This window comes from Streptomyces sp. NPDC048420 (assembly GCF_040651535.1).
Classification (GTDB): Bacteria; Actinomycetota; Actinomycetes; order Streptomycetales; family Streptomycetaceae; genus Streptomyces.
Map to the genome: position 1 here is coordinate 253,905 of NZ_JBEZKG010000007.1, position 57,284 is coordinate 311,188.

At 69.7% G+C, this 57,284-nt stretch carries 52 protein-coding genes; 29 read left to right on the top strand and 23 right to left on the bottom strand.

The window, feature by feature from the left end; genetic code table 11:
- Positions 1 to 406: 406 nt before the first annotated feature.
- The 3 genes from AB0D34_RS14710 to AB0D34_RS14720 form a co-directional block, all read right to left on the bottom strand.
- Positions 407 to 982 carry a TerD family protein gene (locus tag AB0D34_RS14710; RefSeq protein WP_362661391.1) on the bottom strand — a complete coding sequence of 192 codons (576 nt, stop codon included), beginning with the start codon at positions 980 to 982 and terminating at the stop codon, positions 407 to 409.
- A 97-nt stretch (positions 983 to 1,079) separates the two neighbouring features.
- Positions 1,080 to 1,538 carry a peroxiredoxin gene (locus AB0D34_RS14715; RefSeq protein WP_362661393.1) on the bottom strand — a complete coding sequence of 153 codons (459 nt, stop codon included), beginning with the start codon at positions 1,536 to 1,538 and terminating at the stop codon, positions 1,080 to 1,082.
- 109 nt (positions 1,539 to 1,647) lie between these two features.
- A complete protein-coding gene (locus AB0D34_RS14720; protein WP_164428760.1) occupies positions 1,648 to 2,079 on the bottom strand; it encodes a DUF3052 domain-containing protein in 432 nt (143 codons plus the stop codon).
- 344 nt (positions 2,080 to 2,423) lie between these two features.
- On the opposite strand from AB0D34_RS14720, the gene aceE reads away from it, so the two are divergent.
- Both aceE and AB0D34_RS14730 read left to right on the top strand, forming a co-directional pair.
- Entirely contained in the window at positions 2,424 to 5,156 is a 2,733-nt protein-coding gene (aceE, locus tag AB0D34_RS14725; protein WP_362661395.1) for a pyruvate dehydrogenase (acetyl-transferring), homodimeric type, read from the top strand.
- A gap of 75 nt (positions 5,157 to 5,231) precedes the next feature.
- The gene (locus AB0D34_RS14730; RefSeq protein ID WP_362661397.1) at positions 5,232 to 5,969 is read left to right on the top strand and encodes a potassium channel family protein; all 738 of its coding nucleotides are present in this window, start codon (positions 5,232 to 5,234) and stop codon (positions 5,967 to 5,969) included.
- A gap of 97 nt (positions 5,970 to 6,066) precedes the next feature.
- Here the strand turns inward: AB0D34_RS14730 and AB0D34_RS14735 are convergent, their stop codons facing one another.
- Both AB0D34_RS14735 and AB0D34_RS14740 read right to left on the bottom strand, forming a co-directional pair.
- A complete protein-coding gene (locus AB0D34_RS14735) occupies positions 6,067 to 6,378 on the bottom strand; it encodes a small hydrophobic protein (RefSeq protein ID WP_362661399.1) in 312 nt (103 codons plus the stop codon).
- A 252-nt stretch (positions 6,379 to 6,630) separates the two neighbouring features.
- Entirely contained in the window at positions 6,631 to 8,250 is a 1,620-nt protein-coding gene (locus tag AB0D34_RS14740) for an MFS transporter (RefSeq protein WP_362661401.1), read from the bottom strand.
- Positions 8,251 to 8,316: 66 nt separating this feature from the next.
- Here AB0D34_RS14740 and AB0D34_RS14745 point away from each other — a divergent pair, with 66 nt between their 5' ends.
- The 3 genes from AB0D34_RS14745 to AB0D34_RS14755 are packed head-to-tail and all read left to right on the top strand — an operon-like array spanning position 8,317 to position 11,143.
- On the top strand, positions 8,317 to 8,952 hold the full coding sequence (locus AB0D34_RS14745) for a TetR family transcriptional regulator (RefSeq protein ID WP_362661403.1): 636 nt from the start codon (positions 8,317 to 8,319) through the stop codon (positions 8,950 to 8,952).
- A gap of 54 nt (positions 8,953 to 9,006) precedes the next feature.
- On the top strand, positions 9,007 to 10,227 hold the full coding sequence (locus AB0D34_RS14750; protein ID WP_362661405.1) for an alpha/beta hydrolase: 1,221 nt from the start codon (positions 9,007 to 9,009) through the stop codon (positions 10,225 to 10,227).
- A 58-nt stretch (positions 10,228 to 10,285) separates the two neighbouring features.
- Positions 10,286 to 11,143, top strand: a complete 858-nt coding sequence (locus tag AB0D34_RS14755) for a DUF4429 domain-containing protein (RefSeq protein WP_362661652.1) — start codon at positions 10,286 to 10,288, stop codon at positions 11,141 to 11,143.
- A gap of 1 nt (position 11,144) precedes the next feature.
- Here AB0D34_RS14755 and AB0D34_RS14760 read toward each other — a convergent pair whose 3' ends face one another.
- Positions 11,145 to 12,161: an aldo/keto reductase gene (locus AB0D34_RS14760; protein ID WP_362661407.1), complete on the bottom strand. Its 1,017-nt coding sequence runs from the start codon at positions 12,159 to 12,161 to the stop codon at positions 11,145 to 11,147.
- The gene (locus AB0D34_RS14765; protein WP_362661409.1) at positions 12,158 to 12,625 is read right to left on the bottom strand and encodes a MerR family transcriptional regulator; all 468 of its coding nucleotides are present in this window, start codon (positions 12,623 to 12,625) and stop codon (positions 12,158 to 12,160) included. Before AB0D34_RS14765 ends, AB0D34_RS14760 begins: the two co-directional genes overlap by 4 nt.
- A gap of 97 nt (positions 12,626 to 12,722) precedes the next feature.
- Here AB0D34_RS14765 and AB0D34_RS14770 point away from each other — a divergent pair, with 97 nt between their 5' ends.
- Both AB0D34_RS14770 and AB0D34_RS14775 read left to right on the top strand, forming a co-directional pair.
- Positions 12,723 to 13,193, top strand: coding sequence for a GNAT family N-acetyltransferase (locus AB0D34_RS14770; protein WP_362661411.1), 471 nt, complete (start codon positions 12,723 to 12,725; stop codon positions 13,191 to 13,193).
- A gap of 19 nt (positions 13,194 to 13,212) precedes the next feature.
- On the top strand, positions 13,213 to 14,034 hold the full coding sequence (locus AB0D34_RS14775; RefSeq protein WP_362661413.1) for a serine hydrolase domain-containing protein: 822 nt from the start codon (positions 13,213 to 13,215) through the stop codon (positions 14,032 to 14,034).
- A gap of 27 nt (positions 14,035 to 14,061) precedes the next feature.
- On the opposite strand, the gene AB0D34_RS14780 is transcribed toward AB0D34_RS14775, so the two are convergent.
- On the bottom strand, positions 14,062 to 14,622 hold the full coding sequence (locus AB0D34_RS14780; RefSeq protein WP_362661415.1) for a hypothetical protein: 561 nt from the start codon (positions 14,620 to 14,622) through the stop codon (positions 14,062 to 14,064).
- A gap of 129 nt (positions 14,623 to 14,751) precedes the next feature.
- The gene (locus AB0D34_RS14785) at positions 14,752 to 15,426 is read right to left on the bottom strand and encodes a pirin family protein (RefSeq protein WP_362661417.1); all 675 of its coding nucleotides are present in this window, start codon (positions 15,424 to 15,426) and stop codon (positions 14,752 to 14,754) included.
- A 93-nt stretch (positions 15,427 to 15,519) separates the two neighbouring features.
- On the opposite strand from AB0D34_RS14785, the gene fasR reads away from it, so the two are divergent.
- The 5 genes from fasR to fabF all read left to right on the top strand — a co-directional run bounded on the left by fasR (position 15,520) and on the right by fabF (position 20,459).
- Positions 15,520 to 16,725: a fatty acid biosynthesis transcriptional regulator FasR gene (gene fasR, locus AB0D34_RS14790; protein WP_362661419.1), complete on the top strand. Its 1,206-nt coding sequence runs from the start codon at positions 15,520 to 15,522 to the stop codon at positions 16,723 to 16,725.
- An 89-nt stretch (positions 16,726 to 16,814) separates the two neighbouring features.
- On the top strand, positions 16,815 to 17,738 hold the full coding sequence (locus AB0D34_RS14795; RefSeq protein ID WP_362661421.1) for an ACP S-malonyltransferase: 924 nt from the start codon (positions 16,815 to 16,817) through the stop codon (positions 17,736 to 17,738).
- Positions 17,739 to 17,754: 16 nt separating this feature from the next.
- Entirely contained in the window at positions 17,755 to 18,750 is a 996-nt protein-coding gene (locus tag AB0D34_RS14800; RefSeq protein ID WP_362661423.1) for a ketoacyl-ACP synthase III, read from the top strand.
- A 77-nt stretch (positions 18,751 to 18,827) separates the two neighbouring features.
- A complete protein-coding gene (locus AB0D34_RS14805; protein WP_152787270.1) occupies positions 18,828 to 19,076 on the top strand; it encodes an acyl carrier protein in 249 nt (82 codons plus the stop codon).
- A gap of 102 nt (positions 19,077 to 19,178) precedes the next feature.
- On the top strand, positions 19,179 to 20,459 hold the full coding sequence (gene fabF / locus AB0D34_RS14810; RefSeq protein ID WP_362661425.1) for a beta-ketoacyl-ACP synthase II: 1,281 nt from the start codon (positions 19,179 to 19,181) through the stop codon (positions 20,457 to 20,459).
- A gap of 66 nt (positions 20,460 to 20,525) precedes the next feature.
- Here the strand turns inward: fabF and AB0D34_RS14815 are convergent, their stop codons facing one another.
- Positions 20,526 to 21,020: a DUF3145 domain-containing protein gene (locus AB0D34_RS14815; protein WP_362661427.1), complete on the bottom strand. Its 495-nt coding sequence runs from the start codon at positions 21,018 to 21,020 to the stop codon at positions 20,526 to 20,528.
- Between the two features lie 250 nt (positions 21,021 to 21,270).
- Here AB0D34_RS14815 and AB0D34_RS14820 point away from each other — a divergent pair, with 250 nt between their 5' ends.
- Positions 21,271 to 22,161 carry an SGNH/GDSL hydrolase family protein gene (locus tag AB0D34_RS14820; RefSeq protein ID WP_362661429.1) on the top strand — a complete coding sequence of 297 codons (891 nt, stop codon included), beginning with the start codon at positions 21,271 to 21,273 and terminating at the stop codon, positions 22,159 to 22,161.
- A gap of 10 nt (positions 22,162 to 22,171) precedes the next feature.
- Entirely contained in the window at positions 22,172 to 23,143 is a 972-nt protein-coding gene (locus tag AB0D34_RS14825; protein ID WP_362661431.1) for an aldose epimerase family protein, read from the top strand.
- A 74-nt stretch (positions 23,144 to 23,217) separates the two neighbouring features.
- On the opposite strand, the gene AB0D34_RS14830 is transcribed toward AB0D34_RS14825, so the two are convergent.
- Positions 23,218 to 25,674, bottom strand: a complete 2,457-nt coding sequence (locus AB0D34_RS14830; RefSeq protein ID WP_362661433.1) for a glycoside hydrolase family 3 C-terminal domain-containing protein — start codon at positions 25,672 to 25,674, stop codon at positions 23,218 to 23,220.
- A 103-nt stretch (positions 25,675 to 25,777) separates the two neighbouring features.
- On the opposite strand from AB0D34_RS14830, the gene AB0D34_RS14835 reads away from it, so the two are divergent.
- Entirely contained in the window at positions 25,778 to 26,356 is a 579-nt protein-coding gene (locus tag AB0D34_RS14835; protein WP_362661653.1) for a TetR/AcrR family transcriptional regulator, read from the top strand.
- Between the two features lie 9 nt (positions 26,357 to 26,365).
- Here the strand turns inward: AB0D34_RS14835 and AB0D34_RS14840 are convergent, their stop codons facing one another.
- Complete coding sequence (locus tag AB0D34_RS14840; RefSeq protein ID WP_362661435.1) at positions 26,366 to 26,689, bottom strand: YrdB family protein; 324 nt, start codon at positions 26,687 to 26,689, stop codon at positions 26,366 to 26,368.
- A gap of 135 nt (positions 26,690 to 26,824) precedes the next feature.
- Here AB0D34_RS14840 and AB0D34_RS14845 point away from each other — a divergent pair, with 135 nt between their 5' ends.
- Positions 26,825 to 27,115: a hypothetical protein gene (locus AB0D34_RS14845; RefSeq protein WP_362661437.1), complete on the top strand. Its 291-nt coding sequence runs from the start codon at positions 26,825 to 26,827 to the stop codon at positions 27,113 to 27,115.
- 106 nt (positions 27,116 to 27,221) lie between these two features.
- On the top strand, positions 27,222 to 28,451 hold the full coding sequence (locus AB0D34_RS14850) for a pyroglutamyl peptidase (RefSeq protein WP_362661439.1): 1,230 nt from the start codon (positions 27,222 to 27,224) through the stop codon (positions 28,449 to 28,451).
- A gap of 591 nt (positions 28,452 to 29,042) precedes the next feature.
- Here AB0D34_RS14850 and AB0D34_RS14855 read toward each other — a convergent pair.
- On the bottom strand, positions 29,043 to 29,846 hold the full coding sequence (locus AB0D34_RS14855; protein ID WP_362661441.1) for an EI24 domain-containing protein: 804 nt from the start codon (positions 29,844 to 29,846) through the stop codon (positions 29,043 to 29,045).
- A gap of 24 nt (positions 29,847 to 29,870) precedes the next feature.
- Positions 29,871 to 30,746, bottom strand: a complete 876-nt coding sequence (locus tag AB0D34_RS14860; protein WP_362661443.1) for a hypothetical protein — start codon at positions 30,744 to 30,746, stop codon at positions 29,871 to 29,873.
- Between the two features lie 177 nt (positions 30,747 to 30,923).
- On the opposite strand from AB0D34_RS14860, the gene AB0D34_RS14865 reads away from it, so the two are divergent.
- Complete coding sequence (locus AB0D34_RS14865) at positions 30,924 to 33,467, top strand: M14 family zinc carboxypeptidase (protein ID WP_362661445.1); 2,544 nt, start codon at positions 30,924 to 30,926, stop codon at positions 33,465 to 33,467.
- 15 nt (positions 33,468 to 33,482) lie between these two features.
- Positions 33,483 to 34,634: a serine hydrolase domain-containing protein gene (locus AB0D34_RS14870; protein ID WP_362661447.1), complete on the top strand. Its 1,152-nt coding sequence runs from the start codon at positions 33,483 to 33,485 to the stop codon at positions 34,632 to 34,634.
- An 82-nt stretch (positions 34,635 to 34,716) separates the two neighbouring features.
- Here AB0D34_RS14870 and AB0D34_RS14875 read toward each other — a convergent pair whose 3' ends face one another.
- Positions 34,717 to 35,715, bottom strand: a complete 999-nt coding sequence (locus tag AB0D34_RS14875; protein WP_362661449.1) for an NADP-dependent oxidoreductase — start codon at positions 35,713 to 35,715, stop codon at positions 34,717 to 34,719.
- Positions 35,716 to 35,807: 92 nt separating this feature from the next.
- Here AB0D34_RS14875 and AB0D34_RS14880 point away from each other — a divergent pair, with 92 nt between their 5' ends.
- Positions 35,808 to 36,242, top strand: a complete 435-nt coding sequence (locus tag AB0D34_RS14880; RefSeq protein ID WP_362661451.1) for a MarR family transcriptional regulator — start codon at positions 35,808 to 35,810, stop codon at positions 36,240 to 36,242.
- Between the two features lie 91 nt (positions 36,243 to 36,333).
- Complete coding sequence (locus AB0D34_RS14885; protein WP_362661453.1) at positions 36,334 to 36,828, top strand: hypothetical protein; 495 nt, start codon at positions 36,334 to 36,336, stop codon at positions 36,826 to 36,828.
- A 36-nt stretch (positions 36,829 to 36,864) separates the two neighbouring features.
- On the opposite strand, the gene AB0D34_RS14890 is transcribed toward AB0D34_RS14885, so the two are convergent.
- The 6 genes from AB0D34_RS14890 to AB0D34_RS14915 all read right to left on the bottom strand — a co-directional run bounded on the left by AB0D34_RS14890 (position 36,865) and on the right by AB0D34_RS14915 (position 43,977).
- The gene (locus AB0D34_RS14890) at positions 36,865 to 37,854 is read right to left on the bottom strand and encodes a hypothetical protein (RefSeq protein WP_362661455.1); all 990 of its coding nucleotides are present in this window, start codon (positions 37,852 to 37,854) and stop codon (positions 36,865 to 36,867) included.
- A gap of 145 nt (positions 37,855 to 37,999) precedes the next feature.
- Positions 38,000 to 39,031 (bottom strand): galactofuranose ABC transporter, permease protein YjfF, encoded by a 1,032-nt coding sequence (yjfF, locus tag AB0D34_RS14895; protein WP_362661457.1) that lies wholly within the window; start codon positions 39,029 to 39,031, stop codon positions 38,000 to 38,002.
- Positions 39,031 to 40,116, bottom strand: coding sequence for an ABC transporter permease (locus tag AB0D34_RS14900; protein ID WP_362661459.1), 1,086 nt, complete (start codon positions 40,114 to 40,116; stop codon positions 39,031 to 39,033). Before AB0D34_RS14900 ends, yjfF begins: the two co-directional genes overlap by 1 nt.
- Positions 40,113 to 41,651, bottom strand: a complete 1,539-nt coding sequence (locus AB0D34_RS14905) for a sugar ABC transporter ATP-binding protein (protein WP_362661461.1) — start codon at positions 41,649 to 41,651, stop codon at positions 40,113 to 40,115. The genes AB0D34_RS14900 and AB0D34_RS14905 overlap by 4 nt, the downstream gene beginning before the upstream one ends.
- Positions 41,652 to 41,825: 174 nt before the next feature.
- Positions 41,826 to 42,827 (bottom strand): ABC transporter substrate-binding protein, encoded by a 1,002-nt coding sequence (locus AB0D34_RS14910; RefSeq protein WP_362661462.1) that lies wholly within the window; start codon positions 42,825 to 42,827, stop codon positions 41,826 to 41,828.
- Between the two features lie 130 nt (positions 42,828 to 42,957).
- Entirely contained in the window at positions 42,958 to 43,977 is a 1,020-nt protein-coding gene (locus AB0D34_RS14915; RefSeq protein WP_362661464.1) for a LacI family DNA-binding transcriptional regulator, read from the bottom strand.
- A 469-nt stretch (positions 43,978 to 44,446) separates the two neighbouring features.
- Between AB0D34_RS14915 and AB0D34_RS14920 the strand changes: the two genes are divergently transcribed.
- From AB0D34_RS14920 to AB0D34_RS14955, 8 genes are all read left to right on the top strand, one after another.
- Positions 44,447 to 45,607, top strand: a complete 1,161-nt coding sequence (locus AB0D34_RS14920) for a mandelate racemase/muconate lactonizing enzyme family protein (protein ID WP_362661466.1) — start codon at positions 44,447 to 44,449, stop codon at positions 45,605 to 45,607.
- A complete protein-coding gene (locus AB0D34_RS14925; protein WP_362661468.1) occupies positions 45,604 to 46,608 on the top strand; it encodes an alcohol dehydrogenase catalytic domain-containing protein in 1,005 nt (334 codons plus the stop codon). Before AB0D34_RS14920 ends, AB0D34_RS14925 begins: the two co-directional genes overlap by 4 nt.
- A 143-nt stretch (positions 46,609 to 46,751) precedes the next feature.
- The gene (locus AB0D34_RS14930; protein WP_362661470.1) at positions 46,752 to 47,720 is read left to right on the top strand and encodes a hypothetical protein; all 969 of its coding nucleotides are present in this window, start codon (positions 46,752 to 46,754) and stop codon (positions 47,718 to 47,720) included.
- A gap of 147 nt (positions 47,721 to 47,867) precedes the next feature.
- Positions 47,868 to 48,974, top strand: coding sequence for a multiple monosaccharide ABC transporter substrate-binding protein (gene chvE / locus AB0D34_RS14935; RefSeq protein WP_362661472.1), 1,107 nt, complete (start codon positions 47,868 to 47,870; stop codon positions 48,972 to 48,974).
- A 41-nt stretch (positions 48,975 to 49,015) separates the two neighbouring features.
- The gene (gene mmsA / locus AB0D34_RS14940; RefSeq protein ID WP_362661474.1) at positions 49,016 to 50,566 is read left to right on the top strand and encodes a multiple monosaccharide ABC transporter ATP-binding protein; all 1,551 of its coding nucleotides are present in this window, start codon (positions 49,016 to 49,018) and stop codon (positions 50,564 to 50,566) included.
- Entirely contained in the window at positions 50,563 to 51,807 is a 1,245-nt protein-coding gene (gene mmsB, locus AB0D34_RS14945) for a multiple monosaccharide ABC transporter permease (RefSeq protein ID WP_362661475.1), read from the top strand. The genes mmsA and mmsB overlap by 4 nt, the downstream gene beginning before the upstream one ends.
- 85 nt (positions 51,808 to 51,892) lie before the next feature.
- Positions 51,893 to 52,939: an aldose epimerase family protein gene (locus AB0D34_RS14950; protein ID WP_362661477.1), complete on the top strand. Its 1,047-nt coding sequence runs from the start codon at positions 51,893 to 51,895 to the stop codon at positions 52,937 to 52,939.
- A gap of 182 nt (positions 52,940 to 53,121) precedes the next feature.
- Entirely contained in the window at positions 53,122 to 54,810 is a 1,689-nt protein-coding gene (locus tag AB0D34_RS14955) for a histidinol-phosphate transaminase (protein WP_362661479.1), read from the top strand.
- Between the two features lie 10 nt (positions 54,811 to 54,820).
- Here AB0D34_RS14955 and AB0D34_RS14960 read toward each other — a convergent pair whose 3' ends face one another.
- Positions 54,821 to 56,254, bottom strand: a complete 1,434-nt coding sequence (locus AB0D34_RS14960) for a family 43 glycosylhydrolase (protein WP_362661481.1) — start codon at positions 56,252 to 56,254, stop codon at positions 54,821 to 54,823.
- Positions 56,236 to 57,192: an arabinan endo-1,5-alpha-L-arabinosidase gene (locus AB0D34_RS14965; RefSeq protein WP_362661483.1), complete on the bottom strand. Its 957-nt coding sequence runs from the start codon at positions 57,190 to 57,192 to the stop codon at positions 56,236 to 56,238. The genes AB0D34_RS14960 and AB0D34_RS14965 overlap by 19 nt, the downstream gene beginning before the upstream one ends.
- Between the last annotated feature and the right edge of the window lie 92 nt (positions 57,193 to 57,284).

A 57,284-nucleotide genomic window follows, 5' to 3' on the forward strand; every position in this document is an offset into this window, starting at 1 on the left:
GCAACGGACCGCACCAGACACCGGCCACCCGCCCACCACGGACGAAGAAAACCGAAGCCCTGCCCCACACCCCCACCGCACAGCACACGGAAGCCGGCCAGCCAGACAGACCCCTGTACGACCCGGGCGGGGCCCTGACTCCTCACTGCCCCGCCCCAGCCGCAACGGACCGCACCAGACACCGGCCACCCGCCCACCACGGACGAAGAAAACCGAAGCCCTGCCCCACACCCCCACCGCACAGCACACGGAAGCCGACCGACCAGACAGACCCCTGTACGACCTGGGCGGGGCCCTGACTCCTCACTGCCCCGTCCGGGCCGCAACGGGTCGCGCCGGGCACCGGTCGGCCGCGTGGCGACGGCGCGGAGACCGACGCGGCCCGCCCGGCCGTCAGAGGGGCCCGTCAGACGTTGACGCCGAAGTCCTGGGCGATGCCGCGCAGGCCCGAGGCGTAGCCCTGGCCGATGGCGCGGAACTTCCACTCGGCGCCGTTGCGGTAGAGCTCGCCGAAGACCATGGCGGTCTCGGTGGACGCGTCCTCCGAGAGGTCGTAGCGGGCGATCTCGGCGCCGCCGGCCTGGTTGACGACGCGGATGAACGCGTTGCGCACCTGGCCGAAGGACTGCTGGCGGTTCTCGGCGTCGTAGATCGAGACCGGGAAGGTGATCTTGTCGACGTCGGCCGGGACCGCGGCGAGGTTCACCTTGATCTGCTCGTCGTCGCCCTCGCCCTCACCGGTGAGGTTGTCGCCGGTGTGCTCGACCGAGCCGTCCGCGCTCTTGAGGTTGTTGAAGAAGACGAAGTTGGCGTCGCTGGCGACCTTGCCCGCCGCGTTCAGCAGCAGCGCGCTGGCGTCCAGGTCGAAGTCGGTGCCGGTCGTGGTGCGGACGTCCCACCCCAGACCGACGATGACCGCGGTCAGGCCAGGGGCCTCCTTGGTCAGCGATACGTTGCCGCCCTTGCTGAGGCTGACTCCCACGAGTCCTCCATAGGTTCGCTGTTTGAAGATGCTGCCGGATCAACGATTCGATCCTAGTAACGGGTTCCCGCCCCACGCAGTCCCTGGAGGCGAACAATCACAGGGTGTCGAGCGCCTTGACGTACTCGTTCAGGTCACGGGCGTCCGGCAGGGCGTTGACGACGGTCCAGCGGACCACGCCCTCCTTGTCGATGACGAAGGTGCCGCGCACCGCGCAGCCCTTGTCCTCGGCGAAGACACCGTAGGCGCGGGAGACCTCGCCGTGCGGCCAGAAGTCGCTGAGCAGCGGGTACTCCAGGCCCTCCTGCTCGGCGAAGACGCGCAGGGTGTGGATGGAGTCGTTGGAGACGGCGAGCAGCTGGGTGTCGCGGTCGGCGAACTGCGGAAGGTTGTCACGCAGCTCGCACAGCTCACCGGTGCACACGCCGGTGAAGGCGAAGGGGTAGAAGAGCAGCACGACGTTCTTGCTGCCACGGAAGTCGGACAGCTTCACGGTCTGCCCGTGGTTGTCCTTGAGCTCGAAGTCGGGGGCCTTTTCGCCGACCTGGATCGCCATCGTGTGGATGTCCCTTCGGGGGCTGTTCGGGTTACGGAACCACCCTACGCAGCGATCACCGCACAGCAGCGGACGGGCCGGTCGCGCCGGCCCGTCCGCTGCCACGGGGCTACTTCTTGGACTTGGCCGCCTTGGGCGTCACCAGTCGGCTGCCGCTCCAGTCCTTGCCCACACTGACGCTCTTGGAGGCGGACAGCCCGGCCGTCGTCGCGGCTTCGGAGATGTCACTCGGCTCCACATAGCCGTCACGGCCGGTCTTCGGCGTCAGCAGCAGGATCGAGCCGCCCTCCTCGATGTACGTGGTGGCGTCCACCAGCACATCGGTCAGATCGCCGTCGTCGTCGCGGAACCAGAGCACCACGGCATCGGCGACGTCGTCGTAGTCCTCGTCCACAAGGTCACTGCCGATGACTTCCTCGATGGCCTCGCGGAGTTCCTGGTCTACGTCGTCGTCGTAGCCGATCTCCTGGACCACCTGCTCGGGCTGGAACCCCAGCCTCACGGCAGGGCTCGTCTCCGCGTGGTCCGCGGTCGCGCTCACGGGGTGCCTCCTGATCTTGTCTTTGGGTATGTCTCAAGCCACGCGCGTGCGCGAAGCGTTGGCCGTAGTCCACACGGGCGGGACGGATCGCGCAAGTACCCGGCGTTTCAGACCGCCGAAACGGTGACGTTCTGGAACGTGTCACCGCAACTCCAGGCACATCATCGCGGTCACGTCGTGACGCATGCCACACCTTTCTGCCCTCTTTGCGTGTTTGGGAACCATACCCGGGTGTGGAGGCCGTGGTTACCCCGGAGTAGAGATGACGTTTGGCCCCCCGAGGTACACGATGGGGAGCGGTGCAGACATACAGAAATACGGCCCTCTGACAGGTAAGGAACAGCGTGGCTTCCGGATCCGATCGCAACCCGATCATCATTGGCGGCCTTCCGAGTCAGGTTCCTGACTTCGATCCCGAGGAAACCCAGGAGTGGCTCGACTCCCTCGACGCCGCCGTGGACGAGCGCGGCCGGGAGCGGGCCCGCTATCTGATGCTGCGGCTCATCGAGCGGGCCCGCGAGAAGCGCGTGGCCGTGCCCGAGATGCGCAGCACGGACTACGTGAACACCATCCCGACCAGGGCTGAACCGTTCTTCCCGGGCAACGAGGAGATCGAGCGGAAGATCCTGAACGCCACCCGGTGGAACGCGGCCGTGATGGTCTCGCGCGCCCAGCGTCCCGGGATCGGCGTCGGCGGCCACATCGCCACCTTCGCCTCCTCCGCGTCCCTCTACGACGTCGGCTTCAACCACTTCTTCCGCGGCAAGGACGAGGGCGACGGCGGCGACCAGGTCTTCTTCCAGGGCCACGCCTCCCCGGGCATCTACGCGCGCGCGTTCCTGCTCGACCGCCTCAGCGAGGCCAACCTCGACGCGTTCCGCCAGGAGAAGTCGAAGGCGCCGCACGGCCTGTCCTCGTACCCGCACCCGCGCCTGATGCCGGACTTCTGGGAGTTCCCGACCGTGTCGATGGGCCTCGGCCCGATCGGCGCGATCTACCAGGCCCGGATGAACCGCTACATGCACGCGCGCGAGATCGCCGACACGTCGAAGTCGCATGTGTGGGCGTTCCTCGGTGACGGCGAGATGGACGAGCCGGAGTCGCTCGGCCAGCTCACCATCGCCGCGCGCGAGGGCCTGGACAACCTCACCTTCGTCGTCAACTGCAACCTCCAGCGCCTCGACGGCCCGGTGCGCGGCAACGGCAAGGTCATCCAGGAGCTGGAGTCGGTCTTCCGGGGCGCCGGCTGGAACGTCATCAAGCTGATCTGGGACCGCACCTGGGACCCGCTGCTCGCGCAGGACCGCGACGGCATCCTCGTCAACCGGATGAACACCACCCCGGACGGCCAGTTCCAGACCTACGCCACCGAGTCCGGGGGCTACATCCGCGACCACTTCTTCGGCGACGACCAGCGGCTGCGCGCCATGGTCGAGGGCATGACCGACGACCAGATCCTGCACCTGGGCCGCGGCGGTCACGACCACAAGAAGATCTACGCGGCCTTCAAGGCGGCTGTGGAGCACAAGGGCCAGCCGACGGTCATCCTCGCGAAGACCGTCAAGGGCTGGACGCTGGGCCCCAACTTCGAGGGCCGCAACGCCACGCACCAGATGAAGAAGCTGACGGTCGACGACCTCAAGGGCTTCCGCGACCGGCTGCACCTGCCGATCTCCGACAAGGAGCTGGAGTCCGGCGCGCCGCCGTACTACCACCCGGGCCGGGACTCGGAGGAGATCCAGTACATGCACGACCGCCGACGGGGTCTCGGCGGTTACGTCCCCACGCGCGTGGTGCGCTCCAAGCCGCTCGCGCTGCCGGGCGACAAGACGTACGCGACCGTGAAGAAGGGCTCGGGTCAGCAGTCGATCGCCACCACCATGGCGTTCGTACGACTGCTCAAGGACCTCATGCGGGACAAGGAGCTCGGTAAGCGGTTCGTGCTGATCGCGCCGGACGAGTACCGCACCTTCGGCATGGACTCGTTCTTCCCGAGTGCGAAGATCTACAACCCGCTCGGCCAGCAGTACGAGTCGGTCGACCGGGAACTGCTGCTCGCGTACAAGGAGTCCCCGACCGGGCAGATGCTGCACGACGGCATCTCGGAGGCGGGCTGCACGGCCTCGCTGATCGCGGCGGGTTCGGCGTACGCCACCCACGGCGAGCCGCTGATCCCGGTGTACGTCTTCTACTCGATGTTCGGTTTCCAGCGCACCGGCGACCAGTTCTGGCAGATGTCGGACCAGCTGGCGCGCGGTTTCGTGCTGGGTGCGACCGCGGGCCGTACGACTCTGACCGGCGAGGGGCTCCAGCACGCGGACGGCCACTCGCAGCTGCTCGCCTCGACCAACCCGGGGTGCGTGGCGTACGACCCGGCGTTCGGGTTCGAGATCGCGCACATCGTGCAGGACGGTCTGCGCCGGATGTACGGCCCGGACAGCGAGGACGTCTTCTATTACCTCACCGTCTACAACGAGCCCATCCAGCACCCGGCCGAGCCGGAGAACGTGGACGCCGAGGGCATCCTCAAGGGCGTCTACCGCTTCTCCGAGGGCACCTCCGGGTCGATCCCGGCGCAGATCATGGCGTCCGGTGTGGCGGTGCCGTGGGCGGTCGAGGCGCAGAAGATCCTCGCCGAGGAGTGGAACGTCAAGGCGGACGTCTGGTCGGCGACCTCCTGGAACGAACTGCGGCGCGAGGCCGTGGCCTGCGAGGAGTACAACCTGCTGCACCCGGAGGAGGAGCAGCGGGTGCCGTACGTGACGCGGAAGCTCGCCGGGGCGCAGGGGCCGTTCGTGGCCGTGTCCGACTGGATGCGGGCGGTTCCGGACCAGATCGCGCGGTGGGTGCCGGGTACGTACCAGTCGCTGGGCGCGGACGGGTTCGGCTTCGCGGACACCCGGGGTGCGGCGCGGCGGTTCTTCCACATCGACGCGCAGTCGATCGTGGTGGGGGTGCTGACGGAGCTGGCCCGGGAGGGGAAGGTGGACCGGTCGGTGCTGAAGCAAGCCATCGACCGGTACCAGTTGCTGGATGTTTCGGCTGCGGACCCTGGTGCTGCCGGGGGCGATGCGTAGTCGTTCGGCTGCGGGCGCGTGGGGGCTGGTCGCGCAGTTCCCCGCGCCCCTTCACCGTTTCTCTACGATGCGGGCATGAAGGAACAGTCGGCGCAGGTCCGTTGGGAACAGCACACCCAGCGGCCGCTTCTGGCGCTCGCGATGCTCTTCGCCGTCGCCTATGCCGTACCGATCGTGGACACCTCGGCGGGACGGTCGTTGACGGCGGCGTGCACGGTGGTCGAGTGGGTGGTGTGGGGGGCCTTCGCCGTCGACTACCTCATACGGTTGACGCTCTCGCGGGACCGGCGTGGATTCGTACGGAAGCACTGGATGGACCTGTGTGCGGTCCTGCTGCCGCTGATACAGCCGCTGCGGCTGCTGCGGCTCGTCTCCACGCTGATGCTCGTGGGGCGGCGGGCGCGGATGGCCTCGCAGATCCGGGTGACGACGTATGTCGCCGGGGCGGTCGTGGGGCTGCTGATGTTCGGATCGCTGGCCGTGCTCTCGGTGGAGCGGGACTCACCGGACGGGAACATCCGCACGCTGGGTGACGCGGTGTGGTGGTCCTTCACAACGATGACGACGGTGGGGTACGGCGACCACGCCCCGACCACCGGACTGGGCCGCATGATCGCGGTCGGGCTGATGCTGTCCGGCATCGCCCTGCTCGGTGTCGTGACCGCGAACATCGCCGCCTGGTTCATCGAGCGCTTCGAGAAGGACGACGTGGAGGAACGCGAGCAGACGGAGGCGATCCGGACCCTGACGGAAGAAGTCCGGGCCCTGCGGGCGGAGGTCGCGGCCTTACGGAAGACGTCCGTCGGGGGGTAGCCCCCGGACGGCACGGCCCCGCACCGCAGAGCCGTCGGCAGACATGAGGCGGGCCCCCGGTCGTCCCACCGGGGGCCCTTCCCTCACGCGCCCCGGGTCAGAACAGCCCGCTGCCCGGGGTGGCCGCTCCGGCGATCCAGATGATCGCCAGGAGCGTGTCGATGGCGCCCAGTACGAAGGCGACCAGGGCCGGCCAGGCGCGGTTGGCGCCCGACCAGGTGCGGCCCATGGCGAGCCAGCCGCAGACGATCGCGATGGGGCCGAGGATGATGCCCAGTACGAAGAGGCCCGCGACCGCGCAGATGGCTCCGATGATTCCGAGCGTCGCGCGATCCGGCCCGGTCCGTGACCACGTCCGGCCACGTGATCGGGGGTACTTGCGCGTTCCGTGTCCGAAGCCCGCCATCATCAACTCCCTGACACCCTTGGTTGGTTGGGTTTGTCTCGGGTTCAACGATGCGAGTACCCCGGTCCGAGCCGTTAATCCTCCGGCCTTGCGGCGCGCCGCCCCCCTCCGGCAGCGCGCCGCAGCGCCGTCCGCCCACCGTGTCGCACGAGCGTGCCGTGCGGAGGGCTTGACTTACTGTGACCTGCGGCGCGTACCGGGTGCGAGGAATCTTTAGCCTCTTCACCCTGATAGGGGAAGAACGCTGAAGTCCCGTCAGATGTGGCCCACGCCCGCCCCCGCCTCCGCGTTCTCGCCCCGCTTGGTGAGCAGCGCGACCAGGACGGCCACCACGGCGACACCGCACGCGACCAGGGACGCGAGGCTCATGCCGGAGATGAAGGTGTCGTGGGCGACGTCGGTGATCTTCGCGGCGATCTCCGCCGGGGTGCCCTTCGCGACGGGCGGGACGCCGACCTGGACCGCTTCCGAGGCCTGGTCGAGCTGGGCCGGGGTGAGCGCGGGCAGGCCCGCGTCCTTCCAGTTGGCCGCGAGGTCGCCGTCCACCTTGGAGGCCATCACGGCGCCCAGGACGGCCGTACCGAGGCTGCCGCCGATCTGCATCGCGGCCTGCTGGAGACCGCCGGCCACACCGGACAGCTCCATGGGCGCGTTACCGACGATGACCTCGGTGGCGCCGACCATCACGGGGGCGAGGCCGAGGCCGAGCAGGGCGAACCAGAGCGACATGACCGCGCTGCCGGTGTCCGTCTCCAGCGTGGACATCCCGAACATGGCGATCGCGACGGACGCCATGCCGCCGGCCAGCGGGATGCGCGGGCCGAGCTTGGTGATCATCACGCCCGCCAGCGGGGAGCCGACGATCATCATCCCGGTGAGCGGGAGCAGGTGGAGTCCGGCGTCGATCGGGCTCATACCGTGCACGTTCTGGAGGTAGAAGGTCACGAAGAACAGGCCGCCCATGAACGCGATCGCCATGAGGACCATCAGCACGACACCCGCCGACAGCGCCAGCGAGCGGAACAGCCCGAGCGGGATCAGCGGTTCCTTGACCTTCGTCTCCCAGACGGCGAAGAGGGCGAAGCCCACGAGGGAGACGACGATGAAGGTCCAGGTCAGTCCGTCGCCCCAGCCCCAGGTCGGGGCCTTGATGAGCGCCCACACCAGACAGAACATGGCGCCCGACAGCAGGGCTATGCCCAGGATGTCGAAGGAGCGCGGGGCGTTCTCCGCGCGGTGGTCGAGCAGGATCAGCACGCCCAGGACGAGGGCGAGGACGCCGACCGGCACGTTGATGAAGAACACCGACTGCCAGTTGACGTGCTCGACGAGCACACCGCCGAGGATCGGGCCGCCGGCGGTGGAGGCGCCGATGACCATGCCCCAGATGCCGATCGCCATGTTCAGCTTCTCGGCCGGGAAGGTGGCCCGCAGCAGACCGAGCGCGGCCGGCATCAGCAGGGCGCCGAACAGGCCCTGGAACACGCGGAAGGTGACGACCGCGGCGATGGAACCGGACAGCCCGATCGCGCCCGACGCGGCGGCGAAGCCGACGACACCGATCAGGAAGGTCTGGCGGTGGCCGAAACGGTCACCGAGCTTGCCCGCGGTGATCAGGGCGACGGCCAGCGCGAGGAAGTAGCCGTTGGTGATCCACTGGACGTCCGCGAAGCTCGCCTTGAGGTCGGCCTGGATGGCCGGGTTGGCGATGGCCACGATGGTGCCGTCGAGGGCCACCATCATGACGCCGACGGCCACGGTCAGGAGGGTGAGCCAGGGGTGGCCGCGCAGTCCCGAGGCAGGTGGCTGATCCGACGGGGACTGTGATGCCCTGTCCCCCGGTCCCGTCGTATCGATGGTGGTCTGACTAGTCATGTGTTCGAGGCTAGTGACAGCCACTGACAATTGACAAACCAATTCACAAGTCGGTAACTGACACCAATGGAAACACTGCGCGAACGCAAGAAGCAGCGCACCCGGGAGGCACTGATCCGGGCCGCCGTCGAACTGTTCACCACCCGCGGCTACGAGGGGACGACCGTCGACGACATCGCCGACGCCGTCGAGGTCTCGCAGCGCACCTTCTTCCGCTACTTCGCCGGCAAGGAGGAGGCGGCCCTCGCGCTCGACCAGATGACGGTGGCGCACTTCGTCGAGGCCGTACGCGCGCGTCCGGCGCACGAAGCCCCGCTGGAGGCGCTGCGCCAGGCCGTCCTGCAGGGGTGGGACACCCTGCAGGAGGTGGTCGATTCGGTCGTGTCGGTGGAGCAGTTCCTGCGCATGTACCGGGTGATCGAGTCGACGCCCGTGCTGCTCGCCGCGCATCTGCGGCGCTCCCTGGAGTCCGAGGAGGTCCTCGCGCGCGTGCTCGCCGAACGGGAGGGCCTCGATCCGGAGACCGACCCGCGGCCGCGGCTGACGGTGGCCGCCTTCGGCGCGGTGATGCGGGTGACGGAGCGCCAGTGGCTGACGGACGGGGACTTCAGCCTGGAGGCCATCCGGGAGCTGACCGTCTCCCACCTCGAACTGCTGGGGCCGGCCCTGGCGGGCAAGTGGACCCCTTACACCAAAACGTGATACCCGTCACTCGATTAACCCGAGACCGTCTCGTTCTCCTAGTGTGTCCTTTCAGTGACTTCCTTCGACACCTCCCCGCAACTCAACGTCTGGCGCGCACTGCTCGCGCTGGCCGTGGTGTTCGTGATGCTGGCGACCACCGGCTGGACCGCGCTGCGCAACCAGAGGGAGGCCACCCCGCTCCAGGCCTCGCTCGAGTCCTGGGCGCACGGCCGCCTCCACGGACACCGGCTGCCGGACCCGGACACCGCCGCCCCCGCGCAGCTCACGCGATTCTTCGCCTCCCTCACCTCCCAGGACCGCGTCCGCCTCGCCCAGCGCTACCCGCTCGCGGTCGGCAACATGAACGGCGCCCCCGTCGCCCTGCGCTACCAGGCCAACCGCCTCGCGCTGCTCCAGGCCCGCGGTGCCGAGCGCAAACGCATGCACGACCCCCGGCTCACGCCCGCCGGTCAGCAGGAAGCGGGCCGCCGTATGCACCGCTTCGAGTCGCTGACGGCCCCGGAGCGCCACATCCTCGCCTTCGACCCCGACGGCTCCGGCCGGATCGCCGAGGTCTTCGGCGATCTGCGCACGGCGGAACGGGTCTCCGTCATCGTGCCCGGGGTCGACACCGACCTGCTCACCTTCCAGCGCACCAACCGCAGTTACTCCGCGCCGGTCGGCATGGCCCAGGCCCTCTACGACGCCGAGCGCGCCGCGAGCCCGGCCACGCGTACGGCGGTGATCGCCTGGGCCGACTACACGGCACCCGCCGGACTGGGCATCGACTCGGCCACCGCTATGCGCGCCGAGGACGGTGCCGTACGGCTGAACGCCCTGGTGCGGGGCCTGCCCGGCACCTCGACCGTCTCCCTGTTCTGCCACAGCTACGGCTCCGTGGTGTGCGGGGTGGCCGCGCACACGCTGCCGGACCGGGTGGCCGACATCGCGGTGGCCGGCAGCCCCGGGATGCGGGCCGCGAACGCCTCCCGTCTGCGCACCTCCGCGCATGTGTGGGCGATGCGGGACGCCAACGACTGGATCCAGGACGTGCCGTACATGGAGGTCGGCGGGCTCGGTCACGGTGCCGACCCGGTGTCCTCCGCGTTCGGCGCGCGCGTGCTGTCCGCGCGGGGTGCCGACGGGCACGCCGGTTACTTCGAGCCCGGAACGGAGAGCCTGCTCAACTTCGCCGAGATCGGCATTGGCGCATACCGCTCGGTGCACTGCGCCCACGAGGACGAAGCCTGCCGCGCCGGTTTGTCCGGCACGGCCACGGCCGGACGCGCGTAGAGACTGCAGGAACTGCGGTCTGCGCGAGGAGGGGACGAAGGAGCTCGTGCCGCATACGATGACCCGCATGGGTGACGTACTGGCCGGATTTCATGCCGCCTGGGAGTTCGAGTCCGACTCCGTGCTCATCCGCTACGAACGGGGGATTCGCACACCGAAGCTCTTCCAGGCGCTGGGGGAACGACGGATTCCCCTGGAGGCGATCTCCGGGGTGACGCTGACTCCCGGCAAGCGGGGCACGGTCGTGTTGCACGCCGAGCCGCGGCCCGGGGCGGATCCGCTCATGGAGGCGGCGGCGGGGCAGCTGAAGGACGGGAGCGACCCGTACCGGCTGGTGCTGCCGGCCGACAAGGAGACGCTCGCCGAGTACTACGCGGACGAGCTGCGCGCGCTGCTGAAAGAGGACGACGAGCCCGCGGAACGTTTTCTGGTGCCGGCGCCCGGGGTGCCGTTGCAGTTCAAGGCGTACGACGGGAAGGCGTCCTTCGACGGCCGTACCGTGCACTTCCGCTGGTTCTGGACGGGTGCGTCCTCGGCGAAGTGGAAGGCCGGCGACCAGAGTTTCCCGGTGTCCGAGCTGACGGGTGTCGAATGGCGGTCACCGGAGGTCTTCGAGGGGCATCTGCGGCTGCTGAGCGGGGAACCGGGGCCGGTGCAGGCGGACCAGGATCCGGCAGCGGTGGTCTTCGGGCTCGGATACGGGCCCGTCCACGAGTCGTTGCCGTTCGCGGCCGCGGTCCTCGCGGCCGTACGGCAACGAGGGCCCGCGGCAGTGGTCCCGGCCGCGACCGCGCCGCGCCGGGACCCCGCGGACATCGCCGAACGGATTCGCCATCTGGGGGAGTTGCATCAGGCCGGGCTGGTCACCGACGAGGAGTTCGCCGTGAAGAAGGCGGAGTTGTTGGCGGAGCTCTGACCTACTCCCTGCCTGCTGAAGAGAACCGCATGTCCGCGTAACGATCTCCTGCCACCTGGGCCGCTATCGGTTCCAGGAGCTCCAGTTCCTCCTTGGTGAGCTCGATGGTCGTCGCCGTCGCGTTCTCCTCGACCCTGGTGGGCTTGCGGGTGCCCGGGATCGGGACGACCGGGAGGGCGTGGACCGTCGTCTGCTGCTGGACCCAGGCCAGGGCGATCTGCGCGAGGGAGACCCCGTGGGCCTCGGCCACCGTGCGGATCGGGGCCAGCAGGGCCGCGTTCGCCGTGGCGTTGTCACCGGTGAAGCGGGGCTGCTGGCGGCGGAAGTCGTCGGCGGTGAGGTCCTTGTCGGCGTTGGTGAAGGAGCCGGTGAGGAAGCCTCGGCCGAGCGGGGAGTACGGGACGAGGGTGACGCCCAGTTCGCGGGCGGCCGGGACCACCTGGGCCTCGATGTCCCGGCTGAACAGGGACCACTCCGACTGGAGCGCGGCGATGGGGTGCACGGCCTGCGCCGCGCGCAGCTCCGCCGCGGTGACCTCGCTCAGGCCCAGGTGCTTGACCTTGCCCTCGCGCACCAGCTCGGCCATGACGGCGACGGTCTCCTCGATCGGCACGTTCACATCGCGCCGGTGCATGTAGTAGAGGTCGATCGCGTCGACGTCCAGGCGCTTCAGGCTCGCCTCGACGGCCTGGCGGATGTACGGCGGGTCGTTGCGGATGATCCGCCGGGTCGGGTCGTCCGGGGGTATCGCCAGGGCGAACTTGGTGGCGATCACGACCTCGTCGCGGTGGGCCTTGAAGAACGGGGACAGGAACTTCTCGTTCTCCCCGTTGCCGTAGGCGTCCGCCGTGTCGTAGAGCGTGATGCCGAGTTCCAGGGCCCGTTCCAGGGTGGCCCGGGACTCCTTCGCGTCCGTGGGGCCGTACGCGAAGCTCATGCCCATGCAGCCGAGTCCCTGGACACCGACTTCGGGGCCGTTCTCGCCCAGTCGTGCGGTGGGGATCCTGCTGTCGGTCATCCTGCCTTCTCCTTCTCCCAGTCGGCGCGGTCGGCCTCGGCGTAGAAGCTGATCTTGTGGTCGAGCACGGCGAGGGTGTCCTGGAGCTCCGCGATCCGGGCCAGCACGTCCCGGCGGGTCGCCTCCAGCAGCTTGAAGCGGTCGCCGAAGGTCTGGTCGCCCTCCCGCACCAGTTCCGCGTACCGGACCATGTCGGCGACCGGCATGCCGGTGAGCCGGAGCTTGCCGACGAAGGCGAGCCAGTCGAGGTCGCGGTTGCTGTAGCGGCGCTGGCCGGTGTGCGAGCGGTCGATGTGCGGCATCAGGCCGATGCGCTCGTACCAGCGCAGGGTGTGCGCGGTCAGGCCGGTGAAGGCGACGACCTCGCTGATCGTGTAGCTGTCCTGGCCGTTGGGGCGCCGGTGGGCTTGCGGCGGGGCGGCACAGCTGTCGGTCCTGGTACTCGTGGTCTCCATCACCGTCATGGCCTCAACGCTATGGCCTTGGAGTGCACTCCAGGCAAGCGGTACCGGTAAGAAATCCACAGGACGGCACACGGATCGGATGGCTAGCGTGCGGGGCATGAGTCTCGTACGCCGGGCCCTGCCCGAGGACGCCGCGGAAGTGCTGCGGCTGCGCCAGGTGATGATCGACGACCTGCCCGGCGGGGACGCCTCCACGGCCTGGCACACGGAGGCGCTGCCGTCGCTGCGGGAGAGACTGGGCGAGGCCGACGGGGACTTCGCGGCCTTCGTCGTCGACCACCCGGACCGGCCGGGGGCGCTGGCCGCGCTGGTGGTCGGGACGGTCGACTACCGGATCGGCAAGGCGGGCAACCCGCGCGGACTTGCCGGGTACGTCTTCAGTGTCGCCACCGACCCGGGCGCGCGTCGGCGCGGGTACGCGCGCGCGTGCATGGACGAACTCCTCGCGTGGTTCCGCGAGCGCGGCGCCGGACAGGTCATGCTGACCGCGTCCCCGGCGGCCGAGCCGCTCTACACCTCCCTCGGCTTCGTCCCCAAGCCGGACCCCACGATGATGCTGAGGCTCTGAGCGGCTTACTCTCGACGGCATGTCCCTGCAGAGCCTCGCGTTGATCGAAAACTGGCCGGTTCCCATCGCCTCGGCGGGGGTGGTGCGGGCCGACGGCACGGTCCTCGGCACCCACGGTCCGACGGGCCACCGCTTTCCGCTGGCCTCGGTCACCAAGCCGCTCGCGGCCTACGCCGCCCTCGTCGCGTACGAGGAGGGTGCGATCGAGTTCGACGAGCCGGCCGGGCCCGCCGGGGCGACCGTACGGCATCTGCTGGCGCACACCTCGGGTCTCGCCTTCGACGAGCACCGCGTGACGGCCCCGCCCGGGGAGCGCCGGCTGTACTCGAACGCGGGCTTCGAGCAGTTCGGCGACCACATCGCCAAGGCGACGGACATCCCCTTCGCCGAGTACCTGCGGCAGGCGGTGCTGGAGCCCTTGGGCATGACCTCGACCTCCTTGGAAGGCTCGCCCGCCAAGGACGGCGTCTCGACGGTCGAGGACCTGCTGCGCTTCGCGGCCGAGGTCCAGGCACCACGGCTCCTTGACCCCCGTACCGTCGCGGAGGCGATGACGGTCCAGTACCCGGGTACGAAGGGCGTCCTGCCGGGCTACGGCCACCAGAACCCCAACGACTGGGGCCTCGGCTTCGAGATCCGCGACTCCAAGTCCCCCCACTGGACGGGGTCTTCGTCCTCGCCCCGCACCTTCGGGCACTTCGGCCAGTCCGGTACGTTCCTGTGGATCGACCCGGACGCCGGGGCGGCCTGCGTGGCGCTGACGGACCGGGCGTTCGGGCCCTGGGCGGTCGAGGCGTGGCCGGCGTTCACGGACGCCGTCCTGGCGGAGCTGCGCCGGTAGCGCCGACCCGCCTCGTTGCTCCGACGGTCAGTAGGAGACCCGGCGCTCACAGCTCAGCGAGACGTTGTCGCCCGGGTCTGCGACCACCTGGTCGGCGCCGGCGGTCGGGTTGCCGTCGCAGTTCACGGAGTCGTTGCCGCGCACACCGTCCCGGACGACGATCGAGTCGTTGCCGCCGCCGGTCATGACGGTGTCCGGGCCCGAGCCCGCGCTGACGGAGGCGTTGGCGGTGACGGAGTCGAGGATGAACAGGCTGTCTCCGAGGTCGCCGAGCGAGATCTGCAGTGTGGTGACGCCGGCGCCGCAGTCGGCGGAGATGGTGCTGTTCGGCAGCCGCCGGCAGCCGTTGAACGCGCCGATGCCCGCCTGGTCCTCGACGATCAGGTGCCCGTCGGCCTGGTTGATGCCGATGGTGACCTCGTTGGCGACGCCGCTGCGCGCCGAGAGCTGGACCGTGTTGCCGGAGCGGATCACCCACGAGCCGGGCGGCTCCTGCGCGGCGGCGGGCAGGGTGAACGCGGTCAGGACCATGCCTGCGGCCAGGGCGGGGACGGCGGCGCGTATCAGGGTGCGGGGGGCGAGGTTCATGCTGTCTGCTCTCCTCGTGAAGAGTGGATCGGCACAGGCACCGGGGCTCGGCGGCCTCGACGCAAGCCAAACAGCATGTGACCGGCCATGCGCTCTCTGCTATGTACGTTCGGGTATCGAACCTGTGAGCTAGCGAGGCCCGTTCAATTCCGCGGCCATCTCCCACAGCAGTACCTCCGCGGCCCCGCCCGCGACCAGCTCCAGCTCCCGCGCGCCCGCGATCCGCGCCGCGTCACCCGGCCCCAACTCCGCCTCACCTAGCCGCACTTCACCGCGTACGACATGGACGTAGACGTAGGCCGCGTCCGGCACCGCGGTCCGCTCCCCCGCGCCCAGCCGCCGTACATGGAGCATCGCGCCCGCCTCCGGGATCGCGTACGGCGTCGCGTCGGCGATCCCGCGGACGATCTCGTACGACGGCTCGCCGCCCGGCTCCAGGGGCGCCAGCCAGGTCTGTACGAAGGTCAGCGGGGACTCGGCGTCATTGCGCTCGACATGCCGGACACCCGCGGCGGCGCTGAGCCGCTGGACGTCACCGGCGCGTACGACCGTCTCGTGCCCCGTCGAGTCCCGGTGCGTGAGCTCCCCCTCGACCACCCACGTCACGATCTCGGTGTGGCTGTGCGGGTGCTCGTCGAATCCGGCCCCGGGCAGCAGCCGCTCCTCGTTACAGGCGATCAGCGCGCCGAAGCGGAGGTTGTCGGGGTCGTAGTGCGGCCCGAACGAGAAGGCGTGCCAGGACTCGATCCCGGCCCCGGTGTCCCCGCCTGGATAGCGCTCCGTCGCGCGCCGTACGTCCGTCACGGGACCACGGTAGCCGCAGGACGGGTGGCCCGGGGCGGTCCACTCGGTACCCGGCGGCGCACGCTGACGTCCGGATAAGGCAGTCTTGTCCCCGTGCCCGAACCCGAACGCCGCGAACCCGACGCCTCCGCACCCGCCGCCCATCCCCACGCCGCGACCCTCAGGCGGCTGGAGAAGTCGTCCGGCTCGCTCGCCGCGCAGGCCATCGCGCGTATGGACGAGACGCTGTCGTGGTACCGGGCCATGCCTCCGGAGAACCGTTCCTGGATCGGGCTGGTCGCCCAGGCCGGCATCGCGGCCTTCACCGAGTGGTTCCGGCATCCGGACGCCCCGCAGGCCATCTCCACCGACGTGTTCGGGACGGCGCCCCGTGAGCTGACCCGGGCCATCACACTGCGGCAGACCGTGGAGATGGTGCGCACCACCATCGAGGTCATGGAGAGCGCGATCGACGAGGTCGCCGCCCCCGGTGACGAGTCCGTACTGCGTGAGGCCCTGCTCGTGTACGCCCGCGAGATCGCCTTCGCCACCGCGCAGGTCTACGCCCAGGCCGCCGAGGCACGCGGTGCCTGGGACGCCCGCCTGGAGTCCCTGGTCGTCAACGCCGTGCTCAGCGGGGAGGCCGACGAAGGGGCCGTGAGCAGGGCGGCGGCTCTCGGGTGGAACGCGCCCGAGCATGTCTGTGTCGTTCTCGGCACCGCGCCCGACGGTGACTCCGAGCTGACCGTCGAGGCCATCCGGCGAGCCGCCCGGCACGCCAAGCTCCAGGTCCTGACCGGGGTGCTCGGGGCCCGGCTCGTCGTCATCGCGGGCGGCAGCGACAATCCCCTCGCCGTGGCCAAGTCGCTGATCGGGCCCTACGCGGCCGGACCGGTGGTCGCCGGGCCCGTCGTACCCGATCTGCTGGCCGCCACCCGGTCCGCGCAGGCCGCCGCCGCGGGGCTCAAGGCGTGTTCGGCCTGGCAGGACGCCCCGCGCCCGGTGCTGGCGGACGACCTGCTTCCGGAACGCGCGATGGCCGGTGATCCCGGTGCGCGTGAGCAGTTGGTGGAGGAGATCTACAGACCGCTGGAGGAGGCCGGGTCCGCGCTCCTGGAGACACTCTCCGTCTACCTCGAACAGGCGTCCAGTCTGGAGGGTGCGGCCCGGATGCTGTTCGTGCATCCCAACACCGTGCGCTACCGGCTTCGACGTGTGACTGACGTCACCGGCTGGTCGCCCTCCGATGTACGTTCCGCGTTCACCTTGCGGATCGCACTCATCCTGGGGCGTCTGGCCGACGGGGATCTGCAACCCTAGGCTTTTGTCGGGGGCCCACAAAACCCCCCCTTGTTCTTCGTCCCTGTCCCCACGGGCGGCTTGGGCCGCCCTCAAGAGAGAGTGTGAGAGTGCTCGTACTCGTCGCTCCCGGCCAGGGCGCCCAGACGCCCGGCTTCCTGACTCCCTGGCTCGAACTCCCCGGTGCCGCCGACCGCGTCGCCGCGTGGTCCGACGCCATCGGACTGGACCTCGTCCACTACGGCACACAGGCCGACGCGGACGCCATCCGCGACACCTCGGTGGCCCAGCCGCTGCTGGTCGCGGCCGGGATCCTGTCCGCCTCGGCACTCGGTGCCATCACCGACATCGCCCCCGGCGCGGTCGCCGGGCACAGCGTCGGTGAGATCACCGCCGCCGCCTTCGCGGGCGTCCTGGAAGAGACCGCCGCCCTCACCCTCGTACGCAAGCGGGGTCTGGCCATGGCCGACGCCGCCGCGATCACCGAGACCGGGATGTCGGCGCTGCTCGGTGGCGACCCCGAGGTCTCCGTCGCGCACCTGGAGAAGCTGGGCCTGACCCCGGCGAACGTCAACGGCGCCGGGCAGATCGTCGCCGCGGGCACGCTGGAGCAGCTCGCCGTGCTGAACGACGACAAGCCCGAGGGCGTCCGCAAGGTCGTCCCGCTCAAGGTCGCCGGCGCCTTCCACACGCACCACATGGCTCCCGCGGTCGACGCGCTGGCCAAGGCCGCCGCCGACCTCACGCCGGCCGACCCGACGGTCACGTACGTCTCGAACAAGGACGGCCGGTCCGTCGCCACCGGCGCCGAGGTGCTTGAGCGGCTGGTCGGCCAGGTCGCCAACCCGGTCCGCTGGGACCTGTGCATGGAGACCTTCAAGGAGCTCGGCGCCACCGCGTTCATCGAGGTCTCCCCCGGCGGCACGCTGGTCGGCCTCGCCAAGCGCGCGCTGCCGGGCGTGAAGACGCTGGCCCTGAAGACCCCCGACGACCTCGACGCTGCTCGCGAGCTCATCGCCGAGCACGGTGCCTGAGAAGGAGCACGAGAGCATGTCGAAGATCAAGCCCAGCAAGGGCGCCCCGTACGCGCGCATCCTCGGGGTCGGCGGCTACCGCCCGACCCGGGTCGTGCCGAACGAGGTGATCCTCGAGACGATCGACTCCTCCGACGAGTGGATCCGCTCGCGCTCCGGCATCCAGACCCGGCACTGGGCCAACGACGAGGAGACCGTCGCCGCGATGTCGATCGAGGCGTCCGGCAAGGCGATCGCCGACGCCGGGATCTCCGCCGAGCAGATCGGCGGTGTGATCGTCTCGACCGTCTCGCACTTCAAGCAGACCCCGGCAGTGGCGACGGAGATCGCTGACAAGCTGGGCACGAACAAGGCCGCCGCCTTCGACATCTCGGCGGGCTGCGCGGGCTTCGGCTACGGCCTCACCCTCGCCAAGGGCATGATCGTCGAGGGCTCGGCAGAGTACGTCCTTGTCATCGGCGTGGAGCGGCTGTCCGACCTCACCGACCTCGAGGACCGGGCCACCGCCTTCCTGTTCGGCGACGGCGCGGGCGCGGTCGTCGTGGGCCCCGCCACGGAGCCTGCCATCGGCCCCACGGTCTGGGGCTCCGAGGGCGACAAGTCCGAGACCATCAAGCAGACCGTGGCGTGGAACGAGTACGACTCCACGGGCAAGTTCCCTGCGATCACGCAGGAGGGCCAGGCGGTGTTCCGCTGGGCCGTGTTCGAGATGGCGAAGGTCGCCCAGCAGGCGCTGGACGCGGCCGGGATCAGCCCGGACGACCTGGACGTCTTCATTCCCCACCAGGCCAACGAGCGGATCATCGACTCGATGGTGAAGACGCTGAAGCTGCCGGAGCACGTCACGGTCGCGCGTGACGTACGCACCACCGGCAACACCTCGGCCGCCTCGATCCCGCTCGCGATGGAGCGGCTTCTGGCGACCGGCGAGGCGAAGAGCGGCGACACCGCGCTCGTCATCGGATTCGGGGCGGGTCTCGTCTACGCCGCCACTGTCGTTACCCTCCCCTAGGCACTCCGTGCCGGATCGACCGGTCCGGGACGGGAAGCACTGCCAACCCTCTGGATAAGAAAACGAAGGAGCGCCAAATGGCCGCCACTCAGGAAGAGATCGTCGCCGGTCTCGCCGACATCGTGAACGAGATCGCCGGCATCCCGGTTGAGGACGTCCAGCTGGACAAGTCCTTCACCGACGACCTGGACGTCGACTCGCTGTCCATGGTCGAGGTCGTCGTCGCCGCCGAAGAGCGCTTCGATGTCAAGATCCCGGACGACGACGTCAAGAACCTCAAGACGGTCGGCGACGCGACCGAGTACATCCTCAAGCACCAGGCCTGAGTAGACCGGGCTCCGCCAGGAGCCCCCAGGCCGGACGTGCCCCGGCCCCGCCACCCGGCGGTGGCGCCGCTTAATCCTCGTAACGTTGGAGAAAGATTTCCCGTGAGCCCGACCAATCGCACCGTGGTCGTCACCGGTATCGGCGCAACCACACCGCTGGGTGGCGACGCGGCCTCTACCTGGGAGGGTCTGGTCGCCGGCAAGTCCGGCGTCAAGCCCCTGGAGCAGGAGTGGGCCGCCGATCAGGCGGTCCGCATCGCCGCGCAGATCGCCGTTGAGCCGACCGAGGTCATCCCCCGGCCGCAGGCCCGACGCCTGGACCGCTCGGCGCAGTTCGCGCTGATCGCGGCCAAGGAGGCGTGGGCGGACGCCGGTTTCGAAGGCAAGGCCGGCGAGGACGGCTCGGTCGGCGAGGTCGACCCGGACCGTCTCGGCGCCGTCATCGCCTCCGGCATCGGCGGTGTCACGACCCTCCTCGACCAGTACGACGTGCTCAAGGAGAAGGGCGTCCGCCGCGTCTCCCCGCACACCGTGCCCATGCTCATGCCCAACGGCCCGTCCGCCAACGTGGGTCTGCTCGTGGGCGCCCGCGCGGGTGTGCACACCCCGGTCTCCGCCTGCGCGTCGGGCGCCGAGGCCATCGGCTACGCCATCGAGATGATCCGTACCGGCCGCGCCGACGTCGTCGTCGCCGGTGGTACGGAGGCGGCGATCCACCCGCTGCCCATCGCCGCGTTCGGCAACATGATGGCGATGTCCAAGAACAACGAGAACCCCGAGGGCGCCTCGCGTCCCTACGACGTCGCCCGGGACGGTTTCGTCCTCGGCGAGGGTGCCGGTGTCGTCGTCCTGGAGTCCGCCGAGCACGCCGCCAAGCGCGGGGCGCGGGTGTACGCCGAGGCGGTCGGACAGGGTGTCTCCGCCGACGCCCACGACATCGTGCAGCCGGAGCCGGAGGGCCGCGGTATCTCGCACGCGCTCCAGCACCTGCTGGACAGCACCGACCTGGACCCGGCGGAGATCGTGCACGTCAACGCGCACGCCACGTCGACGCCCGCCGGTGACATCGCCGAGCTCAAGGCGCTGCGGAAGGTGTTCGGCGACGACGCGGACCACATCGCCGTGTCGGCCACCAAGTCGATGACCGGCCACCTGCTGGGTGGCGCGGGCGGCGTGGAGACGGTCGCGACGGTGCTCGCGCTGTACAACCGGATCGCTCCGCCGACCATCAACGTCGAGAACCTCGACCCCGAGGCCGAGGCCAACGCGGACGTGGTGCGTGGCGAGGCGCGGAAGCTGCCCGTGGAGGGCCGTATCGCCGCACTGAACGACTCGTTCGGGTTCGGTGGGCACAACGTGGTGCTGGCGTTCCGCACGGTCTGAGAATCGCCTGTACGTAAGTGAAGGGCCCCCACCGGTCGGTGGGGGCCCTTCACCTGTACGGAAGACTCAGACGACTTGGTGCAGCCAGCGGACCGGGGCGCCCTCGCCGGCGTACCTGAACGGCTCCAACTCGTCGTCCCAGGGTTTGCCCAGGAGCTTCGCCAGTTCGGACTCCAGATTCGTCTCGCCCTGCTGTGAGCGCGCGAGCGCCGCCCGCAGGCGGTCCTCCGGGATCAGGATGTCGCCGTGGATGCCGGTGACGGCGTGGAAGATGCCGAGCTCGGGGGTGCAGCTGTAGCGTTCGCCCTCGGCGGTGGGGCAGGGCTCGGCGGTGACCTCGAAGCGCAGGAGGTGCCAGCCTCTGAGGGCGGACGCGAGCTTGGACGCGGTGCCGACCTCGCCCTTCCAGGAGAACTCCGAACGCCAGGTGCCCGGCGCGGCCGGCTGCCGGATCCAGTCGAGGCTGACGCGTGTGCCGAGCACCCCGGCGACGGCCCACTCGACGTGTGGGCACAGCGCGCGCGGCGCGGAGTGCACGTACAGGACTCCACGTGTCGTCACCGGGACCTCCGGGCAGAGCGGGACAAGTCTTGCTGGCTGGCATGGCGGCGATGGCAGGCAGCCACGTTGATGGCGAGGCTACCGTGCGGCGGCGCAAGGAGTGTGACGTACCGTCGGTCCCGATGCCCCGAAACCTCCGCCATTCACCCGGCAGGACGCTAGTACGGGTCCCGATCGTTCCATCGTGGCCGCCGGGAACTCTCGTGCGTTGTTATGAGAGGACGACCATTTCACGAGGGGAACACCACGGATGCGCAAGCAGGGCCACCGCTCGCGGGCCGTCGTCGCCGTCCTGACGGCGGCACTCCTGGGCGTCGCCGGCTGTGACGCCGTGGGCGGCGACTCGGCGGCACCCACGGCCGCCGGGAAGACCAAGGCGTCTCCGACACCGACCCCGGCCTGGGACAGCAGCCCCGCCTCGATGGCCGCCGTCGGCGACTCCATCACCCGCGGCTTCGACGCGTGCGGGGTCCTCGCGGACTGTCCCGACGTGTCCTGGGCCACCGGGAGCAGCACCCGGGTCGACTCTCTCGCCGTACGGCTGCTGGGGAAGGCGAAGGCGGCCTCGCGGAGCTGGAACTACGCGGTGTCCGGGGCGCGGATGGCCGATCTGTCCGGGCAGATGGCCCAGGCGGCGGCGCGGACGCCCGGCCTGGTGACGGTGATGGTGGGGGCCAACGACGCCTGCCGGGACTCCACGGCGGCGATGACGCCGGTGGCCGACTTCCGGTCCGGTTTCGAGGACGCGCTGAGCGTGCTCCGCAAGCGGGCGCCCAAGGCGCAGGTGTACGTGGCGAGCGTGCCCAACCTCAAGCGGCTGTGGTCCGAGGGGCGCACCAACCCGATGGGCAAGCAGGTGTGGAAGCTGGGCATCTGCCCCTCGATGCTGGCCGACGCGGACGCCCTGGACGCGGCGGCGACCGAGCGGCGGGACACCGTGCAGGAGCGGGTGGAGGACTACAACGCCGTACTGAAGTCGGTGTGCGCCCAGGACGAGCACTGCCGGTACGACGGGGGCGCGGTATACGACTACCGGTTCGGCACCGACCAGCTCAGCCACTGGGACTGGTTCCACCCCAGTGTGAACGGACAGGCGCGGCTGGCGGAGATCGCGTTCCGCAAGGTCACGGCCGTGACCTAAAGTTCCGCACATGAACGAACTCTTCGCCACACTTTCCGACGGCACACCCGTCCACCGCTGGACCCTGGAGCGCGCGGGCGTCCGGGTGCGGATCCTGACGTACGGCGGGATCGTGCAGTCCGTCGAGATCCCGGACCGGGACGGGCACACCGCGGACGTGGTGCTGGGGTTCGCCGATCTGGACGGGTATCTGGAGCACCCGGGGCCGTATCTGGGGGCCTTCATCGGGCGGTACGCGAACCGGATCGCGGGCGGCCGTTTCGAGCTGGACGGGCTGACGTACGCGCTGGCGCCCAACAACGCGCCCAACTCCCTGCACGGCGGCGAGTCCGGCTTCGACAAGCGGGTGTGGGACGCGGAGCCGGTCGGCGAGCACGGGGTGCGGCTGAGCCGGGTCAGTGCGCACGGTGAAGAGGGCTTCCCCGGGCGGCTCGAGGTCTCGGGGACCTACTCGCTGGACGAGTCGGGGGCGCTGCGGATCGCGTACGAGGCGGTCACCGACGCGGCGACCCTCGTGAACCTGACCAACCACAGCTACTTCAACCTGGCCGGTTCCGGGAACGCGGGCGGGCACGAGCTGCGGATCGACGCCTCGCGGTTCACGCCGGTCGACGCGGACCTGATCCCGACTGGGGTCGAGGAGGTCGCGGACACGCGGTTCGACTTCCGCGAGGCGCGGAAGGTCGGGGCGGGCTACGACCACAACTTCGTGCTCGACAAGGGGATCACCTCGCAGGCGGTCGAGGTCGCCGAGCTGTACGACCCCTCCTCCGGGCGGGTGCTGTCGGTCGCGACCACCGAGCCGGGGCTCCAGCTGTACACCGCGGACCATCTGCCTGAGCCCTTCGCGCCCGGTGACGGCATCGCGCTGGAGACCCAGCACTTCCCCGACTCCCCCAACCGGCCGGAGTTCCCGAGCACGGTGCTGCGCCCGGGCGAGGTCTACCGGTCGGAGACGGTGTACGGCTTCGGCACGCGGTAGGAACGCACGAGCCCCGGCCCAGGGGTCAGGTCCCGGGCCGGGGCTGGCTTGTGCGAGGGCTATGCCCTCTGGGATCAGACGTTAATCGTCACGGTGAGCCGACGGTCCTCGATCGAGCGTCCGACCTGGATTTCGTACGAACCCTTCACATGCGACCACGACGAGGTCTTCTCGTCCCAGATCTCGAAGGCCCGGCGCGGGATCTCCACGGTGACCTCGACGCTCTCGCCGGGGCCGGCCTCGGCTCCCGCGAATCCGGCGAGCCTGCGGGCCGGGCGCTCGGCGTCGGGTTCGGCGGGCGCCAGGTAGACCTGGACGACCTCGCGGCCGGGGCGGGCGCCGGAGTTGCGCAGGCGGACCCGGACGGTGCTCCCCTGGACCTCGGCGGACTCGTAGGTCCACTCGGTGTAGCCGAGGCCGTGGCCGAAGGGGTAGACCGGGGTGCGGCCCTCCTTCTGCCAGGCCGTGTAGCCGATGAAGACGCCTTCGCCGTAAGGGAGTTCGCCGCGCTCCGGGGTGACCCGGGTGACTGGGGCGTCGGCCAGGGTGCCCCAGGTGGTGGGGAGGCGGCCGCCGGGTTCGTGGGCGCCGGTCAGGACGTCGGCGAGGGCCGCGCCGCCCTCCTGGCCGGGGAACCAGCTGAGCAGGATCGCGGCGACGTCCTCGCGCCAGGGCAGTTCCACCGGGGAGCCGGAGTTGACGATCACGACGGTGTTCGGGTTGGCGGCGGCGACCGCGCGGACCAGGTCGTTCTGACGGCCGGGGAGGGTCAGGTCCTTGCGGTCGTAGCCCTCGGACTCGACGCGGTCGGTGGTGGCGACCACGACGACGGCGGTGTCGGCGTCGCGGGCCGCCTCGACGGCCTCGGCGATCAGCTCGTCGGGGTCACGCTGCGGGTCCTGGTGGGCGAGGGAGAACGCGATGACCTTCATCGGCAGGTTCTCGGGGAGGTCGACGACGTACGTCAGGGAGACCTCGACCGGCTCGCCCGCGGTCAGTCGGACCCGGGCGCGGGGCTCGGGGGCGCCGAAGAAGGTGATGAAGGGATCGTCCTCGTCGGTGCTCTGCACGTCGTCGTAGTACGTGGTGCCGTCGACGACCAGTTTGAAGGCGCCGAGTCCCTTGATGCCGAGGGTGTGTTCGCCGGTCTCGCGCGGGGTGAAGGTGCCGGTCAGCTCGACGGTGTGCAGGGTCTCGTGGGTGACGCCCTCGGGGAGGTCCGACCCCATCCACTGGATCTGGCCGCTGGGCGCGGAGGCCGTTCCGATGATGTTCCCGTCCGCGTCGCGGCAGACGGTCCGGAGGGTGAACCCCTTGTCGGCGACGGCGAGTTCGGTGTTGGGGTCGGCGCCGACGGCATAGCTGAGGGTGCCCTCGGGCAGGGCGGCGGTGAGGCCGTCGAGCGGAGAGACGATCCGGTCCGGGAAGACTGTCGCGGAGCCGCCGCCGAGGACCCGGGCGTCACGGGCGGCGGCGCCGCTGAGGGCGACCTTGCCCTGCTTCAGCGGCAACGCGCCCTGGTTGCGGACCAGCACGAAGGAGCGGCGGGCGATCTCGTGGGCCAGTGCGGGGCCGTCGACGGTGTCCGGCAGTTCGGTGACGGCGGGTTCGGCACCGGCCAGGATGCCGACGCGGGCAGCGAGCCGCAGGACGTTGCGTACGGCCGTGTCGACCGCGCTCTCCTCGACCTCGCCGTCGCGGACGGCCCGGGCGAGGGCCTCGCCGTAGACGGTGGTCGGGCCGGGCATGGCGACGTCGAGGCCGCCCTCGATGGCGCCCTTCGTGGAGCGGGCGGCCATCCAGTCGGAGACGTTGTAGCCGTCGAAGCCCCATTCGCCGCGCAGGACTTCGTTGACCAGGTAGTGGTGTTCGGTCATGGTCGTGCCGTTGACCGTGTTGTACGCGGTCATGATGCCCCACGGGTGGGCGTTCTCGACGATGTGCTCGAAGGGCGCCAAGTACAGCTCGCGCAGGGCGCGTTCGGAGACCAGGTTGTTCACGGTGAAGCGGTCGGTCTCGGCGTCGTTGGCGACGAAGTGCTTGACGGTGGTGCCGACGCCGCCCTCCTGTACGCCCCTGACGTACCCGGCGCCGATCCGTCCGGTCAGGTACGGGTCCTCGCTGTAGGCCTCGAAGTGGCGGCCGCCGAGCGGGGAGCGGTGGAGGTTGACGGTGGGGGCGAGCAGGACGTGGACGCCCTTGCGGCGGGCCTCCTGGGCGAGCAACACGCCTGCCCTGCGGGCGAGTTCCGGGTCCCAGGCGGCGGCCAGCGCGGTCGGGGAGGGCAGGGCGATCGACGGGTCGTCGGCGCTCCAGCGCACACCCCGGACGCCGATCGGGCCGTCGGACATGACGAGGGAGGCCAGGCCGATCCCGGGGAGCGCGGGCAGGGTCCACATGTCCTGGCCGGCCAGGAGCCTCGCCTTGGCGTCGAGGTCGAGCGCGGCCAGTGCCGTCTCGACGGCCGCCTCACGGGCCTGGTCGGCGGGGGTGGTGCCCCGGGGTCCCTCGGCTGCCTTGGGTGCGGCCATGGCGGCGCCTCCTCGTCGAAGTCCGTGCGGTCCTCTCATCGTGCACCGATTGCCTGGTGAACGGTAGGTTTCGTTATCTTGCTGTTATCTTCTATGGGTGGGGATGCCGTACGGTGACGCCATGAGCGCCAGGACCAGAAGCGAGGAGCGCCGGGGCGAGATCATCAGGGCGGCTCTGGAGGTCATCGCCGAGCGCGGTTACCGGGGCGCGAGCCTGGCCGCGGTGGCCGAGCGGGTCGGGCTGACCCAGCAGGGGCTGCTGCACCACTTCCCGACGAAGGACGCGCTGCTGGTCGCGGTGCTGGAGGAGCGGGACAAGTGGGACGCCGTCCCGAACGGCAACTGGCGGGTCGACCTGCTCGCCTCGCTCGTCGAGTACAACGCCATGCGGCCCGGCATCATCCAGACCTTCTCGGCGCTGCTCGGCGAGAGCGTGACGGAGGAGCATCCGGCGCGGGAGTACTTCACCGACCGTTACGCCCGGGTGCGCGCGTCGATGGCGGTGGCCCTGCGCGCGGAGTACGGCGACCGGCTTCCGAACGGCCTCACGCCCGAGCGTACGGCTCCCCTGCTGGTCGCCGTGATGGACGGTCTTCAGTACCAGTGGCTGCTGGACCCGGAGTCGGTGGACATGCCGGGGGCGTTCCGGGACTTTCTGGGGCTGCTGGGCGAGGAGTCCTGAACCTGTCTGCTACTGGCCCCAGTTGACGGCCAGCGTCTTGCTCATCGCGCACACGAGGGCGAAGGCGAACGCCCAGACGTGGGCACCGGCGGCGAACAGGGCGACCGCGCCCGCCCCGAACCACAGCACCTCGAAGCCGACGCGGCCGGCGCCGCTCGCCTTGTACTTCGCGCGGGGTGAGCCGAACAGGGCCCACAAGACGATGAGTACGGCGGGGGCGGCGAGGCCCGGCAGCCAGGACGCGGTGACATCCAGGGTGAAGCCCCAGTAAGCGGCACCCGCCAGGGCGCCGAGCTCGATGAGGAAGAGTACGCCCAGGTTGGCTGCCTTCATGAGCGGAAGTATCACCCGCCTGCTTCACCGGAGGAAGAAGTTGAGGAGGGTTTCGGTGCGCTTGTTGAAGGGGGGCGCAGCAGGCGGGTGGCGTTCCAGCGGCCTTGTATGTGGATGCCCTTGGGGTGGCTGAGCGTGCGGAAGCCTTCGGACGTGGTCGACGCCGGCCCCGGCGAACTGGGCGCGCTCAAGGGCAAGCCGGCGGTCCTGACGTTGAGCCGGGGCGGCGGCTACGGGCCCGGCACCCCGAAGGAGGGCTGGGGCCACGCCACGCCCTACCTGTCGTTGCGAGGGCCGGCCGAGGAGTCGATGAAGACGGGGCACGAGCAGGCCGCCGAGCACGGGCCGTCTCGTGGATCACCGCGAGCTGCTCGCCACCGCACTGATCTGCGAGACGGACACCGGGCCCGGTTCCGGGACACCTGAGGATTCCCGGTGCCTCGCTCCCCATGGCGTAGACCACTTCCGTCACGCGATACTGCCGTCGTCCGGCACCACTCGCGCCCCACAGCGACGGAAGGCCTGAACTCCCTTGAGATCCCTCTTCGTTCGGATCGGCGTCCTCGGACTGACCCTGCTGGCGGGACCGGTGGTCCCGGCGACCCCGGCCGCGGCCCAGGCCGCTCCCCCGCCCACGGTGGAGGAGCAGCGGCTCGACAAGGCGGTGCCGCGGGAGATCCTCGAGCGCTCCGGATTCGACGCCGTGACGCTTCGCTTCACTCGGGCGCTCGGGTCGGCGCACTCCTATGCGGCGGCGCGGAAGGTCGTCGTACGGCAGGGGTCGGCGCTGTGGAAGCGGGCCGTGGACCGGGCACAGGGGCGGGGGCCCGCCGGTGGGGATCTGAGCCGGGACGACGATCGGCCGCTGTACTGGGCGCGGTTGGCGATGACGCGTGAAGTGCGGACCTGGGAGCCGTCGTTCGGGCTGTCGGACGGGCAACGGGACTCTCTGCTCGGCGAGTTGGAGCGGAACTCGCGGGGGCAGACCGCTGTGCGGTATCCGGCGGGCGACCGGCTGAAGCGGGTGCTCGTCACCGGGTTCGATCCGTTCACGCTGGACCGGGACATACGGATATCCAATCCCTCGGGGGCGAGCGCGCTCGCGCTCGACGGGACGGTGATCCGGACTGCGGCGGGGCCCGCGCGAGTGGAGACCGTCGTCTTTCCGGTCCGGTGGCGGGACTTCACGGAAGGGACCGTGGAGCGGGTGCTGCGGCCGTATCTGAAGAAGGTGGATCTCTTCACGACCGTGAGTCAGGGGCGGGTGGGGCGGTTCGATGTCGAGCGGACCAACGGGGCCTGGCGGGGCGGGTTTCCGGACAACGACAACATCGGGGTGACGGAGACGGTTCCGGTCGCCGATCCGGCCTCGCAGCCGCAGTGGACCACGACGACGCTGCCGTACAAGGCGATCGTGGAGGCGGACACCGGGCGGTTTCCGGTGTACGACAACACGAGTGTGACCGAGATTCCGGCGGGTGGGACGCAGCCGGTTGTCCGTCCGGACGGGCCGACCGAGGGGTCCGCTGCGCGTGCCGGGGGTGGGGGGAACTACCTCTCCAACGAGATCGCGTACCGGGCCACGTTGTTGCGGGACCGGTTGGGGTTGCACGGGGTGCTGCCGGGTGGGCATGTGCACACGCCTGTGCTGGAGTTCGGGGCCGGGAACACGACGGAGGTCACGGACCCGGCGTTCGTGCGGAACCGGCTGGACATCATCGCGCAGGTGCGGGCGATTGTGGTGGTGGCGGTGGGGGCGTAGGGGATTGGGGAGGTGGGTGGGGGGTTGGGGGGTTGGGGGGTTGGGGGGGGTGGGGTGGCTCCGGGTTTTTCTCGCCCCCGCCGCCCCTACCCGTCCCATCCCCAGGGGCTGCCGCCCCTTCGACCCCACCGGGGGCTGCGCCCCTCGACCCCGACGGGAGCCAGGGGGTTGGGGGCGCGGCCCTGGCGGGGTGCAGGGGCGGAGCCCCGGTGGGATTGAGGGGCGCAGCCCCTGGCGGGGTCTACGCGTGGCCCTGGGGGAGTCCGGGGGCGGAACTCCGGAAGGTCGAGACGTAGCCCCTGGCGGGGTCGGGGGACGCAGCCCCGGTGAGGTCGGGGGGGGCGCAGCCCCGGTGAGGTCGGAGGACGGAGACCCGGTGAGGCCGGGGGGCGGAGCCCTGGTGAGGTCCGGGGGGCGGAGACCCGGTGAGGTCCGGGGGGCGCAGCCCCGGTGAGGTCCGGGGGGCGCAGCCCCGGTGAGGTCCGGGGGGCGCAGCCCCGGTGAGGTCCGGGGGGCGCAGCCCCGGTGAGGTCGTGGGGACGCAGCCCCGGTGAGGTCGGGGGCGGAGCCCCTGGCGGGGGCGAGACGAAGTCAGGTGCCGAGTTGGCCCTGCAGCGGCTCCCCCTCGGCGGCCTCGTTCTCGTCGCGGGTTTCCTCGCCCAGCAGGTCGCGGGCCATCAGGGTTGCGCCGGCCACTGCACCCGGCATCAGGAATACCGCTACGAAGGGGACCAGGAAGGCGAGGCCCAGGGGGGTGCCGAAGCCCCAGATGAGGGGTTTGCGGGAGCGGAGGAGGGTGAGACGGGCTCGGAGGTCGACGCCTCGGCGCTGGAGGGCCACCCCTGTCAGTTCCTCCGTGAGGAAGAAGCCCGTCACGAAGAAGCCGAGCACCGGGACCACGGTCTGGCCGGCCAGCGGGATGAAGCCGAGGGCGAAGAGGAGGACCGCCCACAGGAGTGCGCGGATCAGGATGCGGAGGCTGTCCCTCGCCGAGATCCACAGTTCGCGCCAGAGGGGGAGGCCGGATTCCGGGGCCGTGCCGTCCGGGGAGACGTCCCGGTCGACCTTCTCGGAGAGGTTCTCGTAGAACGGCTGGCCGATCAGGAGGGTGACCGCCGTGAAGGTGAGGACCGAGAGGAGGAGGGCCAGGGCGAACAGGACCACCGTGAGGAAGCCTCGGAACACGCCCTGCCACGGGCTCGACCAGTCGTCGGCGAACGGCGTCGCCCAGGACACGAAGTCCTCGCCCCAGGTCGCCAGGGCCACCAGCGCCGCCGCGTACAGCACCAGGGTGATCAGACCCGGGATCAGTCCGAAGCCGTACTGCTTGCCGTGCCGGGCCACCCACCGTTGGCCCTTCAGGAGATAGTGGAAGCCCGCCCCGAGATCACGCATGGCCGGAAGCTTATCGGGTGCCCCTCAGGCTGGAGATACGGCCACCACCACCCCCTGTTCCGCCGCCGGGGACACCGCCGCCGACACCCGTACGGCGACCGCCCGCGCCACGCCGCCGGTGCGGGAGGCGGCCGCCATCAGCGCGGGCTGTAGCCGCTCAAGCCCGGACACGAACAGTTCCTCGCCCGCGATCAGCACCGGCCGGGCCGCCTTCGCCGTGGCCGCCGCCGCGTCCGTGAGGTCGGCGAGGGGCGGGAGCGTCGCGCGTACGACTCCTGCGCCGACGCCCGCCGCCCGTTCGGCCAGCGCCAGCTGCAACGGCATCAGCGGGGCCAGCGCCGCCGTCAACGCGTCGGCGATCCGGCGGAGTTCGGGCGTCGAGTCGCGCAGTACGTCGGTCGCCGCGCGGATCAGCGGGGTGAGGGCGAGCAGCACCCCGGCGGCCACGCCCGCCGTCGCGGGGAGCAGGGGCGAGGTGGCCTCGACCAGTTCGCCGAGCGCGGTCGCGAACTCCTCGACCGCCGGTTCCACCGCGTCCAGGACGGGGAGCAGGCTGTCGCCGAGAACCGCCAGCAGGGCCTGGGCCGGTTCGCTGACCGGGTGGACCGCCAGCGGGGCGCCCGTCGTGCCGAGCCGGGTGAGGGTGTCGACGATCCGGTAGAACGCCTCCTGGGCCTGCGGGGACGCGCTCGCCTCGGCCAGTTCCGCCGTCGTCTCGCGCAGCACACGCAGCGCCTCGGTGCCCGAACCGTCCCGCGGGTCGAGGGTGTTGATCGCGATCCTCGTGATGTTCCCGGCCGTGTCCAGGAGTTGGCCGGTGATGTCGGTGGTGTTCCTCGCCATGCGCAGGACGTCGTCCCTGCCGGGGAGCGAAGGTATCAGCGAAGGGATCGTGGCCATGGGCTTCTCCTGTGGGACTCGCTCGCCGCCCGCTTCCGATGACCTCAGCATGCCCCGTCCGGCAGGCACGAGATGCGCCATCCGGGGCATCCGCGCCACGAACTCCCTCTTGTTGCGGTTGAGTCGAACAGGTACATCTCGCCGTACCGATCTCAGGAAGCCCCGGAGGAGGTACACGTGCACACCACGAGAACCGTTCCTGCGAGACCCGTCCTGCTCATCGCCCTCACGAGCGCACTGCTGCTCACCCCGAACAGCGCGACCGCGGACCCCGAGCCGCCCACCCGCGAGAGCGCCGGCGACCAGGGCCCGGCCCGGACCCCCGAGAGCGCCGCCCTGCGGGCGCTCACGGCACCGACCACCGGCTTCACGGACACCGCCCGCGGCTATCCGCGCGAGCAGGTCCTCACCCCCGACCCCGTGAACCCGGCCGACAAGTCGGTCAGGCTGGGTCTCACGCCATACCACGCGATCGCGCCGAAACTGAACGCCCTCCAGCGGCTCGGCGACCGGGTCAGCGTCGAGATCGCGGGACGGTCGGCGGGTGGACACCGGCTCTACCTCGTCACCGTGACCGCTCCGGAGACCGCCGCCCAGACACGCGCCCAGGAGCGGATGCGCGAGCTGATCGAGAACGCGCCGGCGGCGGCCGCCAAGTCGAAGGAGATCAAGGCGGGTTACAAGGCGCCGGTCTTCTTCAACAACAACATCCACGGCAACGAGTGGGAGGGCACCGACGCCTCCCTGAAGATCGTCGAGCAGCTCGCCACCGCCACGGACACGCGCACGAAGGACCTTCTCGCCCACTCCCGGCTGTACTTCAACATCACCGCCAACCCGGACGGCCGTATCGCCGGAACCCGGGCGAACGCCAACGGCTTCGACCTCAACCGGGACTTCGTGACCGCCTCGCAGCCCGAGGTGCGGGCGATGCGGCAGATCGAGATCGACAAGCAGCCCGCCGTCATGCTCGACCTGCACGGTTACGTCAACGGCACCCTCATCGAGCCCACCACTCCCCCGCACGGCGAGAACTACGAGTACGACCTCTTCCTGAAGAACACCTACGCCAACGCGCTCGGCATGGAGGCCGCCGTCAACGGCCTCGGCTTCACGCCCGCGAAGGACGGTGTCGAGCCCGCGCAGATCCCCTTCCGGGACCAGGAGGAGGGCTGGGACGACTGGCCGCCGATCTTCACCCCGCAGTACGCGGCCTTCCACGGCACGGTCGCCGCGCACACCGTGGAGATCCCGCTGGCCGTCAACAACTCCCTCTACGACAGCCTGTCCGCCGAGGAGCTCCGGCGCCGGTCCGCGGTCAACACGGATGTGGCGGGGGCGGCGATCCGGTCCACGCTCAACTTCGTGCGGAGCAACCGCACTTCACTGATCGCCGACCAGATCGAGGTCTTCCGGCGCGGGGCGGCGGGCGCCGACCAGGTGCCGGTGTCCGAGGAGACGGTCCCCGGGGTGCCGGGCATCGGGCCCGAGGACGTGTACACCACCGACTTCCCGCGCGCGTACGTGATTCCGGCCGGCACGACCGACACCGCCGCCGCCCGTCTCGTCGACCACCTCCTCGCCAACGACGTCCGCGTCACCCGCGCGACCCGTGAACTCGGGCTCGGCGGACGGACGTACGCGAAGGGGTCGTACGTCGTCGACATGCGCCAGCCGAAGCGGGGTCTGGCGAACGTGCTGCTCGCGGACGGTCGGGACATCAGCGACAAGGTCTCGGTGATGTACGACATCTCGGGCTGGAGCCTGGGCCGGCTGTGGGGTGCGAGGGTCGACCCGGTCCGCTCCGGTCGCCTGGTGGGTGCGCCGCTGCGCCCGGTCCGGACCGCCGCTGACGTCGGTCGGGTCGCCGCGCCGCGCGGCGACCTGCTGCTGCGGCTGACCGACCCGCAGGAGATCGCGGCCCTCAACTCCCTTCTCCGGCAGGGTGTTCCGGTACGACGGTCAGCCGACGGCAGTGCGATCGTGCCGGCGTCGGCGCGGGCGAAGGCGATGGTGACCGCCCGGACGTACGACGTGGTCTTCGACGCGACACGGCAGACCGGCACGGCCGAGCTGCGCCGCACGCGGGTGGCCGCGGCCGTGACGCCCGGTGAGCTGTTCGCGCTGCGGGAGATGGACTTCGAGGTCGTCCCGGTCTCGACGGCCGTCCTGAACGCCGGTTTCGACTGGTCGTCGGTGGATGTGCTGTTCGTGTCGGCGGGGCTGGACCGCGACGCCCTCACCAGCGGCGCCCGTACGGCTCTGGACGCCTTCCTGGGCGCCGGGCACGGGCTCGTCGGGCGCGGGACCATCGGGGCCGAACTGAGCGCGGCCACAGGCCTGTTGGCGGCCAAGCCGGTGGAGGGCAACGGGGACGCCAACGGCGTGGTGCGCGTGGTGAGTTCGGGTCCGGTGACGGCCGGGGCCCCGGGCTCCCCTGACGCCGGGTTCGTCTACACGCCGGTCTGGTTCACCGATCTCGGGCCCGGGGTGCGCGTGGAGCAGTCGTACGCCGCCGGGAACCCGCTGGTCTCCGGGCACTGGCGGTCCCTGCCGGACGGCTCCGGCGGTCCCGCCGCCGCGGCCGGGCAGCCCTCGGTCGTCAGCGGCCCCCAAGCCGTTCTGTTCGGCACCGAGCCTCTCTTCCGGGATCATCCGAAGGGGGAGTTCGCCCAGGTCGGACGGGCGTTGTTCACCATGGCGCACGCGAGCAGCGGTTGAGGTTGAGGAGAGCGGATGACGCAGGAGATCCACGGCACCGTCGCGGACGGCTTCGAGGCGGTGCGCGAGGAGTTCGCCGCGTTCGTGGCAGGCGAACGGCCGGACTACGAAGGTCAGTTGAGCGCGTTCGTGCACGGCCGGCGGGTCGTCGACCTGTGGGCCGGCGAGGGGGTCGGCCCTGACTCCCTCTACGGCGTGTTCTCGTCGACCAAGGGTGCCGCCCATCTGGTCGTGGCGCTCCTCGTCCAGGAGGGCACCCTGGAGCTGGACCGCAAAGTGACCTACTACTGGCCGGAGTTCGCGGCCGAGGGCAAGGGCCAGCTGACCCTGCGGGACCTGTTGGCGCACCGGGCCGGAGTGGTCGGCCTGGACGCCGGGTTCACCGCGCAGGAGCTGGCGGACGACCGGGCGGTGGCGGAACGGCTCGCGGACCAGAAGCCGTTCTGGCGGCCGGGCACGGCGTTCGGCTACCACGCGCTCGTCATCGGCGCGCTCAGCGGCGAGATCGTACGGCGGGCGACGGGCCATTCGCTCCAGGAGGTGTACGAGGAGCGGATTCGGGCGCCGTACGGGCTGGACTTCCACCTGGGGCTGCCCGAGTCCCTCGAACCCCGTTACCGCTCGGTGCAGGCGATGATGCCGACGGCCACGCAGCAGGCCCTGCTGGACGCGGCACCGACGGGCCCGCACACCCTGACCGCGATCGCCTTCAACCAGCATGTGCCTCAGGCGGGCGACCTCGCCGACTACGCCAACTCCCGTGCCGTACGCGCGAAGGGACCGGCGTCGGCGGGTGGCGTGGCGGCGGCGCGCGGGCTGGCCGGGATGTACGCGGCGGCGATCAGCGAAGTCGCCGACCGGCCGCCGCTGTTGAAGCCCGACACGATCGCGGAGGTGGGCCAGATCCACTCCATCGGCTACGACCTGGTCGCCCGGGCGCACAAGTCGTACGGTCTGGGGTTCCAGGCCGTGTCCGACATGTGGTACCCCTTCCTCGGCGCGGGCGCCTTCGGCCACAGCGGCGCGGGCGGCTCCCAGGCCTTCGCCGACCCCCGCAGCGGGCTGGCCTACGGCTACACCCGTCGCCGGATGGCGTTCCCGGGAGGGGCGGCGCCGGAGAACGAGCGGCTGGTGAGGGCCGTACACCAGGCGGCTCTGGCCGTATGACAGGAGCGGAGGCGGCACCCCACGTTCAGGGGTGCCGCCTCCGCCGGGTACGACCGACGAGCTCCGTCGGACGAGCGTCACGTCACAGCTTGACGATCATCTTTCCGGTGTTGTCGCCGCGCAGGACCCCGAGGAACGCCTCCAGGTTGTTCTCGATGCCCTCGACGACCGTCTCGCGGTACTTGAGCTCGCCGGAGGCCACCCACGGGCCGACCTCGGCGACGAACTCCGGCTGGAGGTCGTAGTGGTCGCCGACCAGGAAGCCCTCGATGCGGCCGCGGGTCTGGATGAGGCGGGCGAGGTTGCGGGGGCCGGGCGCGGCCTCGGTGTTGTTGTAGACGGAGATCATGCCGCACACCGCGATCCGGCCGCCCTGGTTGAGGGAGCCGATGGCGGCCTCCAGGTGATCGCCGCCGACGTTGTCGAAGTAGATGTCGACGCCGTCCGGGGCGGCCTCGCGGAGCTGGTCGCTGACCTTGCCGTTCTTGTAGTTGAAGGCCGCGTCGAAGCCGTACTCCTCGACGAGCAGCTTGACCTTGTCGTCCGAGCCGGCCGAGCCGATGACCCGGGAGGCGCCCTTGAGCTTGGCGATCTGGCCGACCTGGCTGCCGACGGCACCCGCGGCGCCGGAGACGAAGACCGAGTCGCCCTCCTTGAAGGAGGCGGTGCGCAGGAGGCCGGCGTAGGCGGTGAGGCCGGTCATGCCGAGGACGCCGAGGTACGTCGACAGGGGCGCGGCGTCCGCGTCGACCTTGACGGCGTTCTTCGCGTCCATGACCGCGTGCTCGCGCCAGCCGAAGAAGTGCAGGACGTGGTCGCCGACGGCGATGCCCTCGGCGTTGGACTCCACGACCTCGCCGACCGCGCCGCCCTGCATGACCTTGCCGAGCTCGAAGGGTGCGGTGTACGACTTCGCGGCGCTCATGCGGCCGCGCATGTACGGGTCGACGGAGAGGTACTTGTTGCGGACCAGTACCTGGCCCTCACCGGGGGTCGGGGCCTCGGCTTCGACCAGGGCGAAGTCCTCGGGCTTGGGCCAGCCGACCGGGCGGGAGACGAGGTGCCATTCGCGGTTGATCATGATGCCTGCGACCTTTCCATTTACTTCAGTACCTGAAACAACGATGCCTCTGAATATTTCAGGTTGTCAAGTAACGGGGTACCCTGGGGCACATGTCCACTCCTCACACGACCCGGCCCGACGCGCTGACCCTGGAGGTCGTCGAGCTCATCGGCGATGTGGTGGCCCGCTTCTACTCGGACTACGAGGACGCGGCCGCGGAGCACGCCCTCACCGGGGCGCAGGCGCGGCTGCTGAGTCTGCTGTCCCTTCAGCCGCTGCCCATGCGCAAACTGGCCCAGAAATTGAAGTGCGAGCCGTCCAATGTCACGGGGATCGTGGACCGGCTCGAAGCGCGGGGGCTGGTGGAGCGGCGGCCCGATCCGGCGGACCGGCGGGTGAAGGTGGCGGCGGCGACGGAGGAGGGGCGGCGGGTGACGCGGGAGCTGCGGGAGGGGTTGCGGTTCGCGCGGGAGCCGCTGGCGGGGTTGTCGGTGGGCGAGCGGGAGGCGTTGCGGGATTTGTTGCGGCGGATGCGGGACGCGTGACGCGCAGCCGCGGCCGGGGGTGTTCCCGCACCCTGAAGGCCAGGAACGCGGCGGCGTGGGCGTGGCGGGATCCGACAGGGAGAGGACAGGCATGAACCTTGACGACCGACAAACCTGGGCACTGCTCAGGCAGCTCGACGACCCGGATCACATGGAGTTTCCCCGCGACTACGACCACGTGGCCACCCGAGCGAAGTTCGAATGGCTCGTATCCCTTCTGGACGAGCGGTTCCGCTGCGCGTGCGACGTCGATCGGCACATCCAGGACGCCAGCCACCACGGCACGATCGTCATCCCGCAGAGCGTGACCGACAGCGCGGAGCACATCAGCGTGACCGTCAGCAACTTCGGTGATCTTGCCACTGTCGCGCTCGGCGTCCCCGGGAGCCACGACGCCGACGAGGAGCGCGAGCTTTTCCGGGCCACGGACCGCGAACGGGTCGAGGAGGCACTCGAAACCCTCGGCTACGTCACCGTCCCACAGCACCTGCTCTGGACGAGATACGACGGCGTCAGCGAGCTCGCCTCCTATTACCCGCCCGAATACCCCCCGACATGGCGGACCCGCTTCTTCCAGCATCTGTGACCGGCGTTTCGCTCAATGTTCACAGAAGCGAACAAATCAGGTGCACCACCACAGGAAGCGTTGACACTCCGACGGTGACGGGTCGGGGGTGGGGGCCGTGGTGGGGGTGGCGGTGGGGGCCGAGCCGCCGCTCGTGGACGTGGCTGTCGCGGTCGGGGTCGACCCGCCAGGAGCTTTGGCGGGCGCGGACTGGGCGGCGGGGCTCCTGCTCGCGTCGGCGTCCTCGCTCTTGGAGGCGGAGGCCGACGGGGACTCGGAAGGCCCTGCCGTGGGCGAGACCGAGGGAACGATTCCCCTGGAGCCGTCGGCCGTCGACGCCGAGTCACTCGCCTTCGGGGAGCCGCCGTCCTCGGCCGACTCCCCGCCCGCCGCGGCCGGCTTGGGGGAGGATCCCGGAGCGTCCATGCCCAGCTCCGCGAGGCTCAGACCGCCGGCCGCGAGCACGAAGCCGGCGGCGATCAGCAGGGTCCTGCGACGACGTCGGCGGTGGGCCGCCGCTTTGCGATCACGACGACTGGCTCCGCCGGTGGAGTCGTCGGGGTCCTCCTCGTCGTACTCGTCGGCGTCGTCGTAGCCCTCGGAGTCGTCCTGTGCCTGCGCGCTCCGGCCACCACGGCCTCGTTCACGTCGCCGCGCCGCCCGGCCGCCGCCCACGGGCTCGACCGCCGTCGGGGCCGCCTCCAGCCGCTCGGTCCCGTCGTGGCCCTCGTCGGCCTCCGCCGCCGCACCGGCCTCGGCCTGATCGCCGTACGCGGCACTCCCCTGGCCACTCTCGTACGAGGCGGCCACGTGAGGGGCCCCGTACGTGGGGCCCGCGGCGTGAGCCTCGTACGCCTCGCCCGTGCCCTGGCTCCCGTACGCGACCGCGTATCCGTCGCCTCCGAGGGGAACCGCGGCCGCCTGCGGCAAAGTGGTGGAAGGGTACGACTCGGTCGCGTACGCGTGCAGTTCGTGGGCCGGGGTGCCGCAGCCCGGGCAGGCGAGGGCGCCGTTGAGGTGCCGTCGGCACGGGAGGCAGAAGTCCATGACGCGGGAAGATTAGGTTCCCGACCGGCGGCGTTCCTAGAGAAAGCCGTGAAGGTTGTGTGGGGAACCGGCCGTTCCGGCACGGCGGGCGGAGGATGATCCACTCCCATCGCATCGAAACCGACATCGCCGGTTCCCCGTCGGCTCAGGTTTTCTTACGGGCCGTCATCACGCGCTGGATCAGGATGAACGCGCAGAGCAGCACACCGGTGGCGATCTTCGTCCACCAGGAGCTGAGCGTGCCCTCGAACTGGATGATGCTCTTGATCAGGCCGAGGACGAGGACGCCGAAGAGGGTGCCGAGGACGTAGCCGGAGCCGCCCGTCAGCAGGGTGCCGCCGATGACCACCGCGGCGATCGCGTCGAGTTCCATGCCCACGGCGTGCAGCGGGTCACCGGACTGGATGTAGAGCATGAAGAGCAGGCCGGCCAGCGCGGAGCAGAAGCCGCTCATCGTGTAGACCGCGATCTTCGTGCCGCCCAGCGGGAGGCCCATCAGCAGGGCCGACTGCTCGTTGCCGCCGATGGCGTAGACCCGGCGTCCGAAACGGGTGTAGTGCAGGATGTAGAAGGCCGCGGCCAGGACGACCAGGGCCACGACGGCGCCGATCGACAACTCCCCCACGCCCAGCGGCACTCGCGTCTGGGCGAGGCTGCTCACCTCGGAGTCGTCGATGGCGATCGACTCCTTGCTGATGACCAGACACAGGCCCCGGAAGAGGAAGAGACCGGCGAGCGTCACGATGAACGGCTGGATCTCGAAGTTGTGGATCACATAGCCCATGAGGAAGCCGCCGAACGCTCCCACGGCCAGGGATATCGGGATCACCAGGAGCAGGGGCAGACCCACGTCCTGTACCAGCCACGCCGTGAGCATCGTCGTGAAGCCGATCACCGAGCCCACGGACAGGTCGATGCCGCCGGACATGATGACGAAGGTGGCCCCGACGGCGGCGACCAGCAGATAGCCGTTGTCGATGAACAGGTTGAGGAACACCTGCGAGTCGCCGAAGCCGTAGTTCTGGTAGCGGCTGAGGCCCGCGATGTACATCACGAGGAACAGCGCGGCCGTGACCAGGACGGGCAGCCGTCGGTCGCCGAGCAGACGGGCGGACCTGGACGTCGTACGACGCTGCGGCGCGCCCGGTGTCGCGGGAGTCCTGGTGGTCGTACTCATCACGACACCTCCATCTTGGGAGCGGGCTCGGCAGGCTCGGCGACCGCGGCGGGCGCTGCCGGGCCCGCCGCCTTCGCGCGGGCGCCGAAGACCTTGGCGCGGAACTTCGGGGACTGGAGCAGGCACACGACGATGACGACGGCTGCCTTGAAGACCAGGTTGGTCTGGGTGGGAACGCCGATGGTGTAGATCGTCGTCGTGAGGGTCTGGATGACCAGGGCGCCGACGACCGTGCCTCCGATGGAGAAGCGTCCGCCGAGCAGCGAGGTGCCGCCGATGACGACGGCGAGGATGGCGTCGAGTTCGATCCACAGGCCGGCGTTGTTGCCGTCCGCGGCCGAGGTGTTGGAGCTGATCATCAGGCCCGCGATGCCTGCGCACACCGCGCAGAACACGTACACCATGATCTTGATGCGCATCGACCGGATGCCCACCAGACGGCTGGCCTCGGCGTTGCCGCCCACCGACTCGACGAGCAGACCGAGGGCCGTGCGGCGGGTCAGCAGGACGGTGACGGCCACGACCGCGGCCACCACGAAGATGGAGAAGGGCAGCGTCAGCCAGTAGCCGCCGCCGATGAGCTTGTACGGCTCGCTGTTGATGGTGATGATCTGGCCGTCGGTGATCAGCTGGGCGACACCGCGCCCTGCGACCATGATGATGAGGGTCGCGATGATGGGCTGGATGCCCATCCTGGCGACGAGGAAGCCGTTCCACAGGCCGCAGACCACCGCCGCGATCAGGCCGAGGCCCATCGCGAGCAGCACCGCGGACAGGGCGCCCTGGTCGGCCTGGTCGCTGATGTACGAACAGGTCAGGGCCCCGGTGATGGCGACCACGGCGCCGACCGAGAGGTCGATGCCGCCGGTGGCGATGACCAGGGTCATGCCGACCGCCACCAGGATCAGGGGCGAGCCGAACAGCACGATCGAGACGAGGCTGCCGTAGAGGTGGCCGTTCGTCATGCGGATCGCGAAGAAGTCGGGCGTGAAGGGGACGTTGACGAGCAGCAGGGCAACCAGGACCGCGACCGGCCAGAACAGGTGATGGCGCGTCAGTGCTCGCCAGCGGGAGGTGGTGGTCACTGGTGTTCTCCGCTCGCGATGGTCTCGAGGATCTTGCTGGGGGTGATCTCGGGCCCGTTGGTGAGCTGTGCCACCAGCTTGCGGTCGCGCAGCACCCCGATGGTGTGGCTGAGGCGGAGGACCTCCTCCAGCTCGGCCGCGATGTAGAGCACGGACATGCCGTCCTCGGAGAGGGAGACCACCAGCTTCTGGATCTCCGTCTTGGCACCGATGTCGATGCCGCGCGTCGGCTCGTCCAGGATCAGCAGCTTGGGCTGGGTGATCAGCCAGCGGGCGAGCAGCACCTTCTGCTGGTTTCCGCCGCTCAGCTGGCCGACCCTGGCCTCCGGGTTGGCGGGGCGGATATCCAGTGCCTTGATGTACTTGGCGACGAGTTCGTCGCGCTGTGCGGTGGGGATGGGCCGGGTCCAGCCGCGGGCCGCCTGCAGGGCGAGGATGATGTTCTCACGGACTGTCAGATCCGGGACCAGGCCCTCGGTCTTGCGGTTCTCCGAGCAGAACGCGACGCCGGCGCCGATGGCGTCGTTCGGGGCGCTCATGGAGACCTGTTTGCCGCCGATGGTCACCGTGCCGCTGTCCGGCTGGTCGGCGCCGAAGAGCAGCCGGGCCAGTTCGGTGCGGCCGGAGCCGAGCAGTCCCGCGAGGCCGACGACCTCGCCCTTCTTGATGTCCAGGTCGAAGGGGGCGATGCCGCCGGTCCTGCCGAGGCCCTCCGCCTTCAGCAGCGACTCGCCCACGTCCGCGTGGAGTTGGTGGTCGTGGAGCTCCTCCAGCTGGTCCAGGGCCTTGCCGATCATCAGCTCGATGAGCGCGACCTGGTCGAGGTCGCGGACCATGTGCTCGCCGACCAGGGTGCCGTTGCGCAGCACGGTCATGCGGTCGCAGATCTCGTAGATCTGGTCGAGGAAGTGGGAGACGAAGAGGATCGCCACGCCCTCGTCCCTCAACTGCCGCATCAGGCGGAACAGTTCGAGGACCTCGTCACGGTCGAGGCTGGAGGTCGGCTCGTCCAGGACCAGGACCTTGGTGCCGGAGCCCTCGCCGTCGCTGTCGCCGGTGCCCACCGACCGTACGATCGCGACCAGTTGCTGCACCGCGAGGGGGTACGAGGACAGCGGCGCGGTGACGTCGATGTCGAGGCCGAGACGGTCGACGAGCTCCGCCGCCTCCTTGCGCATGCGCTTCCACTGGATGCGGCCCGCGCGGGTGGGTTCACGTCCGATGAAGATGTTCTCCGCCACCGACAGGTTGGGGCAGAGGTTGACCTCCTGGTAGACCGTGCTGATGCCGGCCTGCTGCGCCTGCAGCGGGCTGCCGATATGCACGGCCTTGCCGTCGAGGGTGATGGTGCCGCCGTCCAGGGTGTAGACCCCCGTCAGCACCTTGATCAGAGTGGACTTCCCTGCCCCGTTCTCGCCCATCAGGGCGTGGATCTCGCCGGGGAAGAGCCGGAAGTCGACGCCCGACAGAGCCCTTACCCCCGGAAACTCTTTGACTATGCCCGTCATCTCCAGGACGGGCTGCGGCTCTGCCATGGCAGCGCTCCTCATGGACTCATCGAATCTCGTTCTCGGCCCGCGGGGAGCCTCCTTGAGCCGAGGTGTGCTCGGCCTGCCGGAGGCTCCCTGCCGGTGAGTGCGGTAGGTCGGTACCGCGGTGCCGCGGTCGGTCAGTACGCGCGGTAGTTCAGTACGCGCGGTAGCGGTAGCTCAGTACTTGCGGCTGGGGAGCGCGGCCTTGGCCTGGTCCTGCATGAAGTCGCCCTCCTTGGTCTTGATCCAGCGCTCGACCGACTCGCCGTTCTTGACCTTCTTCACGACGTCCATCAGCTGGGGGCCGAGCAGCGGGTTGCACTCGACGATGGCGTTGATCTTGCCCTCGGACATGGCCACGAAGCCGTCCTTCACGCCGTCGATCGAGACGATCAGGATGTCCTTGCCGGGCTTCTTGCCCGCCGCCTCGATGGACTGGATGGCACCGATGGCCATGTCGTCGTTGTGCGCGAAGAGCACGTTGACGTCCGGGTTGGACTGGAGGAAGGCCGCCATGACCTGCTTGCCGCCGGCGCGGGTGAAGTCACCGGTCTGGCTGACGACGATCTTCCAGTCGTCCGCGTGGTCCGCGTCCATGACCTCCTTGAAGCCCTTGGCGCGCTCGATGGCGGGGGCGGCACCGGTGGTGCCCTCCAGCTGGGCGATCTTCACGGGGCCCTTGTGACCGGCCTTCGTCAGGACCTTCTCCAGGATCCTGGCGGCGCGGCGGCCCTCGTCGGTGAAGTCGGAGCCGACCAGGGTGACGTACAGGGACTGGTCGGAGGTCTCGACGGAGCGGTCGGTGAGGACCACCGGGATCTTCGCGGCCTTGGCCTCCTTGAGCACCGCGTCCCAGCCGGTGACGACGACCGGGGAGAAGGCGATGACGTCCACCTTCTGCGCGATGTAGCTGCGGATGGCGGAGATCTGGTTCTCCTGCTTCTGCTGGGCGTCGGAGAACTTCAGGTTGTACCCCGCCTCCTTGGCCGCGGACTTCACCGAGTCGGTGTTGGCGCTGCGCCAGCCGCTCTCGGAGCCGACCTGGGAGAAGCCGAGGGTGATCGTCTTGCTGCCGTCGGAGGAGGTGCTGGAGCCCCCGTCCTCCTTGGCACAGGCCGCCAGGGTGCCCGCCGCCGCCACGCCGATCGCCGCAGTGAGGAAGTTCCTTCTGTTGAGCATGTTTCTTCTCCTTTGAAGAGCCAGGACCGATCGCACTGCGTCCAGCCTGCCGATCATTATTCGAAATATCGGTCGTACTGGTGTGCGAATGTTGCTGATTGGCGCTGATTGGTTGCTGCTCGGTACCGCGTCAGTCGGGTGCGGTGCTGGCCCGGACGACGAGGTGCGGTTCGATGGCCACCCCGGGCGCCCCGGAGGGCTCCCGACCCTCGATGAGATCCAGCAGCAGGTCGATGCTTCGCTTGCCCACCGTCGCGAAGTCCTGCCGGACGGTGGTGAGCGGTGGAGCGAAGAACTCCGATTCCGGGATGTCGTCGAAGCCGACCACCGCGACGTCCTGAGGAGTGCGTACGCCCGCCTCCCGCAGCGCCCGCAACACCCCCAGCGCCATCTGGTCGTTGGCGACGAAGACGGCGGTCAGTCCACGGCCCACCCAGCCGGCCAGTTCCTGGCCCGCACGATAGCCCGACAGCGGACTCCAGTCGCCCCGCAGCGGCGTCGGCGGTTCGACGCCCGCCGCTTCGAGGGTCGCTCGCCAGCCGGCGGCCCGGTCGGCCGCCTCCTGCCAGTCCTCGGGTCCGGCGAGATGCCAGACCGTGCGGTGGCCGGCGGCCAGCAGATGACGAGTGGCCAGCCGCCCGCCCAGCCACTGGTCCACATTGACGCTGGGGATCTCCGCGCCGGACCCGGTCCCCACGGCCACCACCGGGAAGGGACGACGGAGTTCGGCGAGGGCCTCGACCGCCGAGCGCTGCGGAGCGAGGGCGATCACCCCCTCCACCCCGCCCTCGCTGAGGTGGTCCAGGGCCTCGGAGAGGGTCTCCACCGCGAGCCGGCGCAGACTGACCGTCGAGACGGTGTACCCCTTGGCGCGCGCCGCCTCCTCGAGCGCGAACAGCGTGCTGGCCGGTCCGTAGAGGGTGGTGTTGGAGGCGACCACACCCAGGGTCCGGGTGCGCCGGGTCGCCAGGGCCCGCGCCGAGGAGTTGCGGCGATAGCCCATCTCCTCGATCGCACGCAGCACCTTGGCACGCGTCTCGTCCCGCACGTTGGGGTGATCCCCCAGCACACGGGAGACGGTCTGGTGGGACACCCCGGCCTGGCGTGCCACGTCGGCCATGGTGGGCGGCCGAAGCTGTACGTGGTTCACGGTCGCACCTCCTTGGCGATCGCTTGCCGACAAGTCCTGTGGGACGGGCGGACGATACCGCGCCGTCCGGGTCACGCGGGGGTTCCGGACAGCCCCGTGAGGTCGACCGGTAAGGCGGCTGGGGGCGGTTCCGACACGACGCTCGTACCTCCCTGGATGCCGGTGGGCATCGATCGATGAATGCGGACGTCATTGTGAGCGCTAACAATTCGCGGCGGTCAAGAGGGCTGCAGCGGGAAGTGTCGTTACGGTTGAATAACGCGACTAGCTGCAGGAGTTGGGTAGGGGGGCGGGTTCGCGCGACTGCGCACCGCCGATGTGCGGCCATGTGGGCGCTCCATGGAAACCGTTACCCGTTCGACCACCCGACCCATTGACACCCCGACCGCCTCGTCCTTACGGTCGTGCCAGCATTTCGAACGTGAGCCGAAATTTCGAACAAGCTCAGAGAGTCTAGGGAGTATCTGACGTGCGCATCACGGGAATCAGCACGCACGTGGTCGGGACGCCATGGCGCAACCTGACCTACGTCCAGGTGCACACCGACGAGGGACTCACCGGAGTCGGCGAGACCCGCATGCTGGGTCACACCGACGCCCTGCTCGGCTATCTGCACGAGGCGAAGACCAACCACATTCTCGGGTCGGACCCGTTCGCTGTCGAGGATCTCGTCAAGCGGATGAAGTACGGCGACTACGGCCGGGCCGGCGAGATCGTGATGTCCGGTATCGCCGTGATCGAGATGGCCTGCTGGGACATCAAGGGCAAGGCCCTGGGCGTGCCGGTCTGGCAGCTGCTCGGCGGCAAGGTCACCGACAAGGTCAAGGCCTACGCCAACGGCTGGTACACCACCGAGCGAACCCCGGAGGCCTACCACAAGGCCGCCCAGGGGGTCATGGAGCGCGGCTACAAGGCGCTCAAGATCGACCCCTTCGGCACCGGGCACTTCGAGCTCGACCACGAGCAGAGCCTGTACGCCGTCTCCCTCATCGAGGCCGTGCGGGACGCCATCGGGCCGGACGCCGAACTGATGCTGGAGATGCACGGCCGCTTCTCCCCCTCCACCGCCGTACGGCTGGCCAAGGACCTCGCGCCCTTCAAGCCCGCCTGGCTGGAGGAGCCCTGCCCGCCGGAGAACCTCAAGGCACTGGAGAAGGTCGCCGCCAAGGTCGACATCCCGGTCGCCACCGGTGAGCGGATCCACGACCGCATCGAGTTCCGCGAGCTCTTCGAGAGCCAGGCCGTGGACATCATCCAGCCCGACGTCGGCCACATCGGCGGCATCTGGGAGACCCGGAAGCTGGCCGCGACCGCCGAGACCCACTACATGCTGGTGGCACCCCACAACGTGGGCGGCCCGGTGCTGACCGCCGCCTCGCTCCAGGTCGGCTTCACCGCGCCGAACTTCAAGATCCTGGAGCACTTCAACGACTTCGCCGACGCCGACATCAAGAAGGTCGTCAAGGGCGCCCCGCAGGTCGTGGACGGCTACTTCCACCTCTCCGACGCCCCCGGCCTCGGTGTCGAGCTGGACGTCGACGCGGCCGCCGAGTTCCCGCAGCAGCAGGCCCGCTTCGACCTGTGGGCCGAGGGCTGGGAGCAGCGCAAGCCGAAGGGCACCCAGCGGTGACCAGTGCCGTCGTCGTCGAGGCGCCCGGCGAGCACCGGCTCGTCGAGCACGCCCCTCGTGAGCCCGCCTCCGGGGAGGCGCTCGTCCGCGTCCACGCCGTCGGGATCTGCGGCAGCGACCGCGAGGTCTACCAGGGCAACCGGCCCGAGGGGTACGTCCGTTACCCGCTCACGCCCGGCCACGAGTGGTCCGGCACGGTCGAGGCGGTGGGCTCCGGGGTGCCGGAGCCCCTCGTCGGCCGCAAGGTGGTGGGCGAGGGCTTCCGGAACTGCCAGGTCTGCGACCGCTGCCACGCGGGCGAGACCACGCTGTGCACGGCCGGCTACGAGGAGACGGGCTTCACCCAGCCCGGCGCCATGGCCACCACCCTCACCCTGCCGGCCCGGCTGCTGCACGTCCTCCCGGACGATGCCGACCTGACGGCGGCGGCGCTCCTGGAACCCGCGGCCTGCATCGCCGCCGCCGCGCTCAAGGCGAACGCGCGGCCCGGTGAGCGGGTCGCGGTCGTGGGCACGGGCACACTCGGGATGTTCGCCGTCCAGTTCCTGAAGGCGGGTTCGCCCTCGGAGCTGCTGGTGGTGGGCACCCGCTCCGACCGCGCGGAGCTCTCCCGGACCTTCGGCGCCACCGACTTCCGCACCCGGGACCAGGAGCTGCCGGACGACTTCGACGTCGTCATCGAGACCGCCGGGTCGGCGTCCGCCGCCACCACCGCCGCCGCTCTGCTCAGACGCGGCGGCCGGCTCGTCCTCACCGGTATCCCGGCCGCGGGCGCCGACGGACTCGACCCCACCGATCTCGTCGTACGGCAGCTGGAGGTGCACACCGTGTTCGGGGCGCCTCCCGCGGCCTGGGCGCACACGGTGCGGGTCTTCGGGGCCGGGCTGCTCGATCCGGCGCCGCTCGTCACACACGAGCTGCCGCTGGACCAGTTCTCACAGGCCATCGACCTGGTCGGGTCCGGCGACCCGAAGGTCGGGAAGGTCCTCCTGCGGCCGTGACACGCCCCTGAGCCGTGCGCCGGTACGGGGGGACCTGACGACTTCGTACCGGCGCACCACCAACGCCTTGGGCGTCCTGCACCTCCAGAGCGTTATCCAGAGCCGCGATCCTCGTCCGAAATATCGAACCTGAAGGACAGACAGTGACCGAGACCACCGCCAACGCGGCCCGACGACCCGGTGAGCAGGCGCTCGCTGCGCTTGGCCTGAACGCGCCCGCCCTCGACCCCTCCGACGCGTCCCCGCACACCTTCCCCGGTGGCGGACGCTGGCGTACCGAAGTGCCCTCCGTGGAGGGCCCCGAGGCCCTCGGCGTGGTCCTCAAGGAGTCCTCGCGGCTCGACGTGCCGGTGCACCGCATCAGCCAGGGCTCGGGCGTGTGGATGCTCAGCGACGCGGAGATCACCGAGATGGTGGAGGCGACCGCCGAGCGTGACATCGAGCTCTGCCTGTTCACCGGGCCCCGCGGCACCTGGGACATCGGCGGCTCCACCCGCACCGACTCCAGAGGCGGCGGGCTGCGCGCCCGGGGGCACGACGCGGTCGCCGGCTGCGTCGAGGACGCCGTCCGCGCCACCGAGCTCGGCGTGAAGTGCCTGCTCGTCGCCGACGAGGGTGTGCTGTGGACCCTGCACCGGGCACGGGTCGCCGGGATCATCCCGGCCGACACGACGCTCAAGGTGTCGGCGCTGATCGGGCCGGTGAACCCGGCCGCGTACGCCGTGTACGAGAACCTCGGCGGCGACTCGATCAACGTGCCCAGCGATCTGACGCTCGATCACCTCACCGAGATCCGGCGGGTGTCGGCCGCCCCGATGGACATGTACATCGAGGCTCCCGACGATCTCGGCGGCTATGTGCGGATGTACGAGGTCGCCGAGCTGATCCGGCGCGGCGCACCGCTCTATCTGAAGTTCGGCCTGTCGAAGGCTCCGGGGATCTACCCGTACGGGCACCATATGCGCGATCTCACACTGTCCACCGCCAAGGAGAGAGTGCGGCGCGGACGGCTCGCCCTGGACCTGCTCGCGCGGCATGGGGCGGACGGCGACATGGCGCCGCTCGGCTCCCGGCTGCCGGGTGAGCTGAAGCGATTCGAAACGCCTGCATAACGTTCCGGACAACGCCCCTTCACAAAACCCGACGCAGTCGCACAGACTCCGACACAACCCAGCCTCTCCCGGTCGCTCCCCGGCACCGCCCCCAGGCACCCGTACCGCCGGACCGCACCCGGCCTCCCGACATCAAGGATGATGATCATGCGTACTCGTCGAGCCGCACTCACCGCCATAGCCGGCGCCGCCTCCCTCGCCCTCACCCTCACCGCCTGCGGCCAGGACAGCGAGGGCGGCAGCAAGGAAGCGACCGGAAGCGCCAAGGGAGGCACCATCGGCATCGCGATGCCGACCAAGTCCTCCGAGCGCTGGATCGCCGACGGCAACAACGTCGTCAAGAACCTCCAGGCCAAGGGCTACAAGACCAAGCTGGTGTACGGCGAGGACGACCCGGACCAGCAGGTCTCGCAGATCGAGAACCTGATCACGCAGGGCGTCAAGGGCCTGATCGTCGCGGCCATCGACAACAAGTCGCTGAACAACGTGCTCCAGCAGGCCAAGGACGCCAAGATCCCGGTCATCGCCTACGACCGTCTGATCCTCGGCACGCCGAACGTCGACTACTACGCGTCGTTCGACAACACCAAGGTCGGTGAGCTCCAGGCCAGCTACATCGTCGACAAGCTCGGCCTGAAGAGCGGCAAGGGCCCCTTCAACATCGAGCTCTTCGCCGGCTCCAACGACGACAACAACACCAAGTACTTCTTCAACGGCGCGATGAGCGTGCTCCAGCCGTACATCGACAGCAAGAAGCTCGTCGTCAAGTCCGGCCAGACCAAGATCAACCAGGTCACCACCCTGCGCTGGGACGGCGCCACCGCGCAGAAGCGCATGGAGGACATCCTCACCTCGACGTACGGCAGCGGCAAGGTGGACGCGGTCCTGTCGCCGTACGACGGCATCTCCATCGGCATCCTCGCCGCGCTGAAGTCGGACGGCTACGGCAAGGGCAGCAAGCCGATCCCGGTCATCACCGGCCAGGACGCCGAGCTCGCCTCGGTGAAGTCGATCATCGCGGGCCAGCAGACGCAGACCGTCTACAAGGACACCCGCAAGCTCGCCGAGGTCGCCTCGACCATGGTGGACGACGTCCTCAACGGCAAGAAGCCCGAGGTCAACGACACCAAGACGTACGACAACGGTTCCAAGGTCGTCCCCGCCTACCTGCTCCAGCCGGTGAGCGTCGACAAGACGAACTACACCAAGGAACTGGTCGACACCGGCTACTACAAGGCCAGCGAGCTCAACTAGTCAGCCTTGTCCGCCAATTCCTCTGATTGAAAGGCACGACCATGGCGGGACCCGTCCTGGAAATGCGCTCGATCGTCAAGACCTTTCCCGGCGTCAAAGCGCTGTCGGACGTCACACTGACCGTCCGTCAGGGCGAGGTCCATGCCATCTGTGGTGAGAACGGCGCCGGGAAGTCCACCTTGATGAAGGTGCTCTCCGGCGTCCATCCGCACGGCACGTACGAGGGCGACATCCTCTTCGAGGGAGAGGTCGTCTCCTTCAAGGACATCCGGGCGAGCGAGCAGCACGGCATCGTGATCATCCACCAGGAGCTGGCCCTGGTGCCGTTCCTGTCGATCGCCGAGAACATCTTCCTCGGAAACGAACACGCCTCGGGCGGGTTCATCAACTGGAACGAGACGCTGAAGCACGCCACCGAGCTGCTGCGCCGGGTGGGTCTGAGCGACCACCCGGAGACCCGGATCACCGACATCGGTGTGGGCAAGCAGCAGCTGGTGGAGATCGCCAAGGCGCTCTCGAAGAAGGTGAAGCTGCTCATCCTCGACGAGCCGACCGCGGCTCTCAACGACGAGGACAGCGGCAAACTCCTGGATCTCATCCTGGAGTTGAAGAAGCAGGGCATCACCTCGATCATCATCTCCCACAAGCTCAACGAGATCCGCCGGGTCGCCGACTCGGTCACGATCATCCGCGACGGGAAGTCGATCGAGACGCTCGACGTGAAGGCCCCGGAGACCACCGAGGACCGGATCATCTCGGGCATGGTCGGCCGCGACCTCGACCACCGCTTCCCCGACCGCACGCCGTACGAGGGCGAGGCGGACGCGGCCCCGGCCCTCGAGATCCGCAACTGGACCGTCCACCACCCGATCGACCAGCAGCGCAAGGTCGTCGACGACGTGTCGATCCAGGTGCGCCGCGGGGAGATCGTCGGCATCGCGGGCCTGATGGGCGCGGGGCGCACCGAGCTCGCGATGAGCGTGTTCGGTCGCACCTACGGCCGGCACGCGGGCGGCCAGGTCTTCAAGGACGGCAAGGAGATCCGTACGAAGACCGTCGCGGAGGCGGTCGAGCACGGGATCGCGTACGTCACCGAGGACCGCAAGCACTACGGCCTCAACCTCATCGACAACATCAACCGGAACATCTCGCTGACCGCCCTGAACAAGGTCGCCAAGCGCGGTGTGGTCGACGAGCACGAGGAGCGGAAGGTCTCCGAGCGCTTCCGCAAGTCGATGAACATCAAGGCCCCGACCGTCTTCGAGACGGTGGGCCGGTTGTCCGGCGGCAACCAGCAGAAGGTCGTCCTCAGCAAGTGGATCTTCGCGGGTCCCGAGGTGCTGATCCTGGACGAGCCCACGCGCGGTATCGACGTGGGCGCCAAGTACGAGATCTACACGGTCATCGACCAGCTGGCCGCCGAGGGCAAGGCGGTCGTCTTCATCTCCTCCGAGCTGCCGGAGCTCCTCGGGATGTGCGACCGCATCTACACCATGGCCGCCGGACGGCTCACGGGTGAGGTTCCGCGGGCCGAGGCCACGCAGGAAGTGCTGATGCGCCAGATGACGAAGGACAAAGAGGTAACGCGATGAGCACCAATGTGACGAAGGTTCCGGCCGCGGCGCCGCCGGGCAAGAGCGGGGGGTCGTCCTCCGGCGAGGGCCTGCTCCAGCTGATGCTGAACGGGCTGCGCCGCAACATGCGGCAGTACGGCATGCTGATCGCGCTCGGCCTGATCGTCGCGCTGTTCGCGGTGTGGACCGACGGCGACCTGCTGCTGCCGCGCAACGTCTCCAACCTGGTGCTCCAGAACAGCTACATCCTGATCCTCGCGATCGGCATGATGCTGGTGATCATCGCGGGGCACATCGACCTGTCGGTCGGTTCACTGACCGCGTTCGTGGGCGCCTTCGCGGCCGTGCTGACGGTCCAGCACGACGTGGCGTGGCCGATCGCACTGGTGCTGACCCTGGTGGTGGGCGCGGTCGCGGGCTCGGTGCAGGGCTATCTGATCGCGTATCTCGGCATACCGTCGTTCATCGTCACCCTGGCGGGCATGCTGCTCTTCCGCGGTCTGACGGAGATCCTCCTCGAGGGCCAGACCCTCGGCCCGTTCCCGGACGGTCTGCAGAAGCTCGGCAACGGCTTCCTGCCCGAGGTCGGCCCGGACACCAACTACCACAACCTCACGCTGCTCCTCGGCTTCGCGCTGCTGGCCTTCGTGATCTACCAGGAGGTCCGCGACCGCAAGCGCCAGCAGGAGTTCGCGCTGGACGTGCTGCCCAGGAACGCCTTCCTGCTCAAGCTCGTCGCGATCGCCGCAGCCGTCCTCGCGGTCACGATGCTGCTCGCCAGCTACCAGGGCGCGCCGATCATCCTGCTCGTCCTCGGTGTGCTGGTGGTCGGCTACGGCTACGTCATGCGCAACGCGGTCTTCGGCCGGCACATCTACGCGATCGGCGGCAACCTGCCGGCCGCGAAGCTGTCCGGCGTCAAGGACAAGAAGGTCACCTTCCTTGTCTTCCTCAACATGGGCGTGCTCGCGGCCCTGGCGGGTCTGGTGGTCGCCGCCCGTCTGAACGCGGCCTCCCCGAAGGCGGGCCTGAACTTCGAACTCGAGGCGATCGCCTCGTCGTTCATCGGTGGCGCGTCCATGAGCGGCGGTGTGGGAACCGTCCTCGGCGCGATCATCGGTGGTCTCGTCCTCGGTGTGCTGAACAACGGCATGAACCTCCTCAGCGTCGGCACCGACTGGCAACAGGTCATCAAGGGCCTCGCCCTGCTGGCCGCGGTCGGGTTCGACGTGTGGAACAAGCGCAAGTCCGGTTCGTAGGCACATCGTGCCGAAGGGTCCCGCGGGCAGCACGTCCGCGGGACCCTTCGGCTTCCCACCACAACGCCACGGAGGCAGGAACCCGGTGAAGGAACTCTTCGGCACGCTCGCCGACGGGACGAAGGTCCACCGCTGGTCGCTGGAGAACGGCGGCACACGTCTGAAGGTCCTGTCCTACGGCGGGATCGTGCAGTCCCTGGAGGTGCCCGACCGGGACGGCCGGCACGCCAATGTCTGCCTCGGCTTCGACCGCGTCGAGGAGTACGCCGACTCCAGCCCGTACTTCGGCGCGCTGATCGGCCGGTACGGCAACCGGATCGCCGACGGCAAGTTCACCCTGGACGGCAAGAGCTACCAGCTCTCCGTCAACGACGGGGTCAACAGCCTGCACGGCGGCACCCAGGGCTTCGACAAGCGGGTGTGGGACGTCGAGCCGTTCACCAAGGGCTCCGACGTCGGCCTGTACCTGCACTACACGTCCGTCGACGGCGAGATGGGCTACCCGGGCACCCTCAAGGTGAAGGTGACGTACACCCTCACCCGGCACGGCGACTGGCGGATCGACTACGAGGCCACCACCGACAAGGCCACCGTCGTCAACCTCACAAGCCACGTGTACTGGAACCTCGGCGGCGAGGGCACCGGCACCATCGAGGACCACGAGCTGAAGATCGCCGCGTCCCGTTACACGCCCACCGACTCGGGTCTGATCCCCACCGGTGAGCCGGCGAAGGTCGCGGGCACCCCCTTCGACTTCCGCAAGGGCAAGCAGATCGGCCGGGACATCCGGGCCGGGCACCCGCAGCTGGTCACCGCCAAGGGCTTCGACCACAACTGGGTCCTCGACAAGGGGATCACGGCCAAGCCGGAGCACGTGGCGACCCTGCGGGACCGGCACTCGGGCCGCACGCTGAAGATCGCCTCCAACGAGCCCGGGCTGCAGTTCTACTCCGGCAACTTCCTCGACGGCACCCTGGTCGGCCCCTCCGGCCACACCTACCGTCAGGGCGACGCCCTGTGCCTGGAGACGCAGCACTTCCCGGACTCGCCGAACCACCCGTCGTTCCCGTCGACAACGCTGCGACCTGGGCAGACGTACCGCACGACGACCATTCACACGTTCGACTGCTGAGGTCTCCAGCAGGGAGACGCGGAGATCGGGCCCGGGGTTCCCGAACTCACACTTCTTTCACACCCGTTGAACAGCGCCACCCCCGCATCCGTATGTAAGGGCGGCCCGTGCTCCCCCGCGCGGGCCACCCAATGACGACGGACCCGGTCGTCCCCGCCGGGTCCGCCCCATACGGAGGTTCGATGGCCGACAACGTCACCTCGTTGTTCCGCAGCACCGCTGCACACAGCCCGTCCATGGCGGCGCTGGCGCGTGAAGGCGGCGACGGGACGGGGCCGGTGGACTTCTGTATTCCGTGCAATCCGTACTTCCCCACTCCGGCGATGATGGACACCATGGCCTCGCGGCTGAAGGACATCATCACGTACTACCCCAGCGGCGCCGACACGATCACCGCCGAGCTGTGCAACCTGCTCCAACTGCCGCCGCAGGCCGTGGCGATGGGCAACGGCTCCACCGAACTGATCACCTGGATCGACCACCTGCTGGTCCGTGAGTCCCTCGCCATCCCCGTCCCCACCTTCGGCCGCTGGACCGACCAGCCGATGGAGACCGGCAAGCGGGTCGACATGTTCCCGCTCCAGGAGTCCAGCGGTTTCGCCCTGGACCTCGCGCAGTACGCCGAGTTCATACGCACCCGGGGGACACGGGTCGCGGTCATCTGCAACCCGAACAACCCCGACGGCGGCTTCCTCCACAAGCACGCGCTCGTGCAGTTCATGGACGCGATGGCCGACCTGGACCTCATCGTCATCGACGAGTCCTTCCTGGAGTTCGCCGACGCCGAGCAGGAGCCGAGCGTCGTCCAGGAGGCGATGATCCGGCCGAACGTCATCGTCCTGCGCAGCCTCGGCAAGAACTTCGGCCTGCACGGCATCCGTTTCGGCTACATGGTCGCCAACCCCGCCCTGGCCGGCCGGGTCCGCTCGATGCTGCCGAAGTGGAACCTCAACGCCTTCGCCGAGTACGTGGTGTTCATGCTCAAGGAGCACGGCGCCGAGTACGCGCAGAGCCTCCACCAGGTCCGCCGGGACCGCCTCGACATGGCGAGCCAGCTCGCCGCGCTGCCCGGCCTGACCGTCTACCCCTCCCAGGGGAACTTCCTCTTCGTGCGCCTGCCCGTCGGCGCCGAAGGCACCGTGGTCCGGGACCGGATGCTCACCGAGCACCGCATCCTCGTCCGCGAGTGCGGCAACAAGATCGGCTCTTCCAGCCGCTTCCTGCGGCTCGTGGTGCGCCCCCAGGTGGACGTGCGTCGCCTGGTGTCCGGCCTGGAACAGGTGCTCTACGGGACCAGGAGGGGAGCCGCCGTGCCCGAGCTCGCTCAAGGGACCAGCTACAGCTCGGGTACGGCGGCAGTGGACCGCCTGGTCGGCCAGACCAACGGGGCCGGCATGCAGGACCTCGCGGCGATGGCCGTCGGCGGTGGCGGGATGGGCGGTGGCGTCGGCATGCCGATGCCGGTCGCCCAGCCGGTGGCGGTGGCCGCGGCACCGCCCATGGGGACGGCTGCTTCCATGGGGACGGCTGCCTCGATGGGCGGGGCTACCTCCATGGGCGGGGCTTCCTCCATGGGCGCGGGGATGCCCATGCCGGCCCAGATGCCGGCTCCGGCCCCGATGCCGACGCCCGCCCCGATGCCGGCCCCCGTGCCCGTACCCCCCGCCCCGCCGGCTCCGGCCTCCTTCCCGCCGCCCAGCGGGCCGACCCCGCCCGGGGTGCCGGCCCGTGGAGGCCTCACGGCCGCACAGGTACGCGGGATGACCGCCCCGGCGCCGGGCGCTCCGCAGGAGCTGTCCCAGGCACCGGCCACCGGGTGGCCCAACGCGCAGAGCTGGCCGAACGCGGCAGGGATGGGCCAGGCCGGCTGAGGCGCTTCGGCTAGACCGGGTTCAGCCTCCACTGCTGGCAGGTGTTGGACAGCCATGACCACTGGCGTACGTCCGCCGCGTCGGCCGTCGAGCAGTCCGCCACGTCGGCCACCTTGCCCGTGGCCTGGTTGACGATCCGCACGTAGCCGCTGTCGGTCACCAGGAACCTGAACCGCTGGCAGGTGTTGTCGAGCCAGGCCCACTGGCGCAGGTCGGCGCCGTCGGCGGAGGAGCAGTCGGCGGTGTCGAGGACCTTGCCGCTGGCCACGTTGACCAGACGGCTGGTGTCGTCGCCCCGGTCCTCGACACGCCAGCGCTGGTTGCTGCCGCCGTTGCAGGTGTACTGCTGGACGTTGGCACCGTCGGTCGCCGAACTCCCGGCCACCTCAAGGCACTTGCCGCTGTTGCGGTTCGTGAGGGTGTACGTCGTCGAGGCGGCCGACTGCTCTCCGGACGGGCCGGTCATGCTCGCCCCGAGCCGGACCGGCGTACCGAGGTTCGGGGTTCCGTCGGAGTTCCAGGTGAACTTCTGGGCTCTGGTCGTACGGCCGTTGTCGCAGCCGTCGGACGCCGAGTCGTTGGCGTGGTACACGATCCAGTTCTCGGTGCCGTCGGGCGAGGTGAAGAAGCCGTTGTGGCCCGGGCCGTAGACGCCGGCGGAGTCGTTGCGCTGGAAGACCGGCGTGGACTTCTTCGTCCAGGAGGACGCGGCGAGGGGGTCGGAGCCGGTGAGGGTGAGCTGGCCGAGTTTGTAGTCGGGGGTCCAGCAGCCGCTCGCCGAGTAGATCAGGAAGGTCCTGCCGCCCCGCTGGAGGATCTCCGGACCCTCGTTGACCGAACCGCCGGACTTCTCCCAGGAGTTGGTGGGCGTGGAGATGGTCGAGAAGCCGGTGGCGAGGGTGTACGGGTTGGACAGACGGGCCGCGACGAGGTTCTGGGTGCCGCCGCTCGCACTGCCGAACAGATAGAGCTGACCGTTGATGGTGGCGACGGTCGGGTCCAGCATCCAGGAGGAGTTGAGCTGGTTCCGGTAGGTGTACGGCCCCATGGGGTCGGACCCGGCACTCTCCAGCACGTGCGTGCGCTGGGTCGGGTTGTAGTCGGAGACGTTCTGCCCGGCCACGTAGTACAGGTACCAGCGGCCGTTGATGAAGTGGATCTCGGGTGCCCAGATGTTGCAGCAGCGGCTCGCGGCGTCCCCGGTCCACACCTGCACGCTCGGCGCGGTGGCGAGACCGGCGAGGGTGGCCGACTTGCGCATGGTGATGACATTGGTCCAACTCGTCGTCACCAGGTAGTAGTTGCCGTTGTAGTAGGAGATCCAGGGGTCGGCGCCCTTCTGGGTCTTGACCGGGTTCGAGAACGAGGCCGCGCTCGCGGAGGACTGTCCGAGCCCGAGGGCGAGGAGCAGCGCGGCCAGCAGGATCAGTAGGCGACGGGCCATCCGCTGCTCCAGTTCAAGAGGTTGATGCCGAGCTTGGGGGTGCCGTTGTCGTTGCCGTCGTAGTAGTGGTAGACGATCAGGTCCCCGTCGGAGTCGTTCATGATCGACTGGCCGCCGGGGCCGATGTACCGCCCGTGCGACTCCAGGACCGGGGTGCCGCCGTTGTTCATCATCGAGACGCCGTTCTTGTCGACGTACGGCCCGGTGACGCTGGTGGCGCGGCCGACCTTGACCTTGTAGGTCGAACTGGTGCCGGCGCAGCAGGTGTCGTAGGACGCGAAGAGGTAGTAGTAGCCGTTCCGCTTCACGATGTACGGCGCCTCGACGGCCTTGGTCCCGGTGGGGCGGGAGGCGATCGAGTACCGGGTGGTGTTCGTGGAGAGCTGCTTGCCGGTGCTCGGGTTGATCTGGATCATCTTCAGGCCGGTCCACCAACTCCCGAAGGACAGCCACCACTTGCCGTCTCCGTCGACGAAGAGGTTCGGGTCGATGGCGTTGTAGTCGCTGGAGGTGGTGGAGGTGTAGACCGTGCCCTGGTCGGTCCAGGAGCCGGGCAGCCCGGTGCTCGAAGTGGCCAGGCCTATCGCGGACTTGTTGGAGCCGAAGGTCGAGACGGCGTAGTACATCAGGTACTTGCCGCCCTGGTAGGAGATGTCGGGGGCCCAGGCCTCGGTGGCGTACGACGACCACCAGCCCGGCTTGGTCGAGAAGGCGTCGCTGCCGGCCGTGAACGCGATCCGGTCGGTGGAGGTGCGGTAGCCGAGGCCGCCGCCGGTGCCGTACAGGAGGTAACGGCCCGCCGACGTACGGATCATCGTCGGGTCGTGGATGGTGGTGGCACCCGTGACGGTTCCGGGGTTGGGGTACGCGGAGGCCGTGCCTGGGATCAGGGCCAACAGGAAGGCGACGGGAACGGCCAGAAGTGAGGTGCGGCGCACGCTGACGCTCCTTGGTGGGATGCGAGTGGGGGGATGTTCGGTATGTCGATCACCGATCAGAGCTTCGGACGGGACCGTAGAATCGAACCCCT

Coding starts and splice junctions, on each gene's coding strand:
- AB0D34_RS14715 (WP_362661393.1), bottom strand. CDS start 1,538: ATGGCGATCCAGGTCGGCGAAAAGGCCCCCGACTTCGAGCTCAAGGAC.
- AB0D34_RS14730 (WP_362661397.1), top strand. CDS start 5,232: ATGAAGGAACAGTCGGCGCAGGTCCGTTGGGAACAGCACACCCAGCGG.
- AB0D34_RS14735 (WP_362661399.1), bottom strand. CDS start 6,378: ATGATGGCGGGCTTCGGACACGGAACGCGCAAGTACCCCCGATCACGT.
- AB0D34_RS14740 (WP_362661401.1), bottom strand. CDS start 8,250: ATGACTAGTCAGACCACCATCGATACGACGGGACCGGGGGACAGGGCA.
- AB0D34_RS14745 (WP_362661403.1), top strand. CDS start 8,317: ATGGAAACACTGCGCGAACGCAAGAAGCAGCGCACCCGGGAGGCACTG.
- AB0D34_RS14755 (WP_362661652.1), top strand. CDS start 10,286: ATGACCCGCATGGGTGACGTACTGGCCGGATTTCATGCCGCCTGGGAG.
- AB0D34_RS14760 (WP_362661407.1), bottom strand. CDS start 12,161: ATGACCGACAGCAGGATCCCCACCGCACGACTGGGCGAGAACGGCCCC.
- AB0D34_RS14765 (WP_362661409.1), bottom strand. CDS start 12,625: ATGACGGTGATGGAGACCACGAGTACCAGGACCGACAGCTGTGCCGCC.
- AB0D34_RS14770 (WP_362661411.1), top strand. CDS start 12,723: ATGAGTCTCGTACGCCGGGCCCTGCCCGAGGACGCCGCGGAAGTGCTG.
- AB0D34_RS14775 (WP_362661413.1), top strand. CDS start 13,213: ATGTCCCTGCAGAGCCTCGCGTTGATCGAAAACTGGCCGGTTCCCATC.
- AB0D34_RS14780 (WP_362661415.1), bottom strand. CDS start 14,622: ATGAACCTCGCCCCCCGCACCCTGATACGCGCCGCCGTCCCCGCCCTG.
- AB0D34_RS14800 (WP_362661423.1), top strand. CDS start 17,755: ATGTCGAAGATCAAGCCCAGCAAGGGCGCCCCGTACGCGCGCATCCTC.
- AB0D34_RS14805 (WP_152787270.1), top strand. CDS start 18,828: ATGGCCGCCACTCAGGAAGAGATCGTCGCCGGTCTCGCCGACATCGTG.
- AB0D34_RS14820 (WP_362661429.1), top strand. CDS start 21,271: ATGCGCAAGCAGGGCCACCGCTCGCGGGCCGTCGTCGCCGTCCTGACG.
- AB0D34_RS14825 (WP_362661431.1), top strand. CDS start 22,172: ATGAACGAACTCTTCGCCACACTTTCCGACGGCACACCCGTCCACCGC.
- AB0D34_RS14830 (WP_362661433.1), bottom strand. CDS start 25,674: ATGGCCGCACCCAAGGCAGCCGAGGGACCCCGGGGCACCACCCCCGCC.
- AB0D34_RS14835 (WP_362661653.1), top strand. CDS start 25,778: ATGCCGTACGGTGACGCCATGAGCGCCAGGACCAGAAGCGAGGAGCGC.
- AB0D34_RS14840 (WP_362661435.1), bottom strand. CDS start 26,689: ATGAAGGCAGCCAACCTGGGCGTACTCTTCCTCATCGAGCTCGGCGCC.
- AB0D34_RS14855 (WP_362661441.1), bottom strand. CDS start 29,846: ATGCGTGATCTCGGGGCGGGCTTCCACTATCTCCTGAAGGGCCAACGG.
- AB0D34_RS14860 (WP_362661443.1), bottom strand. CDS start 30,746: ATGGCCACGATCCCTTCGCTGATACCTTCGCTCCCCGGCAGGGACGAC.
- AB0D34_RS14870 (WP_362661447.1), top strand. CDS start 33,483: ATGACGCAGGAGATCCACGGCACCGTCGCGGACGGCTTCGAGGCGGTG.
- AB0D34_RS14875 (WP_362661449.1), bottom strand. CDS start 35,715: ATGATCAACCGCGAATGGCACCTCGTCTCCCGCCCGGTCGGCTGGCCC.
- AB0D34_RS14880 (WP_362661451.1), top strand. CDS start 35,808: ATGTCCACTCCTCACACGACCCGGCCCGACGCGCTGACCCTGGAGGTC.
- AB0D34_RS14885 (WP_362661453.1), top strand. CDS start 36,334: ATGAACCTTGACGACCGACAAACCTGGGCACTGCTCAGGCAGCTCGAC.
- AB0D34_RS14890 (WP_362661455.1), bottom strand. CDS start 37,854: ATGGACTTCTGCCTCCCGTGCCGACGGCACCTCAACGGCGCCCTCGCC.
- yjfF (WP_362661457.1), bottom strand. CDS start 39,031: ATGAGTACGACCACCAGGACTCCCGCGACACCGGGCGCGCCGCAGCGT.
- AB0D34_RS14905 (WP_362661461.1), bottom strand. CDS start 41,651: ATGGCAGAGCCGCAGCCCGTCCTGGAGATGACGGGCATAGTCAAAGAG.
- AB0D34_RS14910 (WP_362661462.1), bottom strand. CDS start 42,827: ATGCTCAACAGAAGGAACTTCCTCACTGCGGCGATCGGCGTGGCGGCG.
- chvE (WP_362661472.1), top strand. CDS start 47,868: ATGCGTACTCGTCGAGCCGCACTCACCGCCATAGCCGGCGCCGCCTCC.
- mmsA (WP_362661474.1), top strand. CDS start 49,016: ATGGCGGGACCCGTCCTGGAAATGCGCTCGATCGTCAAGACCTTTCCC.
- mmsB (WP_362661475.1), top strand. CDS start 50,563: ATGAGCACCAATGTGACGAAGGTTCCGGCCGCGGCGCCGCCGGGCAAG.
- AB0D34_RS14955 (WP_362661479.1), top strand. CDS start 53,122: ATGGCCGACAACGTCACCTCGTTGTTCCGCAGCACCGCTGCACACAGC.
- AB0D34_RS14960 (WP_362661481.1), bottom strand. CDS start 56,254: ATGGCCCGTCGCCTACTGATCCTGCTGGCCGCGCTGCTCCTCGCCCTC.